This window comes from Burkholderia sp. Bp9143 (genome assembly GCF_003853645.1).
GTDB lineage: Bacteria > Pseudomonadota > Gammaproteobacteria > Burkholderiales > Burkholderiaceae > Burkholderia.
Genome location: NZ_QTPO01000003.1, coordinates 112,387 through 167,956 on the forward strand (window position 1 = coordinate 112,387; position 55,570 = coordinate 167,956).

Annotated in this window: 55 protein-coding genes and 3 riboswitches (2 of these 58 running past the window's edge); of the genes, 36 read left to right on the top strand and 19 right to left on the bottom strand. The window is 69.9% G+C overall.

The annotated features are described in order from the left end of the window. From DIE23_RS03130 to DIE23_RS03145, 4 genes are all read left to right on the top strand, one after another. On the top strand, positions 1 to 90 hold the final stretch of the coding sequence (locus DIE23_RS03130) for a formyltransferase family protein (protein WP_124610747.1). 750 nt of this gene lie to the left of the window's left edge; the window shows 90 of its 840 coding nt (coding positions 751–840); its start codon lies beyond the left edge, outside the window; its stop codon occupies positions 88 to 90. Then, a complete protein-coding gene (locus DIE23_RS03135) occupies positions 90 to 1,106 on the top strand; it encodes a GNAT family N-acetyltransferase (RefSeq protein ID WP_124610748.1) in 1,017 nt (338 codons plus the stop codon). The genes DIE23_RS03130 and DIE23_RS03135 overlap by 1 nt, the downstream gene beginning before the upstream one ends. Before the next feature lie 269 nt (positions 1,107 to 1,375). Next, positions 1,376 to 1,642: a type II toxin-antitoxin system VapB family antitoxin gene (vapB, locus tag DIE23_RS03140; protein WP_124610861.1), complete on the top strand. Its 267-nt coding sequence runs from the start codon at positions 1,376 to 1,378 to the stop codon at positions 1,640 to 1,642. Continuing rightward, on the top strand, positions 1,639 to 2,061 hold the full coding sequence (locus DIE23_RS03145) for a PIN domain-containing protein (protein WP_124610749.1): 423 nt from the start codon (positions 1,639 to 1,641) through the stop codon (positions 2,059 to 2,061). Before vapB ends, DIE23_RS03145 begins: the two co-directional genes overlap by 4 nt. Before the next feature lie 42 nt (positions 2,062 to 2,103). Here DIE23_RS03145 and DIE23_RS03150 read toward each other — a convergent pair whose 3' ends face one another. Together DIE23_RS03150 and DIE23_RS03155 are read right to left on the bottom strand one after the other, a co-directional pair. Continuing rightward, positions 2,104 to 3,009 (bottom strand): nucleotidyl transferase AbiEii/AbiGii toxin family protein, encoded by a 906-nt coding sequence (locus DIE23_RS03150; RefSeq protein WP_124610750.1) that lies wholly within the window; start codon positions 3,007 to 3,009, stop codon positions 2,104 to 2,106. Beyond that, entirely contained in the window at positions 2,978 to 4,045 is a 1,068-nt protein-coding gene (locus DIE23_RS03155; protein WP_124610862.1) for a type IV toxin-antitoxin system AbiEi family antitoxin, read from the bottom strand. The genes DIE23_RS03150 and DIE23_RS03155 overlap by 32 nt, the downstream gene beginning before the upstream one ends. A 356-nt stretch (positions 4,046 to 4,401) precedes the next feature. Between DIE23_RS03155 and DIE23_RS03160 the strand changes: the two genes are divergently transcribed. After that, positions 4,402 to 5,565 carry a M20 aminoacylase family protein gene (locus tag DIE23_RS03160; protein ID WP_124610751.1) on the top strand — a complete coding sequence of 388 codons (1,164 nt, stop codon included), beginning with the start codon at positions 4,402 to 4,404 and terminating at the stop codon, positions 5,563 to 5,565. Between the two features lie 99 nt (positions 5,566 to 5,664). Next, a complete protein-coding gene (gene bamE / locus DIE23_RS03165; protein WP_124610752.1) occupies positions 5,665 to 6,204 on the top strand; it encodes an outer membrane protein assembly factor BamE in 540 nt (179 codons plus the stop codon). Between the two features lie 25 nt (positions 6,205 to 6,229). On the opposite strand, the gene DIE23_RS03170 is transcribed toward bamE, so the two are convergent. From DIE23_RS03170 to cobA, 4 genes are read right to left on the bottom strand one after another with little or no spacing between them, the layout of a single operon-like run. Then, entirely contained in the window at positions 6,230 to 7,534 is a 1,305-nt protein-coding gene (locus DIE23_RS03170; protein ID WP_124610753.1) for a cobyrinate a,c-diamide synthase, read from the bottom strand. 3 nt (positions 7,535 to 7,537) lie between these two features. Then, on the bottom strand, positions 7,538 to 8,140 hold the full coding sequence (cobO, locus tag DIE23_RS03175; protein ID WP_124497561.1) for a cob(I)yrinic acid a,c-diamide adenosyltransferase: 603 nt from the start codon (positions 8,138 to 8,140) through the stop codon (positions 7,538 to 7,540). Between the two features lie 34 nt (positions 8,141 to 8,174). Further along, positions 8,175 to 8,552 carry a cobalamin biosynthesis protein gene (locus tag DIE23_RS03180; RefSeq protein ID WP_124610754.1) on the bottom strand — a complete coding sequence of 126 codons (378 nt, stop codon included), beginning with the start codon at positions 8,550 to 8,552 and terminating at the stop codon, positions 8,175 to 8,177. Beyond that, positions 8,549 to 9,298: a uroporphyrinogen-III C-methyltransferase gene (gene cobA / locus DIE23_RS03185; RefSeq protein WP_124610755.1), complete on the bottom strand. Its 750-nt coding sequence runs from the start codon at positions 9,296 to 9,298 to the stop codon at positions 8,549 to 8,551. Before cobA ends, DIE23_RS03180 begins: the two co-directional genes overlap by 4 nt. A gap of 169 nt (positions 9,299 to 9,467) precedes the next feature. After that, positions 9,468 to 9,703: riboswitch (cobalamin riboswitch) on the bottom strand. A 125-nt stretch (positions 9,704 to 9,828) separates the two neighbouring features. Further along, a riboswitch (cobalamin riboswitch) is annotated at positions 9,829 to 10,092 on the top strand. 187 nt (positions 10,093 to 10,279) lie between these two features. On the opposite strand from cobA, the gene DIE23_RS03190 reads away from it, so the two are divergent. From DIE23_RS03190 to DIE23_RS03225, 8 genes are all read left to right on the top strand, one after another. After that, the gene (locus DIE23_RS03190) at positions 10,280 to 11,338 is read left to right on the top strand and encodes a HoxN/HupN/NixA family nickel/cobalt transporter (protein WP_124610756.1); all 1,059 of its coding nucleotides are present in this window, start codon (positions 10,280 to 10,282) and stop codon (positions 11,336 to 11,338) included. A gap of 25 nt (positions 11,339 to 11,363) precedes the next feature. Continuing rightward, complete coding sequence (cobW, locus tag DIE23_RS03195) at positions 11,364 to 12,452, top strand: cobalamin biosynthesis protein CobW (protein WP_124610757.1); 1,089 nt, start codon at positions 11,364 to 11,366, stop codon at positions 12,450 to 12,452. Between the two features lie 6 nt (positions 12,453 to 12,458). Then, positions 12,459 to 16,268: a cobaltochelatase subunit CobN gene (gene cobN, locus DIE23_RS03200; RefSeq protein WP_124610758.1), complete on the top strand. Its 3,810-nt coding sequence runs from the start codon at positions 12,459 to 12,461 to the stop codon at positions 16,266 to 16,268. Next, positions 16,265 to 17,353 (top strand): ATP-binding protein, encoded by a 1,089-nt coding sequence (locus DIE23_RS03205; protein ID WP_124610759.1) that lies wholly within the window; start codon positions 16,265 to 16,267, stop codon positions 17,351 to 17,353. The genes cobN and DIE23_RS03205 overlap by 4 nt, the downstream gene beginning before the upstream one ends. 68 nt (positions 17,354 to 17,421) lie before the next feature. Then, on the top strand, positions 17,422 to 18,030 hold the full coding sequence (locus DIE23_RS03210; RefSeq protein WP_124610760.1) for a VWA domain-containing protein: 609 nt from the start codon (positions 17,422 to 17,424) through the stop codon (positions 18,028 to 18,030). A 75-nt stretch (positions 18,031 to 18,105) separates the two neighbouring features. Further along, a complete protein-coding gene (locus DIE23_RS03215) occupies positions 18,106 to 18,558 on the top strand; it encodes a YaiI/YqxD family protein (RefSeq protein ID WP_124610761.1) in 453 nt (150 codons plus the stop codon). 120 nt (positions 18,559 to 18,678) lie between these two features. Next, positions 18,679 to 19,251 (top strand): DUF1993 family protein, encoded by a 573-nt coding sequence (locus DIE23_RS03220; RefSeq protein ID WP_124610762.1) that lies wholly within the window; start codon positions 18,679 to 18,681, stop codon positions 19,249 to 19,251. Between the two features lie 36 nt (positions 19,252 to 19,287). Then, positions 19,288 to 19,614, top strand: coding sequence for a low molecular weight protein tyrosine phosphatase family protein (locus DIE23_RS03225; RefSeq protein ID WP_124610763.1), 327 nt, complete (start codon positions 19,288 to 19,290; stop codon positions 19,612 to 19,614). A 15-nt stretch (positions 19,615 to 19,629) separates the two neighbouring features. Here the strand turns inward: DIE23_RS03225 and DIE23_RS03230 are convergent, their stop codons facing one another. The 6 genes from DIE23_RS03230 to cobG form a co-directional block, all read right to left on the bottom strand. Next, positions 19,630 to 20,058 (bottom strand): NUDIX hydrolase, encoded by a 429-nt coding sequence (locus DIE23_RS03230; protein ID WP_124610764.1) that lies wholly within the window; start codon positions 20,056 to 20,058, stop codon positions 19,630 to 19,632. A 161-nt stretch (positions 20,059 to 20,219) separates the two neighbouring features. Next, complete coding sequence (locus tag DIE23_RS03235; RefSeq protein ID WP_124610765.1) at positions 20,220 to 20,462, bottom strand: hypothetical protein; 243 nt, start codon at positions 20,460 to 20,462, stop codon at positions 20,220 to 20,222. A gap of 397 nt (positions 20,463 to 20,859) precedes the next feature. After that, on the bottom strand, positions 20,860 to 22,587 hold the full coding sequence (gene cobJ, locus DIE23_RS03240; protein ID WP_124610766.1) for a precorrin-3B C(17)-methyltransferase: 1,728 nt from the start codon (positions 22,585 to 22,587) through the stop codon (positions 20,860 to 20,862). Next, positions 22,584 to 23,318 (bottom strand): precorrin-2 C(20)-methyltransferase, encoded by a 735-nt coding sequence (locus tag DIE23_RS03245; protein ID WP_124610767.1) that lies wholly within the window; start codon positions 23,316 to 23,318, stop codon positions 22,584 to 22,586. The genes cobJ and DIE23_RS03245 overlap by 4 nt, the downstream gene beginning before the upstream one ends. Next, on the bottom strand, positions 23,315 to 23,941 hold the full coding sequence (locus DIE23_RS03250) for a precorrin-8X methylmutase (RefSeq protein ID WP_124610768.1): 627 nt from the start codon (positions 23,939 to 23,941) through the stop codon (positions 23,315 to 23,317). Before DIE23_RS03250 ends, DIE23_RS03245 begins: the two co-directional genes overlap by 4 nt. Then, a complete protein-coding gene (gene cobG, locus DIE23_RS03255) occupies positions 23,934 to 25,295 on the bottom strand; it encodes a precorrin-3B synthase (protein ID WP_311767799.1) in 1,362 nt (453 codons plus the stop codon). The genes DIE23_RS03250 and cobG overlap by 8 nt, the downstream gene beginning before the upstream one ends. 106 nt (positions 25,296 to 25,401) lie before the next feature. Continuing rightward, positions 25,402 to 25,594, bottom strand: a riboswitch (cobalamin riboswitch). A 204-nt stretch (positions 25,595 to 25,798) separates the two neighbouring features. Between cobG and cbiE the strand changes: the two genes are divergently transcribed. The 4 genes from cbiE to cobM are packed head-to-tail and all read left to right on the top strand — an operon-like array spanning position 25,799 to position 29,625. Beyond that, positions 25,799 to 27,034, top strand: a complete 1,236-nt coding sequence (gene cbiE, locus DIE23_RS03260) for a precorrin-6y C5,15-methyltransferase (decarboxylating) subunit CbiE (protein WP_124610863.1) — start codon at positions 25,799 to 25,801, stop codon at positions 27,032 to 27,034. After that, the gene (locus DIE23_RS03265; RefSeq protein ID WP_124610770.1) at positions 27,034 to 28,122 is read left to right on the top strand and encodes a cobalt-precorrin-5B (C(1))-methyltransferase; all 1,089 of its coding nucleotides are present in this window, start codon (positions 27,034 to 27,036) and stop codon (positions 28,120 to 28,122) included. Before cbiE ends, DIE23_RS03265 begins: the two co-directional genes overlap by 1 nt. Beyond that, on the top strand, positions 28,119 to 28,850 hold the full coding sequence (locus DIE23_RS03270; RefSeq protein WP_124610771.1) for a cobalt-precorrin-6A reductase: 732 nt from the start codon (positions 28,119 to 28,121) through the stop codon (positions 28,848 to 28,850). The genes DIE23_RS03265 and DIE23_RS03270 overlap by 4 nt, the downstream gene beginning before the upstream one ends. Before the next feature lie 43 nt (positions 28,851 to 28,893). Further along, complete coding sequence (gene cobM / locus DIE23_RS03275; protein WP_124610772.1) at positions 28,894 to 29,625, top strand: precorrin-4 C(11)-methyltransferase; 732 nt, start codon at positions 28,894 to 28,896, stop codon at positions 29,623 to 29,625. 91 nt (positions 29,626 to 29,716) lie between these two features. Here the strand turns inward: cobM and DIE23_RS03280 are convergent, their stop codons facing one another. Further along, positions 29,717 to 30,913, bottom strand: coding sequence for an MFS transporter (locus DIE23_RS03280; protein ID WP_124610773.1), 1,197 nt, complete (start codon positions 30,911 to 30,913; stop codon positions 29,717 to 29,719). A 132-nt stretch (positions 30,914 to 31,045) separates the two neighbouring features. On the opposite strand from DIE23_RS03280, the gene DIE23_RS03285 reads away from it, so the two are divergent. Then, entirely contained in the window at positions 31,046 to 31,558 is a 513-nt protein-coding gene (locus DIE23_RS03285; protein ID WP_124610774.1) for a MarR family winged helix-turn-helix transcriptional regulator, read from the top strand. Between the two features lie 125 nt (positions 31,559 to 31,683). On the opposite strand, the gene DIE23_RS03290 is transcribed toward DIE23_RS03285, so the two are convergent. The 3 genes from DIE23_RS03290 to DIE23_RS03300 form a co-directional block, all read right to left on the bottom strand. Continuing rightward, on the bottom strand, positions 31,684 to 32,388 hold the full coding sequence (locus tag DIE23_RS03290; RefSeq protein ID WP_124610775.1) for a glutathione S-transferase N-terminal domain-containing protein: 705 nt from the start codon (positions 32,386 to 32,388) through the stop codon (positions 31,684 to 31,686). A gap of 227 nt (positions 32,389 to 32,615) precedes the next feature. After that, on the bottom strand, positions 32,616 to 33,740 hold the full coding sequence (locus tag DIE23_RS03295; protein WP_124610776.1) for a porin: 1,125 nt from the start codon (positions 33,738 to 33,740) through the stop codon (positions 32,616 to 32,618). Positions 33,741 to 33,999: 259 nt separating this feature from the next. Beyond that, entirely contained in the window at positions 34,000 to 36,693 is a 2,694-nt protein-coding gene (locus DIE23_RS03300) for a LuxR C-terminal-related transcriptional regulator (protein ID WP_124610777.1), read from the bottom strand. 254 nt (positions 36,694 to 36,947) lie between these two features. On the opposite strand from DIE23_RS03300, the gene DIE23_RS03305 reads away from it, so the two are divergent. The 12 genes from DIE23_RS03305 (at position 36,948) to DIE23_RS03360 (ending at position 48,532) form a co-directional block, all read left to right on the top strand. Then, a complete protein-coding gene (locus DIE23_RS03305; RefSeq protein WP_124610778.1) occupies positions 36,948 to 37,901 on the top strand; it encodes a universal stress protein in 954 nt (317 codons plus the stop codon). 18 nt (positions 37,902 to 37,919) lie between these two features. Next, positions 37,920 to 38,900 carry a quinone oxidoreductase gene (locus DIE23_RS03310; protein ID WP_124610779.1) on the top strand — a complete coding sequence of 327 codons (981 nt, stop codon included), beginning with the start codon at positions 37,920 to 37,922 and terminating at the stop codon, positions 38,898 to 38,900. A 10-nt stretch (positions 38,901 to 38,910) separates the two neighbouring features. Continuing rightward, entirely contained in the window at positions 38,911 to 39,759 is an 849-nt protein-coding gene (locus tag DIE23_RS03315) for a TauD/TfdA family dioxygenase (RefSeq protein ID WP_124610780.1), read from the top strand. A gap of 122 nt (positions 39,760 to 39,881) precedes the next feature. Beyond that, the gene (locus DIE23_RS03320) at positions 39,882 to 40,937 is read left to right on the top strand and encodes a 3-keto-5-aminohexanoate cleavage protein (RefSeq protein WP_124610781.1); all 1,056 of its coding nucleotides are present in this window, start codon (positions 39,882 to 39,884) and stop codon (positions 40,935 to 40,937) included. A gap of 156 nt (positions 40,938 to 41,093) precedes the next feature. Beyond that, a complete protein-coding gene (locus DIE23_RS03325) occupies positions 41,094 to 42,422 on the top strand; it encodes an MFS transporter (RefSeq protein WP_124610782.1) in 1,329 nt (442 codons plus the stop codon). Between the two features lie 22 nt (positions 42,423 to 42,444). Further along, positions 42,445 to 43,020 (top strand): alpha/beta hydrolase, encoded by a 576-nt coding sequence (locus DIE23_RS03330; protein WP_124610783.1) that lies wholly within the window; start codon positions 42,445 to 42,447, stop codon positions 43,018 to 43,020. Positions 43,021 to 43,298: 278 nt separating this feature from the next. After that, positions 43,299 to 44,465 (top strand): ABC transporter substrate-binding protein, encoded by a 1,167-nt coding sequence (locus DIE23_RS03335; RefSeq protein WP_124610784.1) that lies wholly within the window; start codon positions 43,299 to 43,301, stop codon positions 44,463 to 44,465. A gap of 49 nt (positions 44,466 to 44,514) precedes the next feature. Continuing rightward, on the top strand, positions 44,515 to 45,594 hold the full coding sequence (locus DIE23_RS03340; RefSeq protein WP_124610785.1) for an ABC transporter ATP-binding protein: 1,080 nt from the start codon (positions 44,515 to 44,517) through the stop codon (positions 45,592 to 45,594). 46 nt (positions 45,595 to 45,640) lie between these two features. Further along, entirely contained in the window at positions 45,641 to 46,513 is an 873-nt protein-coding gene (locus DIE23_RS03345) for an ABC transporter permease (protein ID WP_124610786.1), read from the top strand. Next, a complete protein-coding gene (locus DIE23_RS03350; RefSeq protein ID WP_124610787.1) occupies positions 46,513 to 47,436 on the top strand; it encodes an ABC transporter permease in 924 nt (307 codons plus the stop codon). The genes DIE23_RS03345 and DIE23_RS03350 overlap by 1 nt, the downstream gene beginning before the upstream one ends. A 204-nt stretch (positions 47,437 to 47,640) precedes the next feature. Next, positions 47,641 to 48,078 carry a hypothetical protein gene (locus tag DIE23_RS03355; RefSeq protein WP_124610788.1) on the top strand — a complete coding sequence of 146 codons (438 nt, stop codon included), beginning with the start codon at positions 47,641 to 47,643 and terminating at the stop codon, positions 48,076 to 48,078. Positions 48,079 to 48,319: 241 nt separating this feature from the next. Continuing rightward, positions 48,320 to 48,532, top strand: a complete 213-nt coding sequence (locus DIE23_RS03360) for a hypothetical protein (RefSeq protein ID WP_059467484.1) — start codon at positions 48,320 to 48,322, stop codon at positions 48,530 to 48,532. A gap of 344 nt (positions 48,533 to 48,876) precedes the next feature. On the opposite strand, the gene DIE23_RS03365 is transcribed toward DIE23_RS03360, so the two are convergent. Together DIE23_RS03365 and DIE23_RS39975 are read right to left on the bottom strand one after the other, a co-directional pair. Further along, positions 48,877 to 49,812 (bottom strand): D-2-hydroxyacid dehydrogenase, encoded by a 936-nt coding sequence (locus DIE23_RS03365; protein ID WP_260435948.1) that lies wholly within the window; start codon positions 49,810 to 49,812, stop codon positions 48,877 to 48,879. Beyond that, complete coding sequence (locus DIE23_RS39975; protein ID WP_260435946.1) at positions 49,715 to 50,095, bottom strand: hypothetical protein; 381 nt, start codon at positions 50,093 to 50,095, stop codon at positions 49,715 to 49,717. Before DIE23_RS39975 ends, DIE23_RS03365 begins: the two co-directional genes overlap by 98 nt. Between DIE23_RS39975 and DIE23_RS03370 the strand changes: the two genes are divergently transcribed. From DIE23_RS03370 to DIE23_RS03390, 5 genes are all read left to right on the top strand, one after another. Beyond that, positions 50,094 to 51,284 carry a CaiB/BaiF CoA-transferase family protein gene (locus DIE23_RS03370; RefSeq protein ID WP_124610790.1) on the top strand — a complete coding sequence of 397 codons (1,191 nt, stop codon included), beginning with the start codon at positions 50,094 to 50,096 and terminating at the stop codon, positions 51,282 to 51,284. The genes DIE23_RS39975 and DIE23_RS03370 overlap by 2 nt on opposite strands. 21 nt (positions 51,285 to 51,305) lie before the next feature. Then, positions 51,306 to 52,268 carry a hydroxymethylglutaryl-CoA lyase gene (locus DIE23_RS03375; protein WP_124610791.1) on the top strand — a complete coding sequence of 321 codons (963 nt, stop codon included), beginning with the start codon at positions 51,306 to 51,308 and terminating at the stop codon, positions 52,266 to 52,268. A 25-nt stretch (positions 52,269 to 52,293) separates the two neighbouring features. Then, positions 52,294 to 52,677: a VOC family protein gene (locus tag DIE23_RS03380; RefSeq protein ID WP_124610792.1), complete on the top strand. Its 384-nt coding sequence runs from the start codon at positions 52,294 to 52,296 to the stop codon at positions 52,675 to 52,677. Positions 52,678 to 52,933: 256 nt separating this feature from the next. Next, on the top strand, positions 52,934 to 53,761 hold the full coding sequence (locus tag DIE23_RS03385; protein WP_124610793.1) for an alpha/beta hydrolase: 828 nt from the start codon (positions 52,934 to 52,936) through the stop codon (positions 53,759 to 53,761). Positions 53,762 to 53,881: 120 nt separating this feature from the next. Then, positions 53,882 to 54,775 (top strand): LysR family transcriptional regulator, encoded by an 894-nt coding sequence (locus tag DIE23_RS03390; RefSeq protein WP_124610794.1) that lies wholly within the window; start codon positions 53,882 to 53,884, stop codon positions 54,773 to 54,775. A 75-nt stretch (positions 54,776 to 54,850) separates the two neighbouring features. On the opposite strand, the gene DIE23_RS03395 is transcribed toward DIE23_RS03390, so the two are convergent. Continuing rightward, positions 54,851 to 55,570: the 3' end of an MFS transporter gene (locus DIE23_RS03395; RefSeq protein ID WP_124610795.1), read on the bottom strand. 738 nt of this gene lie beyond the right edge of the window; only the last 720 of its 1,458 coding nucleotides appear in the window; the start codon falls outside the window, past its right edge — the gene reads right to left on this strand; the stop codon is at positions 54,851 to 54,853.

Genomic DNA, 55,570 nt, shown 5'->3' on the forward strand with positions numbered 1-55,570 from the left:
CGCTGGAACAACTTCCAGCGCAGCCTGTTTCCGGCGCTCGAGCGGGGGCTTCACATCCTCGCCGATCGCCACGACTCGGGAGCACTGTGATGGAAGACACGCTGACGAAACCGGCCAACGCGGCAGACGCGGTCGAAGGCGAGGTGGCCGCGGCACTCGACAGTGCCGCGCACGTGCAGGAACCGCCCGTCGTCGAGCGCACGCTCGACGCGTGGCGGCCCGACGATCCGCCGGCCGCGCTGCTCGCGGAATTCGTCGCGCTGTTCAACACGGACACGCGGCACGACGCGGCGACGGTGTCGGTGCCGCTCGGTGGCGCCGCTCCGGCGGCCGTCGCGTCGTACGTCGCCCGGGCGGTGCGCGAAGGCGTGATCGACGACGCGCAGGTCGCGGGCGACCGGCTGCGCCTGAGTGCGTCGCGCGCGACGTTCTGGCAGAACCCGCTGCCGTGGCTGAAGGCGCCCGCGTCGGGCGGGATGCCGCTGCGCTACACGATCACGAACGGTCATCGACATCCGGTGCGGCCGCCGTCGCCGGCCGGCGAGATCTATGCGCGCGACATGCCGCAGGTCGGGATGACGTTCAGCCTGCGCACCGTCGACATCGATGCGCATGCGCAGCTGTTCAGCGACTGGATGAACCTCGATCGCGTCGCGCACTTCTGGGATCAGCGCGGCACGCTCGACGAGCACGCCGCGTATCTCGCGGAGCGGCTCGCGGATCCGCACATGCATCCGATGATCGGCTATTTCGACGACACGCCGTTCGGCTATTTCGAGTTCTACTGGGCGAAGGAGGACCGCCTCGCGCCGTTCTACGACGCGCATGACTACGATCGCGGGCTGCACCTGCTGATCGGCGACTCGCGCTTCCAGAGCGCGGGCAAGCTGCACGCATGGTGGAGCGGGGTGCTGCACTACATGTTCGTCGACGAACCGCGCACGCAGCGGCTCGTCGGCGAGCCGCGCGTCGATCACGTGCGGCATATCGCGTACATGCACCGGCTCGGGTTCCATACGCTGAAGGAGTTCGACTTCCCGCACAAGCGCGCGGCGCTCACCGTGATGGAGCGCGAGACATTCTTCGACACTTTCCGGTTGCCGTGACGGGACGGGTGCGCGAAGCGTCGATGCGTCGATTTGCCGGCGGCGGCGTTTCGCGCGGCGAGAAGGGGGCGGGCATCTGCCGTTCGGGATATGGATCGGGCGGGTGGCATGAGGAAGAATGGATTGCACCCTCATCACGGACAGGTCACGACGACATGGCAAGCACACCCGCGACGGCATCGGGCGCGATCCCCGATCCATGCTACCCGACACTGACATATGCCAGCATATGCCTAAAATGGGCGCATCATACTCCCATGGAGTGGCTCATGCGCACCGTTTCCATTTTCAAGAACGCCCGTAACCAGGCAATCCGCATCCCGAAGGACATGGAATTCGAGGGTGTGACGGAACTCGAAATCCGCCGCGAGGGCGACACGCTGCTGCTGCGTCCGGTGCGGCCGACGTGGCTGTCGTTCGCCAGTGAACCGGTGGCCGATGCCGATTTCCTCGTCGAGCGCCCGGCTGTCGTCGAATCCGGCCGTTTCGACCTGTCCGGTGCCGATGACGACGCGCCGGCGGAGTCGGGCCGGTGACCACGCTCTACATGCTCGATACGAACATCTGTTCGTTCATCATGCGCGAGCGGCCGCCCGTGGTGTTGTCCCGGTTGCAGTCGTGCGTCAATGCGCAGCACCGGATCGTCGTGTCGGCGATTACCTATGCCGAAATGCGGTTCGGCGCGGTCGGCAGAAAGGCATCGCCGAAGCATGCGGAACTCGTCACGGCCTTTGTCGCGCGGCTGGACGGCGTGCTGTCGTGGGATACCGCGGCGGTCGATGCGACGGCCGCGATTCGCGTCGACCTTGCCGCACGTGGCACGCCGATCGGCGCGAACGACGCGTCGATCGCCGGTCACGCGATCGCGGCCGGTGCCGTGCTGGTCACGATCAATAGTCGCGAATTCAGCCGCGTCGCGGGGTTGTCGCTCGAAGACTGGGCGGCCTCGGCCTAGGGCTGTGCATGCGCGATGGCATTGCTGTCGCGCGGTCGCACGTCATGTCCGGGGCACGGACGGATCCGCGAGGAAAGCACCGCGGAACGCGTCGAGATATCGGTCGGCGTCAGCGCTGAATTCACCCGGCAGCAGCGCGAACGCGCGGGCCTGCAGATCCTGCCCGAGCGTCGCGTAAGTCGCATCGTCGGATAACAGCGCGCGGATCACATCGTGCGTCTGCCGCGAAGCAATCCGCTTCGCATCGCGCGCCAGCAGTGCCGCTGCCGCCAGCTCCGGCTGGAAGCCGTGCCGCTCGAGCAGGTCAGGCGCAACGTCCCAGATGCGCTCGCGATTGCCCGCGTCGTGAAAATGCGTGAGCAGGAACAGCAGGTCGTACGCGTCGCTGTTCTGGCGCGCGCGCCGGTCCTTCCACGCAAGCAGCTTCAACAGCGCAAGGGCGGGCAGGCTCGCCACCGGCACCGCGATGCCGGCCCCGATCGACACGGCCAGCGCCGTATCGACCGCCTCCTGAAAGCCCAGCACGTTCAGCACGACATCGCCGCCCGGCGGCCACGCGATTTCGCCGGGCGGCGTTTCGAGCGGGCCGAACGGCACGAGATCGAGTTCCGTGCGAAAGGCCTGCGTTCCGCTGTCGAACAGCAGTTTCTGCTGATGCTTCGGCGCACGTACGAATTGCCCGGTCGCGACGAGCGCATCGACGAGCCGTTCGTGAAACGGCCAGCTCACCGCGCACACCGCGACGTCGACGTCCCGCGTCGCACGCACCGGCCGGATGCCATGGACATGCCACAGCAGGATGTCGCGCGCGGTTGCGCCGGCGACGACGAATGCCGCGTCGAGTTGCGCGCAGGCCGCACGGACCGCCTGCAGCAGCGCGACCGCCGCCGGCTCGAGCGGCCGGCGCGCGTCGATTTCAAGCGGGCGGGTGGGCGAGGTATCGGTCATGGATGTGTTCGGCGGCGGCGAGATTGCGGCTGTCCCCGGATGAGACGAGATCCGCGTAGATCAGCAGCGGTGGCACGAGCGGCACGTCCTGCTCGCGCCAGTCGAGTGCCGGCGACGGCGGCCAGAATGCTTCGAGCAGCTCGACGTCGCCACGCTCGTCCGGGCGCAGGCGCGCCTGAAGCAGCAGGCGGTTCGACATGGTGCCGTGCGTATAGATGGTGACCGCGGCCGGCTTCAGGTCGTGCGTCAGCAGGTCGGCCGCAGGTTCGCCGCCGAGCCGCGCGTCGAATGCCGCGAAATCGAAGCCGCGCCACCAGTCGGGCGCGAGCGCGGCAAACCGCCGGCTCGGCAGTTTCGCGCGCAGGCGGCTCGGGTACAGCGCGACCCATTCCCGCACGAAGCCCGGCCAGTCGGGAAACACGCGCTCGCCGTTGCGCCGCTGTGCGACGAGGCCGCGTGCGATCAGGTCGTCCAGCGCGAGATTGACCGTGCCGAGCGCGACGCCCGACGCGGCGGCGATCGCCCGGAGCGGTTGCGCGACGAGGCCGGGTTGCGTCGCGAGCGCGAACATCACGGCGAGCCCCTTGGGCGTCGTCGCGCGCGATGCCTGCCGGCGCGGCGTGCGTGCAGGTTTCGGCCGGCCGGAGATCATCACGGTCGCCTCCGGCTGGATCAGGCACGCATTGCCGGCGGTATCGAGGTACGGGATCTCATGCTCGATCAGTCGGGCGGCCAGCTCGGCCGAAAAATACGGCGCGATCAGCATCAGCGGCCGCTCGCCGGGCGTCGGGGTAGCGCGGCGGCGTAACGCGGCGAGCGCGCCTTGCAGCGATTCGACGCCGACGCTCACAACCGCCGGCATCTCGAAGGTCTGCCCGGCAATGCCGAAGCGGATCACCGCGTCGGCATGCGCGTTGTATGCGGCCGGCACACGCACGGGCCGTGCATCGAAGCGCCGGGTCGCGCGTTCGAACGCGGCGCAGGCTTCGTCGAGCACGTGCTGTTCCGATATCGGCAGGGTGGCGTTCTCGGGCATCGGGGTGGACCGCTTGTTCACTTTTTCATCAGCGTACACAAAAAATGTACAACCGTCAAAAAATGAACAAATGCGCCCAACTCATTGATAGGGCGTAATTATTCCTGAGTGCCGACTGGCAATCAACGACCGCTCTCGCCCAAAAAATCGAGACCCAACACACAGTGTCGCGAATCCTGATCGTGCGCGGCAGTCGTCCGGATGGCCGGCTTCCTCCCCCTGGGCGATTCGTCGCGTGCCACCCAGATCGACCGGCAACCCCAGGTTGTCGCCACGACGACTTTCTATCTGTTCGGTTGCTGCTCAACCGACTATCCTTGCCTGCACATTCCCCACGAAACCCAGGAGACGACACCGTGACGCACAGCGTGATCCCCGCAGGCCTCGCCGACGAAATGATCGAGATCCGGCACCGCATTCATGCCCACCCCGAACTGGGCTTCGAGGAATTCGCGACGAGCGACCTCGTCGCCGGGCAGTTGCAGGCGTGGGGCTACACGGTGCATCGCGGGCTCGGCGGCACCGGTGTCGTCGCGCAGCTGAAGGTCGGCAGCGGCACACAGCGCCTCGGCCTGCGCGCCGACATGGACGCGCTGCCGATCCACGAGTCGACCGGCCTGCCGTACCAGAGCACGATCCCGGGCAAGATGCACGCGTGCGGCCACGACGGTCACACGGCGATGCTGCTCGCGGCCGCGAAGCACCTGGCGCGTGAGCGCCGCTTTTCCGGCACGCTGAACCTGATTTTCCAGCCGGCCGAGGAAGGGCTCGGCGGCGCGAAGAAAATGCTCGACGACGGGCTGTTCGAGCAGTTCCCGTGCGACGCGATCTTCGCGATGCACAACATGCCGGGCTTCCCGACCGGCAAGTTCGGCTTCCTGCCGGGGCCGTTCATGGCGTCGTCGGATACCGTGATCGTCGACGTGCAGGGGCGCGGCGGCCACGGCGCGGTGCCGCACAAGGCGATCGACCCGGTCGTCGTGTGCGCGCAGATCGTCATCGCGCTGCAAACGATCGTGTCGCGCAACGTGTCGCCGCTCGACATGGCGATCGTCACGGTCGGCGCGATCCACGCGGGCGAGGCGCCGAACGTGATTCCCGACCGCGCGCAGATGCGCCTGTCCGTGCGCGCGCTGAAGCCCGAAGTGCGCGACCTGCTCGAGACGCGCATCAAGGAAGTCATTCATGCGCAGGCGGCCGTGTTCGGCGCAACCGCGACGATCGACTACCAGCGCCGCTACCCGGTGCTCGTCAACGATGCGGAGATGACGGCATTCGCGCGCGGCGTCGCGCGAGAGTGGGTCGGCGAAGCGAACCTGATCGACGGGATGGTGCCGCTCACCGGCAGCGAGGATTTCGCGTTCCTGCTCGAGAAGCGGCCGGGCTGCTACCTGATCATCGGCAACGGCGACGGGGAGGGCGGCTGCATGGTGCACAACCCCGGCTATGACTTCAACGACGCGGCACTGCCGATCGGTGCGTCGTACTGGGTCAAGCTGGCGGAGGCGTTTCTGGTGTGACGCGTCGGCGCGTTTGACGCTTCTTGACATCGACGGGACGGGCCGCGTGCTACGCTGCGCGCGACGCCGGACCGGCTCGATGAATACAGGTGCGCCCCCATGCGAAGACAACTTTTGACGGTGCTGACGGCTTGCGCGTTCAGCGTTCTGGCGGCCGGATGCGACGACCAGAAGGTCGCCGACGCGGTGAATGCGCTCAAGCCCGATCCGATGGCATTCGGCAATCTGCAGCCAGGCGTCTCGACGGCCGAGGACGTGCTCCGCCAGGCCGGCAAGCCCGAGATGGTCAGGCAACGCGAAGACGGCGCGCAGCGGTTCGAGTATCCGCGCGGTCCGTACGGCACCAGCACCTACATGCTCGATTTCGGTCCGGACGGTCGGCTCGTGTCGATCATGCAGGCGCTGACGGCGGCGAACCTCGCGAAAGTCGTGCCCGGGATGTCGAAGGACGACGTGCGGCAGTTGCTCGGCAAGCCGACCGAGGTCGCGCAATACGCGTTGAGCCACGAAGAGGTATGGAGCTGGCACTGGGCCGAGGGCGGCGTATCGGGCAGTGCGATGTTCAACGCGCATTTCTCGCCCGACGGCACCGTGGTCCGGACTTCGCGTTCGGAAGCGCCGGGCCGCGAGAAACCCTGACCTCGCGGCGCTTCACCGCGTTCCGTCAGAACGCCGTACCGCCGAACAGCGCCGCCGCCATCTCCGGATTCGACGGCCAGTACATGTGCATGTACGTCGCGACGATCGGGCCCGTGCGATAAACCGCTTCGCCGCTGCCGGGCGCCCCATCGGGCCGGGCAGCGGCCGCCGCCGGCGCCAGCGGCGTATCGAGCCGCGAGTAATGAAACGTATGACCGCGCATCGGTCCGGTGCGCGTGCCCAGCTGCTGCATCCCGAGCGCCGCGAACCGGCGCTGCATCGTCGCATGGCCCGACAGCAGCCCGAGCATCGGCCTCGTCACGCCGTCCACGTCGGTCAGCGATTCGCACAGATACACCATCCCCCCGCATTCCGCGACGATCGGCCGGCCGGCGGCCACGTGCGCGCGAATCGTCCGCGCGGTCACGGCATTCCCCGCGAGCGTCGCCGCATGCAACTCCGGATAGCCGCCCGGCAGGAACAGCGCATCGCAATCGTCCGGCACGGGTTCGTCGGCAAGCGGCGAAAAGAATCGCAACTGCGCACCGAGCGTATCGAGCAGCGCGAGATTGGCCGGATAGATGAACGAGAACGCCGCGTCGCGCGCGATCCCGATCCGCTTGCCGGCGAGCGCACGCGGCAACGGGGCGCAGACGTCCGGTGCCGCGAACGAGACGGCGGGCGGCAATTCGGCGAGCGCTGTCCGCGCGAGCACGTCGGCCGCGCGCTCGAGCCGCGCATCGAGGTCGTCGATGTCGGCCGGCTGGTGCAGGCCGAGATGCCGCTCGGGCAGCGCGATGCCCGCATCCGCCGGCACGTGCCCAAGCCAGCGCAAGTCGTCCGGCAGCGCCTGCCGCAACAGTTCCGCGTGTCGCGGCGACCCGACGCGGTTCGCCAGCACGCCGTGAAACGGCACCTCCGGCCGGAACCGTGCGAGCCCGAACGCGATTGCCGCGAACGTCTGCGCCATCGCCTTCGCGGAAATCACCGCGACGACCGGCACGCCGAACGCGGCCGCGAGATCGGCGCTGCTCGGCGTGCCGTCGAACAACCCCATCACGCCTTCGATCAGGATCAGGTCCGCGTCGCGCGCCGCATCGGCAAGCAGCGCACGGCAGCCGGCTTCCCCGACCATCCCGAGGTCGAGCGCATGCACGGGGGCGCCGCTCGCGCGTTCGAGCAGCATCGGATCGAGAAAATCCGGCCCGGTCTTGAACACGCGCACGCGCCGGCCGAGCCGCCGGTGCAGCCGCGCGAGGCCGGCCGTCACCGACGTCTTGCCCTGGCCGGACGCGGGTGCGCTGACGAACAACGCGGGGCAGGCCGGCATCGGTCAGAACTCCACGCCGCGCTGCGCCTTCACGCCTTGCTCCTTGTACGGATGCTTGACGAGCCGCATTTCGGTGACGAGGTCGGCCGCATCGATCAGCGCATCGGGCGCATGCCGGCCGGTGACGACGACGTGCACCGAATCCGGCCGCGCGACGAGCGTTGCGAGCACCTCGTCGAGCGGCAGGTATTCGTACTTCAGCACGGTGTTCAGCTCGTCGAGGATCACCATCCGGTACTCGCCGCTTTCGATCATCCGGCGCGCCTCGTCCCAGCCCTTGCGCGCGGTCGCGATGTCGGCGTCGCGGTTCTGCGTGTTCCACGTATAGCCGTCGCCCATCGTCACGAAGTCGCATTCCGCGACCGCGCCGAGGAAGTCGCGCTCGGACGTGTGCAGCGCGCCCTTGATGAACTGCACGACGCCGAGCCGCATGCCATGGCCGAGCACGCGCACGGCCATGCCGAACGCGGCCGTGCTCTTGCCCTTGCCGTTACCGGTGTTGACGATCAGCAGGCCCTTTTCCTGGGTGGCGGCAGCCTGCTTCTTTTCATGGCCGGCGCGGCGGCGTTCGGTCATCCGCTGATGGGATTCGGCATCGGTCTTCATCGGGAATCGTCCTGTCGAAAGCGAAACAAAGGGTTCAGAGCGGGCCGGCGAGCGCGACCGTCACGCCGTCCCGGATGGATTTGGGGCCGAGCAGCCGGCCATTGGGCGCCGCGAGCCGCGCGCACGGCTCGGCCACGCCCGCGACGCCGAAACGCGCGAGCGCGGCAGCAGACGGGCCGCTCAATGCCGGTTCGGGACACTGCGCGAGCTGCGCCGCGTCGAACGCAACCAGCGGCCAGCCGCGGCGCGCGCACAGCGTGCGCAGCGGCCGGGCACGCGCCTTGTCGGCAAGCGTCGCGACGACGGCCGGCTCGGCGCCCGGGTAGTGCGCCAGCGCCGCACGGATCGCGGCATCGAGTTGCGCGGCCGTCACGCCGGCGCGGAAACCGACACCGAGCGCGACGCGCATCATGCGCGGCCGCCGAGCGCCGCGCGCACCGCCGGATCGTCGGCGAGTGCCGCGACGCGGCCGATCACGACGATCGCGGGCGAACCGATACCGGTCGCGCCAACGCGTTCGACGATCGTGTCGAGCGTCGCGAGCACGTGCCGCTGGCCGTCACGCGTCGCGTTCTCGATCGCCGCGCACGGCGTGTCGCCGGGCACGCCGCCGTCACGCAGCGCGGCCACGATCGCGTCGAGCCGGCGTATGCCCATGTAGATCACGATCGTCATCCGCGTCGCGGCGAGCGCGCGCCAGTCGGGTTCGTCGGCGCCCGCGCCGTGGCCCGTGACGAAGATCACGCCCTGCGCGTCGCCGCGATGCGTGACCGGAATGCCGAGCGCGGCCGGGGCCGCGATCCCGGCCGTGATGCCGTTCACGATCTCGACCGGGAAACCGGCCGCGCCGAGCGCGAGCAGTTCCTCGCCGCCGCGGCCGAACACGAACGGGTCGCCGCCCTTGAGCCGTGCGACGCTGCGGCCCGCGCGCAGGTGCGCGAGCATCGCGGCGACGATCGCTTCCTGCGGTGTCGACGCATGGCCGCCGCGCTTGCCGACGTGCTCGATACGCGCGTCGGCGCGCGCATGGCGCAATACGTCGGGGTTCACGAGATCGTCGACGAGCAGCACGTCGGCCGCGGCGATCGCGCGCACGGCCTTCAGCGTCAGCAGATCGGCGTCGCCGGGGCCGGCGCCGACGAGCCAGGCGCGGCTCATCGGACGCGGCACGGCGCACACCGTGTCGTAGCAGTGGAAAGGGGACAGCGAGCGGCACATCGGCGGCCGGCGGACAGGCAAGGCATGACGGATCGGGCAAAGCCCGCGCGAGCGCGGGCGGAAAGCGCACCCCATCCGTCCCCCGCGGATCGGGCGTTCGGCGAGCAGCGGGCTCGCCCCTTGCGTCGGCCGGTATCCGGGCTGGCCGCTTGCCAGGCCGCAACCTTCCCGCCCGCTGAAGGGCAGTGGCATCGCGGGCGGCCTGGGCGCGTGCGGGGGAACCGCGGCGCGCGGGCGGCGTACCGTTGCGGGGACAGCACAGGCCGGGCGGACTTCCGCCTCCTGTTTCCCGTTTAACTGCGTGCGCGGAATACGCATGCGAGCACCGAACGCGGCGCATACGATAGCACAGCGGTCGGCCCGCGCGAACCCGCCGCGCGGGCGCGGCGGGCGCCCCCCGCACGGTGCCGCGGCCACGCCGAACGCGCCGCGGCGGCCCGTTCCGCCTTGACGCTCCCCGCACCGCCGCCTACACTCGCACGCGTTTTGGTGCTCGCGCGCGCTCTTCCGGCGCGCGCAGTTAAACGGGAAACAGGGAGCCTGCCTGCGCCGCAGTCGAGCCAACCTGTGCTGCCCCCGCAACGGTAAGCGAACGCGTCGCGCCCAGCGCGATGCAGCGCCGCTTCGCCGCATGCCTGCCGCATGCGGACGACCGCCACTGGATGCCGCGCATCCGGGAAGGCGAAGCGGCGTGTTCGTCAGCCCGGATACCGGCCGAAACGTTGGGGTTCAGCGCCGCGGGGAGGCGGCGCATCGTCCACGGCCGCAGTTCGCCGGACGCCCGAGCGTTGCCCGCTTCCTCCGCCGATCCGTCAGCCGCTGCACACGCGCGGGCCGGAGCGAGGAACGGCCGGCGCCGCGCGCCGGGCCAACGACGGTCGTGTTGGCATTCATCATGTCGACCGTTCGCAAAGGAGCATCATGCTCGACTCGTTCTTCCGCCTGTTCAACGACAGCCCGTCCGGGCTGCGCGGCAAAATCGTCGCGATCTATTCATTGCTCGTCGCGTTCAACGCCGGCGCGTGGATCTGGGCATTCGTCGCGTTTCGCGACCAGCCGGTGCTGCTGGGTACCGCGCTGCTCGCCTACGTGTTCGGGCTGCGCCATGCGGTCGACGCCGACCATATCGCCGCGATCGACAACGTCACGCGCAAGCTGATGCAGGAGGGCCGCAGCCCGCTCGGCGCGGGCCTGTTCTTCTCGCTCGGCCACTCGACGGTGGTGATCGTGATGTCCGTGGCGGTCGCGCTGACCGCGGCATCGCTCGCGCGCTTCGAGAGCATGAAGACCTGGGGCGGCGTGATCAGCACGAGCGTGTCGGCATTCTTCCTGCTGGTGCTCGCGGCCGCCAACCTGCTGATCCTGATCTCCGTCTACCGGACGTTTCGCGCGGCCCGCCGCGGCGAGCCGATCGTCGACGCCGACCTCGACATGCTGATGAACCAGCGCGGCGTGCTGGCCCGCCTGTTCCGGCCTCTGTTCCGCCTCGTGTCGCGCAGCTGGCACCTGTATCCGGTCGGCTTCCTGTTCGGCTTCGGCTTCGATACCGCGACCGAAATCGCGCTGTTCGGCATTTCGGCCACGCAAGTGCAGGGCGGCCTGTCGTTCTGGTCGGTGATGGTGTTGCCGGTGCTGTTCACCGCGGGCATGACGCTCGTCGACACGACCGACGGCATCCTGATGATGGGCGCGTACCGCTGGGCGTACGTGCGGCCGATCCGCAAGATCTACTACAACATGACGATCACGTTCGTGTCGGTGCTGGTTGCCGCGCTGATCGGCGGCATCGAGGTGCTCGCGCTGCTCGCGGATAAACTCTCGCTGCAGGGCCCGGTATGGAATTTCGCGACGATGGTCGCATCGCATTTCGGGATGCTCGGCTATGTCGTGATCGGCCTGTTCCTCGCGTGCTGGATCGTGTCGGCCGCGATCTACCGCCTCAAACGTTACGACGAGATCGACGTGACGCTCTCGGCCTGACACCCTTTTCGACACAGGACCCACCATGACCCTACGCAAGCTTCCCGTCACGATCGTCACGGGCTTTCTCGGCAGCGGCAAGACCACGCTGATGCGCCACATCCTGCAGCACGCCGGAGGCCGCCGCATCGCGGTGATCGTCAACGAATTCGGCGAGCTCGGCATCGACGGCGAAATCCTCAAGGGCTGCGGGATCGGCTGCGAGGACGCAGAGGGCACCCCGGGCGAAGCGTCGGGCCAGCTGTACGAACTCGCGAACGGCTGCCTGTGCTGCACCGTGCAGGAGGAGTTCTATCCGGTGATGGAAGCGCTCGTCGAGCGCCGTGCCGACATCGACCACGTGCTGATCGAGACGTCGGGCCTCGCGCTGCCGAAGCCGCTCGTGCAGGCCTTCAACTGGCCGACGATCCGCAACAGCTTCACGGTCGACGCGGTCGTGACCGTCGTCGACGGGCCGGCCGCCGCGAGCGGCCAGTTCGCCGAGAACCCGCAGGCCGTCGACGCGCAGCGCCGCGCCGATCCGAATCTCGACCACGAGTCGCCGCTGCACGAACTGTTCGCCGACCAGCTGTCGTCCGCCGATCTCGTGATCGTGAACAAGGCCGACCTGGTCGCCGACGCGCAGTTCGCCGAGGTCGAAGCCGCGATCCGCGAGGAAATCCCGCCGCAGGTGAAGATCGTGCGCGCGACGCGCGGCGAGCTCGACCTCGCGATGCTGCTGGGCCTCGAATCGGCATCGGAGGAAACGATCCACCTGCGGCACGACCATCACGGCTCGGCCGACGACGGCGATCACGACCACCATCACGACGATTTCGATTCGGTGGTGGTGTCGGGCGACGCGGGGTCGCGCGAGGCGACGATCGCCGCGCTGCAGCGCGTCGTCGAGACGCACACGATCTATCGCGCGAAAGGCTTCGCCGCGCTGCCCGATGCGCCGATGCGACTCGTGATCCAGGGCGTCGGCCGCCGCTTCGACAGCTATTTCGACCGTCGCTGGCAGGACGGCGAGACGCGTGCGAGCCGCTTCGTGCTGATCGGCGAGGATCTCGACGCAGCCGCGCTGCAGCGCGCGTTCGACGCCGCGTGCGCGGCCGACATGCAACAGGCGTAACGCGCGATGCATCTGCTGCGCACCACGCCGGGAGGCTTCGTCGACGATACGCAGGGTGTCGTCCGGATCGACCAGCAGCCGGCCGACATCGTGATCCTGAGCTCGGCCGACACGACGCTGTCGCTGCTGGCCAGCGTCGTGCCGAAGCTGCCGGCCGGCTTTCCGAGCGTGCGGCTCGCGAACGTCACGTTCCTGCGGCAGCCGGCGTCGGTCGATTTCTATGTCGACGACGTGCTGCGTCACGCGAAGACGGTCGTGATCGATCATCTCGGCGGCGAGGCATACTGGCCGTACGGGATCGAACAGGCCGTGTCGCTCGCGTCGAAGCGCGGGCAACGGCTCGCGATGTTCTCCGGCGACCTGCAGGAAGACCCGAACCTCGTCGCGAAGAGCACGGTCGCGCCCGACCTGTGCCGGCTGTGGTGGCGCTATCTGCGCGAAGGCGGGATGCACAACGCCGACGCGTTGCTGCGCAGCATCGCGTTCCATACGCTCGGTTTCGGCGACGCCCCCGAGCCGCCGCGCCCGCTACCGGCCGCCGCGCTGTATCACCCGGCGCGCGACCCGGCGAGCGTCGACGACTGGCGAGCGCGCTGGACGCCCGGCGCGCCCGTCGTCGCGATCCTGTTCTATCGTGCGCACTGGCAGGCCGCGAACACCGCCGTGTTCGACGCGCTGGCAGATGCCCTCGTGCGCGAAGGGCTCAATCCGCTGCCGATCGCGGTCACGTCATTGAAGGATGCCGTGAGCCGCGAGGTCATCACGCAGCTCTGCGACACGCATGGCGTCGCGCTCGTGCTGAACACCACGGCCTTCGCGGCCGGCGCAATCGACAGCCCCGAACCCGACGTGCTCGCGGGCGACGCGCCGGTGCTGCAGGTGATCCTGTCCGGCGGCAACCGCGACGCGTGGGTGGCCGACAACCAGGGGCTGCACGCGCGCGACATCGCGATGCACATCGCATTGCCTGAAGTCGACGGGCGCATCGTCACGCGCGCGGTGAGCTTCAAGGGGCTGGCGTATCGTTGTCCGCACACCGAAGTCGACGTCGTGCGCTACCAGCCCGACGCCGAACGGATCGCGTTCGTCGCGGCGCTCGCGCGCGGCTGGTGCCGGCTGCGCACGCTCGACAATCCCGACAAGCGCATCGCGCTGATCCTCGCGAACTATCCGCAAAGCGAAGGGCGGATCGGCAACGGCGTCGGGCTCGATACGCCGGCGTCCGCACTGCGCGTGCTCGCGGCGCTGCGCGAGGCGGGCTATGCCGTGGCCGACCTGCCGGCCGACGGCGACGCGCTGATCGCGCGGCTCACCGAAGGCGTGACCAACGATCCGGCCGTGCGCGCATTGCGCCCCGCGTTCCAGAGCTTCGCGCTGGCCGACTACGTCGCGCATTTCGCGCGGCTGCCGGCCGCCGTGCGCGACGCGCTGAACGCACGCTGGGGCCCGCCCGAAGCGGACCCGACGCTGCGGCAGGGGCGCTTCACGATCGCCGGCTGGCGCGCGGGCAACGTGTTCGTCGGCATCCAGCCGTCGCGTTCGCGCGGCGAGAACGACTATGCGAGCTACCACGATGCGGACCTCGTGCCGCCGCACGCGTACCTCGCGTTCTATTTCTGGCTGCGCGATGCGTTCAGCATCGACGCGGTCATCCACCTCGGCAAGCACGGCAACCTCGAATGGCTGCCGGGCAAGAGCGTCGCGCTGTCCGACGCGTGCTGGCCCGACCTGACGCTCGGACCGCTGCCGCACCTGTATCCGTTCATCGTCAACGATCCGGGCGAGGGCAGCCAGGCGAAACGCCGCGCGCAGGCGGTGATCGTCGATCACCTGATGCCGCCGCTCACGCGCGCGGAAAACTACGGCCCGCTGCAGGATCTCGAACGGCAGGTCGACGAGTACTACGAAGCGCTGATGGTCGATGCGCGGCGCGCCAGGCTGCTGCGCAAGACGATCCTCGCGACGATCGCCGAACACCGGCTGCATGACGAACTGAGCGTGTCGCCGCCGCGCGATGCGGGCGACGAGGATGCGCTGCTGACGCGCGTCGACGCGTGGCTGTGCGAATTGAAGGAAGCGCAGATTCGCGACGGGCTGCACGTGTTCGGTGCGTCGCCGGCCGACCGTCAGCGGCGCGACACGCTGCTCGCGCTCGCGCGTTTTCCGGTCGGCGACGGCAAGGGCGCACGCGCGGGGCTGATCGGCGCGCTCGCGCGCGATCTCGCGCTCGGCGACGATTTCGATCCGCTCGCGGCCGACTGGGCCGCGCCGTGGACGGGCCCGCGGCCGGCCGCGCTGCAAGCGCTCGACGCATCGCCGTGGCGCCATGCGGGCGATACGCGCGAGCGGCTCGAACGGCTTGCGCAGCAGTGGCTGGACGGGCTGTGCGCGAATGCCGGCGGCGATCCCGGCATCGATGCGACGCCGCCGGGTGCATGGCCGCACACGCTCGCCGTGCTCGAACGCGTTCGCACGGCGCTGCTGCCCGCGCTCGACGCGTGCGGCGGCGAGGAAATGCGCCAGCTGCTGCGCGGGCTCGACGGCCGCTTCGTGCCGCCGGGGCCGAGCGGTTCGCCGTCGCGCGGCCGCCCCGACGTGCTGCCGACGGGCCGCAACTTCTATTCGGTCGATACGCGCGCGGTGCCGACGCAGGCCGCGTGGTCGCTCGGGCTGAAATCCGCGCAGCAGCTGATCGAACGCCATCTGCAGGATCACGGCGACTATCCGCGCGCGATCGGGCTGTCGGTCTGGGGGACCGCCACGATGCGCACCGGCGGCGACGACATCGCGCAGGCGTTCGCGCTCATCGGCGTGCGGCCGAAATGGGCGCACGGCAGCCATCGCGTGACCGACTTCGAGATCCTGCCGATCGAGATCTTCGACCGGCCGCGCATCGACGTGACGCTGCGCGTGTCGGGCTTCTTCCGCGACGCGTTCCCGAACCTGATGCACCTGTTCGACGCGGCCGTGCAGGCTGTGGCTGCGCTCGACGAGCCCGAGGCACTGAACCCGATCCGCGCGCGCATCGAGCGCGAACGCGCGACATGGATCGAGCAGGGCGTGGCGCCGGACGAAGCGCGGCGCCGTGCCGGCTGGCGCGTGTTCGGCGCGCGGCCGGGCAGCTACGGCGCCGGCCTGCAGGACCTGATCGACCAGCGCCGCTGGCAGACCGACGCCGACCTCGCCGACGCGTATCGCCAGTGGGGCGGCCATGCGTACGCGCAGAACAGCGCGGGCGACGCCGCCCCCGACGTGTTCGGCGAGCGGCTCGCGACGATCGACGTCGTCGTGCAGAACCAGGACAGCCGCGAACACGACATCCTCGACTCGAACGACTACTACCAGTTCCAGGGCGGGATGACGGCGGCCGTGCGCCACCTGTCCGGGCAGCAGCCGAGCATCTACCACGGCGACCATGCGAACCCGGTCGCGCCGAAGATGCGCACGCTGCGCGAGGAAATCGCGCGCGTGATCCGCTCGCGCGTCGTCAATCCGAAATGGCTCGACGGCGTGAAGCGTCATGGCTACAAGGGCGCGGCCGAAATGGCCGCGACCGTCGACTACCTGTACGGCTATGACGCGACCGCGCGCGTGCTGTCGGACCACCAGTACGCGCTCGTCGCCGACGCATACCTGTTCGACGACGACACGCGCGCGTTCCTTGAGCACCACAACCCGAAGGCGCTGCATGGCATCTGCGAACGCTTCGTCGAAGCGATGCAGCGCGGGCTGTGGCAGCAGCCGGGCGACTATCGCGAGCGGATCGAAGCGGTCTGGCTCGACAGCGAACAACTTCAGGAAGGGGGACGGCGATGACCGATCCGACGACGCATCGCGCACGCGCGGTGTTCCCGTTCGCGGCGCTGGTCGCACAGCAACCGTTGCAGCGGGCGCTGCTGCTGGCGGCGATCGACCCGTCGCTCGGCGGCGTGCTCGTCAGCGGGCCGCGCGGCACCGCGAAATCGACCGCCGCGCGCGCGCTCGCCGAACTGCTGCCCGAAGGGGCATTCGTCACGCTGCCGCTGTCGGCGAGCGACGAGCAGGTCACGGGCACGCTCGATCTCGCGCATGCGCTCGCCGAAAACGGCGTGCGCTTTCGCCCGGGCCTGCTCGCGCGCGCGCATCGCGGCGTGCTGTACGTCGACGAGGTGAACCTGCTCGCCGACGGGCTCGTCGATACGCTGCTCGATGTCGCCGCGAGCGGCGTGAACGTGGTCGAGCGCGATGGCGTGTCGCACGCGCACGACGCGCGCTTCGTGCTGGTCGGCACGATGAATCCCGAAGAAGGCGAACTGCGCCCGCAACTGCTCGACCGCTTCGGGCTGATGGTCGAGCTCGAGAACTGCTTCGACGCCGCGCAGCGCGAGCAGATCGTGAAGGCGCGCCTCGCGTTCGATCTCGATCCGGACGCGTTCCGTGCACGTCACGCGGCTGCGCAGCGCGCGCTCGGCGACCGGATCCACGCGGCGCGGGCGCGACTGTCGACGCTGGATTTCGACGATGCGGTTCACGCGCGCGTCAGCGCGCTGTGCATCGACGCGGCCGTCGACGGCCTGCGCGCCGACCTCGTGATGCTGCGCGCCGCGCGCGCGCTCGCGGCGCTGGAACAGGCCGACGCGGTGACGGTGCCGCATGTCGAACGCGTGGCCGACGCGGTGCTGCGGCATCGGCGTCATGCGGGTACGCCGCCGTCGTCGGGCGCGTCGCAGTCGAATGGAGAGGGCGAGGGCAACCGCGACGGCCGTTCGCCGCCGGACACGCGCCGGCATCCTGACGATCAATCGGGCGCGGCGCGAAACGATGCGACCGCGTCACAAGGCGACTGGGGCTACCTGCCGCCCGAGCCGGCCGGGCTGCGCGACGTGAAAGGCGTGGTGCCGCTACCGCTAAAAAAACGCTGAGCCATCGAGCCGACGCCGCCGCGAACACGGTTCGCGGTCCTCGATGGCAGCCAGGCGCTGCCGCGCGCGTGCCGGGTACGGTGCGTGCCGGCACGGCCGTTGCATGGCCGGCGACGCTCGCCGCGAAGCGCGGCGGCCCGCTGCACGCCGACCACCTGCGTTTTCGCAAACGGGCCGGCACACCGCGCGCACTCCATTGCTTCGTGCTCGACTGTTCGGCGTCGATGCTGTCGCACGAACGGCTCGCGCTCGCGAAAGGGTTGATCGTCGCGTACTTCGATCAGGCCGCGCGCGAGCGCGTGGAAACCGCGCTGATCTGCTTCGGCGGCAACGGCGCCGCGCGGCGCTTCGGCCCGGCCGTGCCGCGCTGGTGGAATGCGCGCTGGCTCGAACCGGTGGACGGCGGCGGCGGCACGCCGCTCGCGGACGGCATCGCGGCCGCCGCGCAAGTGCTCGCGCACGATGCACGGCGTACGCCGGACAAGCAGCGCTGGCTGTGGGTGCTGTCCGACGGACGCACGCGCGAAACGCCGCCGAAACCGGCGGCCGCCGATCACGTCGTGTTCGTCGACTTCGACGACGCGGCCGTGCGGATCGGGCAGGGCAGGCGGCTCGCCGATGCATGGGGCGCGCAATGGATGACGGCAGCGTCACTGTCCCCCGAGCTGGCCGGCTGATCCGGCGATCGGCCGTGCTGGACGATCGCCGGCGCTGCGCTATGATCGCCGTTTCTACTCACCGGAATGCCTGCCATGCAAGTACTCGTCGATGCCGACGCGTGTCCCGCCGTCATCAAGGACATGCTGTTTCGCGCCGCGCGTCGTGCCGAGATCTGTGTGACGCTGGTCGCGAACCAGTTCCTGCGCACGCCGCCGTCGCCGTTCATCAAGGCGCTGCAGGTGCCGGCCGGCTTCGACGTAGCCGATGCGCGAATCGTCGAGCTCGCGGAAGCCGGCGATCTCGTGATCACCGCCGACATCCCGCTGGCCGCCGCCGTCCTCGACAAGGGCGCACATGCGCTCGACCCGCGCGGCAACTGGTTCAGCCGCGAGAACATCGAGGAACGCCTGTCGACGCGCGCGATGATGGATCAGTTGCGCAGCGCGGGCATCGATACGGGCGGGCCGGCGCCGTTCAGCGCACGCGATGGCAAGACGTTCGCGTCGCAGCTCGATCGGTTCCTGGCACGCCGCGGCACGCCGTGACGCACCGGGCGTCGGTCGTGCGATACGTCACCGTTTTCGCGTCGAATCGCCGGCTACGGCAGAATACGAATTCGCCTCGACATGGATGTCGTGGCGCGAACGACCCATCGGAGGGCATGGATGTCACCGACCCAACTTCTCGTTCCGACGTTCACCCAGATGCTGCGCGCGCAATCCGCGTGGCTCGACAAGGCCGTGGCGCACCGGCAGGCTGACGGCGACGCGCCCGACGCGGTGCTGACGCTGAAGCTCGCGCCCGACATGTATCCGCTCGCCGCCCAGGTGCGGTTTTCGTGCTTCCAGGCCATGGAACCTGTCTACCGGCTGCGCGGCGAGCCGCTGCCGGATGCGCTGCTGGCGTTGCGGGAAGCCGGCTGGCATGCCGATGCGCAGCCCGGCACGCTGAGCGACGCACAGGGCATCCTCGCCGGCACGATCGCGTTCCTCGGCGAACTCGCCCCCGACGCGCTCGACGGCGGCGCCGCGCTGCCGATCGCGCTCGAACTGCCGAACGGCATCGCGTTCGACATGACGGGCGAGCAGTATGCGCGCGACTGGGCGCTGCCGCAGTTCTACTTTCACGCGATCGCCGCGTACGCGATCCTGCGCCATCACGGCGTCGAGCTCGGCAAGGCCGACTACGTGCCGCACATGCTGGCGTACGTGCGGCCCGGCACGATTCCTCAGGGTTGAGCGGATGAGCGGACGATCCGGCCGCGGCGCCGCGGCATGACGCGGGCCCTGTTCATCTGCAGCCGCAACCGGCTGCGCAGCCCGACGGCCGAGGTGGTATTCGCCGCGTGGCCGGGCGTCGAAACCGACTCAGCGGGCCTCGCGCCAGACGCGGACACGCGCTTGTCCGCGGAACAGCTCGAATGGGCCGAGATCGTGTTCGTGATGGAACGCGCGCACAAAGCGAAGCTGTCCGCCCAATTCGGCGCCCGGCTGAAGCACAAGCAGATCGTCTGCCTCGACATTCCCGACCGCTACGCGTACATGCAGCCCGAACTGGTCGCGCTGCTCGAGCGCAAGGCCGGGCCGTTGCTGCGCGCGTGAGCGGCGCGGGCCGGTTCAGCGCGAGCGAAGCGGCCCGTCCGCGAGCGCGGAAATGCGGTCGAGGTGCAGCAGTTCGATGATCTTGCGGGTAGGCACGCTCGCGCGCAGCGTCTCGAGCCGCTCGACGTCGAACCACTTGCAGCGCGCGATCTCGTTGCTCGCACGCGGGGTCAGGTGTTTCGGCACGTCGGCCACGAACACGTGATGGAGCTTCGTGAGGCCGCCGAACTGCACCGCATAGTCGAGCGCGAGCCCCTCCAGCCGCGTTTCCTCCGCCAGCTCCCGCCGCGCGGCCTCCAGCGGCGTCTCGCCGCGCCGGATCGTGCCGCCCGGCAGCGACCAGCGCGCCGCGCTACGCGCGACCAGCAGCACGCTGCTGCGCTGGCGGCACACGATCGTGGCGCGTTCCTTGATGCTGGCGACGGTATCCGGCCCGGTATTCATGTTCGGCAAAACAGGTGCTGAATCGTGGAGGGAAATGCACGTCGACCGGTGCTGCCGGCCTGTCGCCCGATCGTCGGGCACGACGGCATGCAAGCCGCCGCGCCGATCATACCGGGCGTTCGTGACAGTTCCGTGCGTTGCCCAGCGCAACGCGCATCGCGTCATGCGTGCGTGTCGATCGCCGAGTGAGCCGGCTTCCCGGACCGTCCGTGGCGCCGTTTGTGGACGGCATGCCGATGGTGATGCGGCGGCGTCACATGCGGGCGCATGGGCGCGGGCCGTGCCACCGGCGCGGCGGCCCGCGGGGCAGATTGTCCCTCGCCAAAATGGAAGGTCTGGGTTTGCGCGCGAGCGACACTCAGCGTCGACACCAGCACGATGGCCGCGAGCAGCATGCGTTTCATGAAAAGTCCACCTTTGGTCAGATAAGCACGTTCCGCGAGCTTAGCGAACGGCGGCATGGCGCCGCAACCGTCCCGCGTTCGGCATCGTCCCCGGTTGCGGGTGACCGGGCGATCCGCACGCAGCGGCAGCATGTCCGGCTTGACAACTAAAGGTGTTCTTTTCGTTATTCGATTCCCGATACGTAACGATCTTGCCGATTCGATCGCATATCGAAACGCGAAGCGGGCGATTTTTCCGCCGGATGGCGCTGTGAAGCCGAGTCGGCCACGCTCGACCCGTGCCGCCGCGCACGGCCGACGCTTGCATGGACCGGTTCCAGCGAACCGGCAACGCCGGCCGGCACGCGGATTACTGGCGTCGCGCGATGTGCGCCGGCCGCGCGTCGCGCGGCCGCGTTCAGCGATACCAGCGCGGCGTATAAACCCACTCACGTCCGTCGCCGATCGCGAAACGCCGCGTCGTCGACGAACCGACGATCACCATCGTGCGCATGTCCACCTGATCGCTGCGCAGCGCGCCGAGCGTCGTCGTCACGAGCGTCGCGCCGGGCCGGCCGATATCGCGGCCGAGCACGACGACCGTATCGGCCGCACGGTGCGCGCGCACGGCATCGAGCGCACGATCGAGCTGCCACGGCCGCGCACGCGAGATCGGGTTGTAGAACGCCATCACGAGATCGGCTTGCGCCGCATGTCGCAGGCGCGTCTCGATCACGTCCCACGGCTTCAGGTTGTCCGACAGCGAGATCGCACAGAAATCGTGGCCGAGCGGCGCGCCGGCCTGCGCGGCGGTCGCGAGCGATGCCGATACGCCGGGTTCGACGCGCAGCTCGACCGCGGCCCATTGCGGATCGCGCGTCTCGTCGAGTGCTTCGAGCACGGCCGCGGCCATCGCGAACACGCCCGGGTCGCCCGACGACACGACCGCGACGCGCCGGCCCTGGGCCGCCAGTTCGAACGCATGGCGCGCGCGCTGCATTTCCTCGCGATTGTCAGTCCCATGCACGCGCTGGTCCGCGCGGAACGGGCCGGCCATCGTCACGTAGGTCGTATAGCCGAGGATGTCGGTGGCGTCCGCGAGCGCGCCGCGCGCGGCGGGCGTGAGCCACGCGGCAGCGCCCGGGCCGAGGCCGAGCACCGTCAGGCGGCCGCGCGCACGGCCGAGCGCGGCGGGATCGACGGGCTGCGCCGCGACCGCGCAGGCGAGGCCGTCGGACGTTGCGCGCAGCGTATGCGCCACGCGCAATGTGTTGCCGAGCAGGGCGGTGGCATCGGTGCCGCCAGCTCCGTCGCCGTCGACATCGACATCGGCGAAACGCAGCGGCACCCCCAACGTTTGAGCCGCCGCTTCCACCCGCGCATCGCCGAGCAACGTCGCCGGTGCGACGAGCGCGGCAAGCGCCAGCCGCGCGAGACCGTGCGTATCGAGCAACGCGTCGATGCGTTCGGCAAGCGATGGCGACGCGTCGGCCTGCACACCACGCGCATCGATGCCGACCACCACGCTGCGCGGATGGATCACGAGTTCGTCGCGCGCACCGCGCCACGCATTGGGCGTCACGCGAATCGCATGCGCGGCCGCGTCGTCGCGCGGCAGCGCGACGTCGTCGAGCCACGGCGCCGCGCCGTCGACGCGTGTTGCCGCGCCCGCGAGCAGGTCGGACACGAAGCGCTTGCCTTGCTGGAGATCGGCGAGCGCATAGCCGTCGGGCGGATTGAGCACGCACGCGCCGAAGCGCAGCTCGCCGCTCGTCGTGATCGCCGGTGCGACGCCGAGGCACTCGGCGATTTCGCGCGCGATCACGTTGACGCCCGTCAGCCCGCCGAGCAGCGGCACGACGGCCGAACCGTCTTCCGCGACCGCGAGCACGGGCGGCTCGACACCCTTGTCGGCCAGCGCCGGCGCGACGCAACGAATCACGATGCCGGCCGCGCACAGCGCGACGATCGGCAAGCCGCGCGCGTACAGCTCGCGCAGGTGCGCGCCGAGCTCGTCGAACGGCACGTCGGCCTCGACGCGGGACGCGAGCCCATGCACGACGGCACCCGGATAGCGTGCCTGGATGCGCCGCGCGGTATCGAGCGCGCCCGCGCCGAGAATCACGATCGCGGGCGGAGTCGTCATCCTTGCCATTTTTCCCCCGGCACGACGAGCAGCGAAAAATACGGCGACGCCATCGGATCGACTTCGTCGAGCGGCACGATGCGTTGCGTCGCCATCGTCGCGCGCTCGACGTACAGCGCGCGCTTCGCGAGCCCCAGTTCGTCGAGCACGCGCCGCACCTTGTCGAAGTTGCGGCCGAGCTTCATCACGACGGCCGCGTCGGCCTGCGCGAGCCGTGCACGCAATTCGTCCTCCGGCAGCACGCCGGACAGCACCGACAGGCTCTGGTTGCGATAGACGAGCGGCTGGCCGAGCACGGCCGTGCCGCCGAGCATCGCGCACACGCCCGGGATCACTTCGGTGTCGTAGCGCGGCGCGAGGCGATCGTGCAGGTACATGTACGACCCGTAGAAGAACGGATCGCCTTCGCAGATCACCGCGACGTCGCGCCCGGCGTCGAGGTGCGACGCGACGATCTCCGCGGCCGTGTCGTAGAAGTCGGCAATCACGGTCTCGTAGCAGAGCGGCGGCGGCAGCGCCTCGGTCGTCACCGGATAGACGAGCGGCAGTTGCGTCTGCGCGTCGAGCAGGTGTGCCTCGACGATACCGTACGCATTGCCTTTCTTGCCCTTCGCGACGAAATACGCGACCACCGACGCGGCCTGCAGCACCCGCAGCGCCTTGATCGTCATCAGTTCAGGGTCGCCGGGGCCGACGCCGACCCCGAACAGGCGTCCGCGCGGGGCCGTCATTCGGCCTCCGTCGCGAGTGCGTTGACCGCGGCAGCCGCCATCGCGCTGCCGCCGCGCCTGCCAAGCAGCGCGACGTACGGCACGCCGCGGCTGTTCGCGTCGAGCGCCGCCTTCGATTCGGCCGCGCCGATGAAGCCGACCGGAAAGCCGAGGATCAGCGCGGGGCGCGGCGCACCGGCGTCGATCATGTCGAGCAGGTGGAACAGCGCGGTCGGCGCATTGCCGATCACGACGACGCTGCCGGCCAGATGCGGGCGCCACAGTTCGAGCGCCGCGGCCGAGCGCGTGTTGCCGAGATGCCGCGCAAGGTCAGGCACTTCCGGTTCGCCGAGCGTGCAGATCACGCGATTGCCGGCCGGCAGCCGCGCGCGCGTGATGCCTTCGGCAACCATCTTCGCGTCGCACAGGATCGGCGCGCCGGCCGCGAGCGCGGTGCGGCCCGCCGTGCCGGCGCCGGCCGAGAAGCGCAGGTCGTAGGCGACATCGACCATCCCGCACGCGTGGATCACGCGCACCGCGAGCTTCTCGAGATCGGGCGGAACCTGCGACAGGTCGGCCTCGGCGCGGATCGTCGCGAACGACTGGCGGTAGATTTCCTGCCCGTCGCGAATGTAGTCAAGCATCGGTGGTGTCCTGGCTGTGCCGCGCGCCCGTCAGTCGGGCCGCGGCCTGTTCAATCGTCAAATGGCGCGCGAGCGGGGCGCCGAGGCCCGCGGCGGCGTCGCGCCGGTAAAGGTCGTAGCGTGCGGGCGCGACCGCGACGAGCGTGTGCGTCGCGGGGTGTGGCAGCGCACAATGGCGTTCGCAGCCAGTCAGGTGCACGTCGACCGGCTGGCCGACGCGCACGGCCAGCGCGAGCGCATCGTGTTTCGTATCGGCGCGCGACTTCGCGCAGCCCGCGCTGCCGGTGCAGGCAACCAGCGCCGCCAGCGGGTCGGATGTCGTGCACACGAGCCCGAGCGACGCGAGCGCGTCGAGCACGGCCGGCGCACGTTCGTGCCACACGCCGTGCACGAAGATGCCTTGCCACGGCGTCATCGACAACGTGCCGTCGCCTTCGGCTTCGGCCAGCGCCGCGAGCCGTTCCAGTTGCGACGCGTCGAGCCGGCCGAGCACGAACTGCGCGCCGACGCTGCAGCGATCCGCGTCGCGCGACGGCCGCGCACCGAAACGCAGCGCGGCATCCGCTGGCGTGCGCCGCCAGCCGGCCAGTGCCGGATCGGCTTCGAGCGGGAAGGGTACGTAATGCTGCGCGCGCTCGCGCAACGCACGTGCGCCGCCGGTCGCGAGCCACGCGCGTATCCGCGTGACGTCGGCCGGCGCAAGATCGAGGAATGCGAGCAGCAACGCGCGGACGAGCGCGACGGCCTGGTCCGGCGCCACGTCGAACGAAGCGGGCGGATCGCCGGGCGCGACCGGCGGACAGCCGGCCAGCCCCGCGGCAATGCGGACCGCACCGTCGCCACGACGCCACGCGGCGAGCCAGATGTCGTGCGGATGATCGAGCGCCGCGACCGCTTCGCCGCCGTCGAGCTGAATCGAGAATTTCGGCGACACCTCGCCGCGGCGCGGCTCGTGCGTCAGCATGTCGAGTAGCGCAAGCGCGAGTGCGCGGGTGTCGAGCAGTGCGCCGGGATCGCGCCCCGCGAGCGGGCTGAGCATCAGGTTGCGGACGTCGTCGCTCGCGGCGAGCGCGGCCCGGTCGGCGGCGGCATCACCGGCACTCGCACGCGGGCCCAGGCCGGCGTCGAGCAATGCGTTGGCCAGCGTATCGGCCATGCCGTCGCGGATGCCGCGCAGCTGGAGATTCGCGCGATTGGTCGCGTCGATCGCGCCGGAGCCGCAGGCGCGCGCGGCGGCGGCGATCGCGCGCGCCTGCCGCGCGTCGAGCCGGCCGCCCGGCAGCTTGATCCGACACAGCCCGCCGTCGGCGGCCGCGACGACGCGCACGAGCCCCGGGCAGGCCGACGGGCGCACGACGGACGACGCAGGAATCGAAACGGGGACGGAACTCAACGGGATACCGGAACAGTGTCGCGCCGCGGCCAACGCATCGGTACACCCCGCCCGACGCCGACTGGCACGCACGCACTTTCATGCCGGCAGGTCTCCTGGCTGACAGGTCGGCGCCTGCTCCCGGCCTTCCCGGTGAAACCAGTGGCATGAGGGGGGAGATCGGCTCGCTGTCTACAGTTGCGGGGGCAGCCACAGCGGCGCGCGACGCGCCCTGTGTTCCCTCTTCGGCCCCGAAGGGCACCGGCGAACGAACGGCCGTAGGATACCCGATTTCAGCGCCGCTTCGCGACCGCCGGGCGGGCGCCGTGGCCGATGCGAAACGCGGCCCGGCGTCGGCGCGCCCGCAGATGAAACGCGCGGAGGAACACGGTACCATGCCGACTTTCGCAATGCGGACGGCCGCACCGGCGCCTTCACGGGCGCCGTGCGGCGACTCGATGGAATCGGACGATGGGGAAGGGTGCATGACGGCGTGGCTGACGGTAGTGGGCATCGGCGACGACGGCTACGCGGGGCTCGGGCGCAGCGCGCGGCGCGCGCTGCTCGAGGCGACGCGGGTCGTCGGCGCGAAGCGGCACCTCGACATGCTGCCCGCGCGGCTGCCGGCCGAACGCGCGGCGTGGCCGTCGCCGTTCGACCTGTCGGGCCTGCTCGCGCAGCGCGGTTCTCCCGTCTGCGTGCTGGCGAGCGGCGACCCGATGCTGTTCGGCGTCGGCGCGACGCTCGCGCGCGAACTGTCCCCCGATGAATGGCGCGTGCTGCCCGCACCGTCGTCGCTGTCGCTGGCGGCCGCGCGGCTCGGCTGGGCGTTGCAGGACGTCGGCGCGGTATCGCTCGTCGGCCGGCCGCTCGCGACGCTCGCGCGCCATCTGCTGCCGGGCCGGCGCCTGTTCGTGCTGAGCGCGGACGGCCGCACGCCGGCCACGGTCGCCGCCGAGCTTGTCGCGCGCGGCTTCGGCCCGACGCGCATCAGCGTGTTCGAACATCTCGGCGGCCCGCTCGAGCGGCGCATCGACGGCCTCGCGCAAGACTGGCACGTCGACGAAACCGCCGCGCTCAATCTCGTCGCGCTCGACTGCCAGGCCGGCCCCGATGCGCCGCGCCGCGCACTCACGCCCGGCCTGCCCGACGACGCGTACCGCCACGACGGCCAGCTCACCAAGCGCGACATGCGCGCGCTGACGCTCGGGCGCCTCGCGCCCGCGCCCGGCGAACTGCTGTGGGACGTCGGTGCGGGCAGCGGCTCGATCGGCATCGAGTGGATGCGCGCGCATCCGTCGTGCCAGGCGATCGCGATCGAGTCGCACGCGGAGCGCCAGCGCTTCATCGAGCACAACCGCGACGCGCTCGGCGTGCCGGGCCTGCAACTCGTCACGGGGCGCGCGCCCGATGCGCTCGCGGGGCTCGCCGCGCCCGACGCGATCTTCATCGGCGGCGGCGCGACCGCGCCCGGCGTGCTCGACGCGTGCTGGTCGGCGCTGAAGCCCGGCGGCCGGCTCGTCGCGAACGCGGTCACGCTGCAGGGCGAGCTGGCGCTCGCCGCGTGGCGCGACGCGCACGGCGGCACGCTCACGCGCGTATCGCTCGCGCACGCCGAGCCGCTCGGTCGCTTCGACACGTGGCGGCAGCCGTTGCCCGTCACGCTGTATGACGTGCGCAAGCCCGATTCCACGGCAACGGAATTCACGGACCTCGCGTGATGCGCGACGAAACCCCCGAACAACCGGCACCGCTGCGGTTCGGCTATACGACCGGCAGCTGCGCGACCGCGACGTCGCTCGCCGCCGCGCGCCTGCTGCTCGCGGGCCGCGCGGTCGATGCGGTCGAAATCGTGTTGCCGAAGGGGCAGCACGTGATGATGCGGCTCGCGTTCTGCCGGACCACGGCCGACGGCGCCGAGGCCGGCACCATCAAGGATGCCGGCGACGATCCGGACGTCACGCACGGCGCGCTGATCTTCGCGCGCGTCGCGCTGTCGGCCGCGCCCGGCGTGCGTTTTCATGCGGGGCCGGGCGTCGGCACCGTCACGCGCGCGGGACTCACGCTGCCGGTCGGCGAACCGGCGATCAATCCGGTGCCGCGCCAGATGATGACCACGCACCTCGACGCGCTCGCGGCCGAATACGGCTACACGGGCGGCTTCGACGTGACGATCGGCGTCGAGGGCGGCGAGGTGCTCGCGCTGAAGACGATGAACCCGCGTCTCGGCATCGTCGGCGGCCTGTCGATCCTCGGCACGACCGGCATCGTGCGGCCGTTCTCGTGCTCGGCGTACATCGCGTCGATCCACCAGGGCATCGACGTCGCCCGCGCGAACGGCATCACGCACATCGCCGCGTGCACCGGCAACGCGAGCGAGGATGCGATGCGCGCGCACTACGGGCTGCCCGACATGGCGCTGATCGAAATGGGCGATTTCGCCGGCGCGGTGCTGAAGCACCTGCGCCGCGCGCCGGTCGCACGGCTGTCGATGTGCGGCGGCTTCGGCAAGCTCAGCAAGCTCGCGGCCGGCCATCTCGACCTGCACAGCCGCCATTCGAGCATCGACCTGCCGCTGCTCGCGCAGTGGGCGGCCGAGGCGGGCGCGAACGAGGCGCTGCAGGCCGCGATGCGCGCGGCGAATACCAGCCAGGAAGCGCTGAAGCTTGCGCTGGCCGACGGCGTGCCGCTCGGCGACCTCGTCTGCGCACAAGCGCTGCGGGTCGCGCGCGACATCGTGCCGGCATCGGTCGCGGTCGAGATGTTCGCGATCGACCGGCAGGGCCGCTTCGTCGGGCGCGCACGATGAGCGCGCGCATCCTGCTGCTCGGCGGCACCGGCGACGCGCTGAAGATTGCACGCGCGCTCGGTCCGCAACACGTCTACAGCCTCGCGGGCCTCGGCAAGGTGCCCGACGACCTGCGCTGCAACGTCCGCGTCGGCGGCTTCGGCGGGGCCGCGGGGCTGGCCGCGTATCTGCGCAGTGCCGGCATCGGCCTCGTGATCGACGCGACGCATCCGTACGCCGCGCAAATCAGCGCGAACGCGGCAGCCGCCGCGCGCGACGCGGGCGTGCCGCTGTGGGCGCTGCGCCGCGCGCCGTGGACACCCGGCCCCGGCGACGACTGGCGAATGGTCGACGACTGGGCCGGCATCGAGGCCGCGCTCGCGCCGTTCCGGCGGCCGCTGTTCACGCTCGGCCGCGAACCGCTCGCGCATCTCGACGCGATCCCGCCGCACCAGTTCTGGCTGGTGCGCTGCCTCGATGCGCATCCCGGCAACGCGCGCGCGCAGATCGTCGCCGCGCGCGGGCCGTTCACGCTCGAGAGCGAGCGCGCGCTGTTCGCGCTCGCGGGCATTGACGTCGTCGTCAGCAAGAACAGCGGCGGCGCCGCGACCGAGGCCAAGCTCGACGTCGCGCGCGAACGCAGGCTGCCGGTCGTGATGCTGAAACGCCCGTCGCTGCCCGACGCCGATCGCGCATTCGACTCGGCCGCCGCGCTGCTCGATGCGATCGACCCGGCCGCGCGCGCGTGATGCGGCGCGACCGGCTGCCCAATGAATTGACGGAGATTTTTCGATGACGGTGTATTTCATCGGCGCGGGCCCTGGCGACCCGGAGCTGATCACGGTGAAGGGGCAGCGCCTCGTGCGCACGTGCCCGGTGATCCTGTACGCAGGCTCGCTCGTACCGCCCGCCGTACTCGACGGCCATCGCGCGGAGCAGGTCGTCAATACGGCCGAGCTCGACCTCGACGCGATCGTCGCGCTGCTCGCCGATGCGCATGCGAAAGGGCAGGACGTCGCGCGCGTGCATTCGGGCGATCCGTCGCTGTACGGTGCGATCGGCGAACAGATCCGCCGGCTGAAAGCGCTCGGGATTCCGTATGAAATCGTGCCGGGCGTGACGGCCACGGCCGCGTGCGCGGCGACGCTCGGCGTCGAGCTGACGCTTCCCGGTGTCGCGCAGACGGTGATCCTCACGCGCTTCGCGGGCAAGACGACGATGCCGGAAGGCGAAGCGCTCGGCGCGCTCGCCGCGCATCGCGCGACGCTCGCGATCCATCTCGGCGTGCGGCATCTCGCGCGGATCGTCGACGAAGTGCTGCCGCATTACGGGCCCGAGTGCCCGGTCGCGGTGATCTACCGCGCGAGCTGGCCCGACGAGGAACGCGTGACCGGCACGCTGGCCGACATCGTCGGCAAGGTGCAGGGCACGCGGATCGAGCGCACCGCGCTGATTCTGATCGGGCGCGTGCTTGATGCGGAAGGGTTCGCGGATTCGACGCTGTATGCGATTGAACGGCGCTAACCGTGCAATCCGGCTCGGCTGAATAACAACGGGCAACCGCGCGTCGGCAACGAACCCGGCCAGTGGCCCCACGCGCCGCGTCCGATCCGCCCTAGGCCCGCGCGACGCGCCGCGCAAACTGCGGCGCGAAGCCTGCCGCCAGCGCGAACAGCACGACACACAGGCATGCCATCGCGATCCATGCCGGCGTCAGATCCGCGAGATGCTGGCGCACGATACCCGCCGCGAACGGAAACAACCCGGCGATCAGATAGCCGACGCCCTGCACGAACCCCGTCAGCGATGCGGTGTCGGCCGGCGTCGCCGCGTGGTCGACCGTGACGATCAGCGACAGCGGGAACAGCGCGCCGATCCCCGCACCGAGCAGCAGCGCGGCGGGCATCGCGAGCGCTTCGGGCGCAGCCAGCATCACGAGCAATCCGACGAACAGCGACGCGATCGCCGCGTGCAGCGCGGGCCGGCGATCAGGCAGGCGGTCGATCGTCGCCGAGATCGCCAGCCCCGCGACGACTTCCGCGAGCGTCACGCCGCCGAGCAGGCTGCCGGCCGCGGTCGGCGACCAGCCGAGCCGCATGTAGTACGGCGGCAGCCATGCCAGCACGAGCGTGTAGGCACCCGTCGCGATCCCGAAGAACACCGCGAGCCGCCACGCGCGCGGCGAGCGCGACGGCCGAGTGTGCGTCACCGACATCGAAGCCGATGCCGACCTCGGCCCGGACGCCTGCGCATCGTCTCCGCGACTGGCCAGCGGCCACGCGAGCACCGCGACCGCGGCCGGCAATGCCCAGCCCGCGAGCGCGACGAGCCAGCCCCAGCACGCCGCGGCAATCGGTGCGACGACGCTCGCGAGCACCGCGCCGCCCATGATCGACGTCGAATAGACGCCCATCGCACCGCCGATCCGCGTCGCGAAATGCGTCTTCACGAATCCCGGCAACAACGCCTGCACCATCGCGATCCCGATGCCCGCGCAGCATGCGCTCGCCAGCAGCAGCCACGCGTGCCGCGCGCCGATGCGCGACGCGCAGGCGAACCCGATCAGCGCGACGCCGAGCCACACGCCGCCCGCGATCCCCGTCACGCGCTGCAGCCGCCGCGCGCTCAGCGCGCCCAGGCCCATCAGCAGGATCGGAATCGTGGTCAGCAGGCTCGCCGCGCCGTCGCCGATGCCGGTCGCGCGCTGGATCATGTCGAGCAGCGGGCCGATCGCGGCCAGCGCGGGCCGCAGGTTCAGTCCGACCAGCACGATGGCGGCAAGCCGCCAGCCGGGGGAAGTGAAGCGATTCATGCAATGGCCCTCGATATCGATGCACGACACCTCCGTCAGGGGTGCCGCGCGTTTTCATGTAAAGTATCTCGACATCAAGATAAATGCGGATTTATCTCGACGTCAAGATAACTGGTGAGCCGAGGAGGGTTAATGGATCGAGCGGCACATGCGCTCGCGCAATGGCGCGTCGAGCGTCCGGATCTGGACGCGTCGTCGATGCTCGTGATGGGACGGTTGCAGGAGGCCGCGCTCGTGATCGCGCGCGACGGTCTCAATCCGCTGTTCGCGCGCTACGGGATGCAGCCGGGCGAATTCGACGTGCTGGCGACGCTGCGGCGCAGCGGCGCGCCGTTCGCGCTGACCCCGACCGCGCTGTACGACGCGCTGATGATGTCGTCGGGCGGGATGACCGCGCGCATCGACCGGCTGCAGAAGGCCGGCTGGGTCGAGCGCCGGCCGAACCCGGCCGACGGCCGCGGCACGCTCGTCGCGCTGACGGACGCCGGCCGCGCGCTGATCGACGACGCGGTGGTCGCGCACGTCGACAATCAGCGCGCGATGCTGGCCGCGTTGTCGGAGGCCGAGCAGGCACAACTTTCAGCGTTGCTGGAAAAACTGCTGGCGGGATTGGGGGAAGAAGCGTCGACGCCGGATGAAAAGTAGCGCCGCCGAATCGTCACGCCGAACGCGACGAGCGGGAAACGGAAACGCCGAAAGGAAGCGGGAATACCGCCCGTCGCGCGATGCGGCGGGCCGGACAGACAAACGGGCCGCGCCCGCTGCGCGGATCAGCCGCGTGCCGGGATGTTGAGCCCGCGCGCGACGGCCGGACGTGCGACGAACGCGTCGAGCGCCCGCGCGACGTGGCGGAACTCGCTGAAGCCGACGAGATCGCCCGCCTCATAGAACCCGACCAGGTTGCGCACCCACGGGAAGATCGCGATGTCGGCGATCGTGTACGTATCGCCCATCACCCACTTGCGGTTCGCGAGATGCGCATCGAGCACGCCGAGCAGGCGCTTCGATTCGGCGACGTAGCGGTCGCGCGGACGCTTGTCCTCGTAGTCGCGGCCGGCGAACTTGTGGAAGAAGCCGACCTGGCCGAACATCGGGCCGATGCCGCCCATCTGGAACATCACCCACTGGATCGTTTCGTAGCGGCCCGCGAGATCCTTCGGGATCAGCTGGCCCGTCTTGTCCGCGAGATAGATCAGGATCGCGCCCGATTCGAACAGCGGCAGGGGCCGGCCGTCGGGGCCGTTCGGATCGATGATCGCCGGGATCTTGTTGTTCGGGTTCAGCGACAGGAATTCGGGCGACAGTTGGTCGTTCGTGTCGAAGCGCACGAGGTGCGGCTCGTACGGCAGGCCGGTTTCCTCGAGCATGATCGACACCTTGACGCCGTTCGGCGTCGGCAGCGAGTACAGCTGGAGACGGTCGGGATGCTGGGCCGGCCACTTTTTCGTGATCGGGAAGGCGGACAGATCGGGCATGAAGGTTCGCTCGTCAACGTGGAGGATCCGCGCTCCGCCGTCCGGCCGAGGGGCGCTGACAGCCCCTGACACGGCGGCAGGAACGGGACGAACGCATCGACAGGCGGGCGGGGCGCGCCGAAAACGCCCACTGTAGCCGATCCCCGCGATCGCTGCAGACGACGGCCACGAAGCGCGGCCGCGCGTCGCCGCGCGTGCATCGCGCCATGCCATACCGCACCGCTTCGTCAGAAGTTGTGCCGCAGCCCGACCATCGCGGCGGTCGTGCCGACCCCGGGCGCGACCGGTTGCCCGTACACGAGCATCTGGTTCATGGTGCCGCGGTTGTTCACGTGGCCGGCCTGCGCATAGACCATCGTCCGCTTCGACAGGCTGTAGTCGGCCGTGAGCACGACGGCCGTCGAGCGGTTCTCCGAGCGGTTGCGGTCCTTCAGGTAGTACACGGCGGAGGCGACCTGCAGCGCGGGCGTGAAGCGATAGCCGACACCCGCCGACAGCATGTCGAGGTTCACCTTGTCCGCATGCGACGGATTCCTGCCGTTGCCGTACGACGCCGACACCGAGAAATCGCGGATCGTGTATTTCGCGCCGACATAGACGAAGCGGTTGTTGTCGACGCCGGTCGGCGCGACGCCCGGCGCCGGATTCGTGTCGTGGCCGTTGTAGTAGACGGCCGACGCGTTGAGCCCGTAGTTCGCATACTTGAGCACGACCGATTCGCGCGTGCCGCCCTGGAACTGTCCGGCGACGCCGCCGGGCGCGTATTCGAGCGCGATCGACGCGCCCGCGAACGTCGGCGACTGATAGACGAGCGCATTGCTGTCGTACAGCGCGCCGATCGCGCCGTTGGTGCTCGTCCCCGGCCAGCCGGCCGCGGTGTTCAGGCCGAGCCACGCGGTCAGCACGCTGCCGAAGAACTGCGCGTTGCGCACGTCGGTGTCGGCCATCGCATAGATCATCGGCACGACCTGCCGGCCGGCCGTGAACGTGCCGAACGGGCCCGACACGCCGAGCGACGCAACCTGGTTGAAGATCGCGACGGCGCCCGGCGTGTCGCTCAGCTGCATCTTGCCGGTGCCACTGTCGAACGAGCCCTGCAGCTTGAAGTTGACCTTGTAGCCGCCGCCGATGTCCTCGCTGCCCTTGATGCCCCAGAAGCTCGAATAGATGCCGCCGTCCTTCATCCGGAACACCTTGCCGGTGTTCGGCGCGTTCGGGCCGAACGACGCGGCCGACGTGCTCTGGTACAGCAGGCCCGTGTCGACCACCCCGTACAGCGTGACGGAGGATTGCGCGTGCGCGAGCGCCGAACAGCCGGCAAGCGCCGCGAGCGCGGCCAGTTTCGTCTTCATCGAAGTCTCCAGGATCGTAATGGACCGCTCGGGATCGAGCCCGTGCGGGTAAAGCGGGGGAAGCATCGGGGCAGGCGGGCGGGCGCGGGATGCGACGCCGGTGCGAGCCGTGCGGAAAGACTACGCAACGGCGCGCGACCGCTCCCCCCCATGCGCGGGGGGCAGGGTTGCGGAGAATCGAAGGGGGCCGGGCGACGCGGTTGTCGTCAACCGCCGGGCAAGGCCGGTACCGACGTGCGGGCGGCCAAGGCGCGCTGCTTTAAGGCGCGCTTTCGAGCAGCCCGAGCACCAGCGCGCGGCGCACCGCGTGCTTGCGCGAGCTGGCGTCGAGCTTGCCGAACAGGTTCTTCAGGTGCCACTTCACGGTTTCCTCGCCGACGGCGAGCGCCACCGCGACCTCCTTGTTCGACAGGTTGCGCGCGAGCAGCTCGAGGATCGCGCGTTCCTTGGGCGTCAGCACGACGCTCGGCACCGCGCGCGGGCTGGCCGTGCTGCGCGGCGCCGGCGGCACGATGCGCGGCTGCGGCTGCACGGGCCGCGCGGGACCGTCGCCCGCGGCCGCCTCGTCGCCGGCGCGGCGCGCCCAGTCGGCGACGGCCGGATGTGCGTCGGCGAGCGTGCGCGTGAGGCCGAACATGTCCGCGAGGTTCATCGCCTCGTCGAGTAGCGCGCGGCCGCCGTGCCCCGACTGTTCGAGCGCGAACGCGCTCAGCGCCATGATCTCGATGCGCTCGCGTCCCATGCTCATTTCGCGGGCCAGCACCGCCGCTTCGTCGAGCGCAGCGCTCGCATCGTCCCAGCGGCGCGAGGCAAGCGCCGCACCCGCGTGCGCCATCGCTTGCAGCAGCACGACCGGGCGCCGCCACAGCGGCCCGTGCGACGGAAATTCGGCCGCGGCGATCGCATCGATCCGCTCGACCAGCGCATGGCAGGTCGCCTCGCGATAGCGCGCCGCGTGAATGCGCACCTGCTCGGCGAGGCTCGCGACCGACAGGCGCGGCAACCGGCGCGCGACACCCATCGCGTCGAGCGCTTCGAGCAGGTCGATCGCGCGATGCTCGACGCCGCGCAGCAGCGCGATGCGCGCGGCCGTCCGGTAGCCGAGCAGCACGGTGTCGGGCGTGCCCGCGTGCTCGAGCACGTCGAGCCGGTTCGCGAGCAGCGCGGCGGCCTGGTCGACGCGATCGGCCTCGTACGCAATCGCCGCGCACATCGCCGCGAGCATGCAGGTCAGCGGATGGCGGCGCCCGAGATCGGCTTCCGCGCGCGCGAGGGCCGGCGACAACGCGTCGTCCGCGAGCCGGATCTGGCCTTCGCGCAGGTAGCTCAGCCCGGTGATCAGCTCGCCCCAGCGCGCGACGTAGCCGAACCCGGCTGCCGTCTCGCCGCGCGGCGCGGCCTGCTGGAAGCGGCGCGCCTGCGCCGGTTCGCCGACGATGATCGCGCGCGCCGACAGGCGGTTCGCATGCATCTGCGCGAGCCACGTCGCCGCCGGCGGCGTGAAGTCGGCCCACGGTTCGAACAGCGCGACGAAATGGTCGATTTCGTCCGCGTAGTAGGCCGCCGCGCTGAGGATCAGCGCGCATTCGTAGCGCATCGCGGCCGGCGTGCCGGCGTCGGCCAGGATGCCCGCGATCTGGCGCTGTGCCTCGACATGGCGCTCGCCGAGCGCCAGTGCCCAGGCGACCGCGATCCGCAGCGTCGGGCGCTTGTCGAGTTCCGCATCGGGCAGCAGCGCGAGCCAGTCGAGCACGTCGTTGATGCGGCCCTGCTTGATCGCGTCCTCGAGGCAGCGCTGCGCGAGCGCGTATGCCGTCTCGAACTGGCCGGCCGCATACGCGTGGCGCGCGGCTTCCTCGGTCATCCCGTGTGCGTCGAGCCACGCGGCCGCGCGTGCGTGCAGCGCGTTGCGGTCTGCGTCGGAGCCCGCCGCCAGGCGGTCGCGCAGCGTATCGCGCACGAGCGGATGCAGCCGGCACCAGTCGGAATCGTCGGACGCGATGAACAGCGGCGTGTCGCGCGCGAGCCGCGCGAGCCGGTCGGGGGCATCCGCGTCGTCGAGCAGCGCGGCGCACAGCGACGGATGCAGGCGGTCGGCGACGCTCGTGTGCGTCAGGAACGCGGTGTCGTCGGCCGACAAATTCACGAGCAGCAGCTCGACGAGCCGGTCGCGGGTGCCGTCCATCCGCGCGGCGAGCGCGTCGACGGCCTGGCGCGGATTGGCCGAGCGCGCCATCGCGGCCATCGCGAGCTGCAGCCCGAGCGGCCAGCCGTCGACCCGTTCGAACAGCCGCGCGCACGCGTCTGCGTCGACCCGCTGCGCAAAGCGCGCGCCGACCAGCGCGATCGTCTCGTCGAGCGTGAAGCGCAGCCAGTCGGGGCCCGCGAGCGTGCATTGCCCGCCGGCGAGCAGGTCGCCGGCCGCGTGATCGAGCCCGCGCCGGCCCGCGACGACCACGCGCAGGTTCTGCGGCGCGTTGTGCAGCACGTAGGTCAGCGCGTCGAGGCCGGCGGGCGGCAGCCGCTCCGCGTCGTCGACGATCAACAACGCGTCGATCGACAGTTGCGCGACTTCGGCCAGCCACGCGGTCAGCCCCTCCAGCGCGCGGGCCGCGCCGTCCGGAACCAGGCGCCCGAAGCCCGGCCGCGCGCAACCGGTGCGCACCGCCTGCACGAGCCCCTGCAGCAGGCGCGGCGCGTCGTCGCGCTCGTCCGCGGACAGCCACACGACCGCGCGGCCGAGCGCGAGGGATTCGCGCCGCCATTGCGCGAGCAGCGAGGTCTTGCCGTAGCCGGCCGGCGCCTGCACGAGCGTGACGGGCCGGGCGTCGAACGCCGGTGCGGCGAGGCTCAGCCGCGCACGCGCGAGCAACTGCGCCGGCACGCGTGGCGCGGTCGTCTTCAGCACGAGTTCGGTGGGAGGCGCGTCGGCGCGATCGGGTGGGTGGGCCATCGGGGCAGCAGTCGGAATCCGGCGATGCCGTGCGGGCCAGCGTCCGGGGTGGGTGTGGGGGGAAGGATCGACCGAACCGCGTTCACGCGTCAATCCCCCCCGCGACGAGTGGGGCCGCACCGCCGCCCGGTCGATAGCATGGGTTCCGATGCGTGACGAACGCGATTGACGAATGCAACGAGGAGGGGCCATGAACATCGTATCGACCGGCGCGCGACGCAGCGCGCCGAACGCCGGATAAGCGGAGCGGCACGATGTATCGCCATCTGCTCGTGACGGTCGACGGCGTGCCCGGCGGCATCGACGCGATCGGCCATGCGCTCGAACTGGCGCGTGCGGTCGGCGCGCGGGTCACCTTCGTGCTGTCCGGCGCCATGCCCGACTCGCGTTTATCCGGAGCGCGGATGCCGGAACACGGTGCGAAAGTGGAAGCCGCCGCACGGGCGCAGGGTCTATCCCATGCGATCGCGGGGGCCGGCCATCCGGGGGCCGGCCATCCGGGGGCCGGCGACACGTCGCCCGGCGCGCTCGCCGGCACGCTTGGCTGCGACCTGATCGGCGTCGCGGCGCTGCCGCACGATGCCGATGTCGGCGCAGCCGCGCAACGCCGGTTGCTGCTCGCGACGAGCGGCGTGCCGGTGCTCGTATGCCCGGCGCGGCATGCGCCGGCCGAGACACGCGTGATGGCCCGCTGCCTCGCCGCGCATCGCGCGCTCGGCGAGCGGCTGAAGGCGCTGATGATGGCGAGCGAGGGCTCGAACGCGGCAACGCGGCCGACCTCCGACGCCGACGCCGACGCGGACGGCACGCGGGCGGCACTGGCATCGCTCGCGGCGCTGCAGAACGCGCGTTTCGGCACGTCCGCCGAAGCACGCCTCTGCGCGGCATTGCGCAGGCGGGCGGAGAGCACCGCGGCCGAACTCGACGAGCTCGACCGCCAGCGGCGCCGCGATGCACACGCGCTCGACGCGCTGGCGCGGCTCGCCGCCGACGGACTGCCGTCGGTCGCGTTCGATGACGCGCTCGCCGTCTATGCGCGCGGCGCGTTCGAGCAGATGGGGCGCATGGAAGGCGTGATTTTCCCGGCCGCGCGGCGCTACCTGGGCGACGCCGACTGGACCGAACTGGACGCGCCACCGGCGAGCGGCGCAGCCGCGACGACGCCGGGCGCGGACGAACCCGACGATGCGGAACACGCATCCGACTGAATACCTACGGAGAACAAGATGGCACATGCAGTGCGATTCCATGAAACCGGCGGCCCCGACGTGCTGCGCTGGGAAGAAGTCGACGTCGGCGATCCGGGCCCCGGTCAGGTGCGCCTGCGGCACGAGGCGGTCGGCCTGAACTTCGCCGATACGTATTTCCGCAGCGGCCTGTATCCGGTGCCGCTGCCGGCCGGCATCGGCGTCGAGGCCGCCGGCGTGGTCGAGGCGGTCGGCTCCGGCGTGACGAACGTCGCGGTCGGCGACCGCGTGACCTACACGGGCTTCCTCAACACGCTCGGCGCGTACAGCACGGAACGGCTGATCACGGCCGCGCCGCTCGTGAAGCTGCCGGCCGGCATCGCATGCGAAACGGCCGCGGCGATGACGATGCGCGGGCTGACGTCGGCGTACCTGTTGCGCCGCATCCACGCATTCGCGCCGGGCGACACGATCCTGCTGCATGCGGCCGCGGGCGGCGTCGGGCTGATCGTGTCGCAATGGGCGAAGCTGCTCGGGCTCACGGTGATCGGCACCGTGTCGAGCGAACACAAGGCCGCGATCGCCCGCGTGCACGGCTGCGATCATACGATCGACTACAGCCGCGAGGACGTCGCGAAGCGCGTGCGCGAACTGACGGACGGCGCCGGCGTCGACGTCGTGTTCGACAGCGTCGGCAAGGACACCTTCGAGGGCTCGCTCGATTCGCTGAAGCGGCGCGGGCTGATGGTCTGCGTCGGCACCGCGTCGGGCCCGATCCCGCCGTTCGATCCGCAGCGCCTCGCGATGAAGGGCTCGCTGTACCTGACGCGCCCCGCGCTGGCCGACTACATCGCCGATCCGGCCGAGAAGAACGACCTGGCCGGCGAGCTGTTCGCGCACGTCGCGGCCGGCCGCATCCGGATCGAGATCAACCAGCGTTATGCGCTGCAGGACGCGGCGCAGGCGCATCGAGACCTCGAGTCGCGCAAGACGACCGGCTCGTCGGTGTTCATCGTCTGAGGAGACGCGCATGCGAGTCGAACCCCTGACCTGTGCGATCGGCGCGGAGCTGCTGGACGTGAGCCTCGCCGACGCCGTGCACGACGACGGCCTGTTCGCCGAAATCCGCACGCAGCTGCTGCGCCATCGCGTGCTGTTCCTGCGCGACCAGGACATCACGCGTGCCGAGCACGTCGCGTTCGCGCGCCGCTTTGGCGAGCTCGAGGATCATCCGGTCGCTGGCAGCGACCCCGAGCACCCGGGGCTCGTGCGGATCTACAAGTCGCCCGACCAGCCGAACGACCGCTACGAGAATGCGTGGCACAGCGATGCGAGCTGGCGCGTGGCGCCGCCGTTCGGCTGTGTGCTGCGCTGCATCGAGGGTCCGCCGGTTGGCGGCGACACGATGTGGGCGAACATGGTGCTCGCGTACGAGCACCTGCCGGAACACGTGAAGCAGCAGATCGGGGACTTGCGCGCGCGCCACAGCATCGAGGCGAGCTTCGGCGCGGCGATGCCGATCGACAAACGTCTCGCGTTGAAGGCGCAGTACCCGGACGCCGAGCATCCGGTCGTGCGCACGCATCCCGAAACGGGCGAGAAGGTGCTGTACGTGAATGCGTTCACGACGCACTTCACGAATTTCCATACGCCTGGGCGCGTGCGGTTCGGGCAGGACGCGAACCCCGGCGCCGGCCAGTTGCTGCAATACCTGATCAGCCAGGCCTATATCCCCGAATACCAGGTGCGCTGGCGCTGGAAGAAGAACAGCGTCGCGATCTGGGACAACCGCAGCACCCAGCATTACGCGGTGATGGACTACCCGCAGTGCGTGCGCAGGATGGAGCGCGCGGGCATCGTCGGCGACGTGCCGTTCTGATCCGAACGCACCCGCACCGTAACCGATCCGCGACATCGCACCACGCGCCTGGCCCGCCGCCCGGCGCGACGGGATACGCACGCCCGTACACCCCGAACACAACGATTCCATTGGAGGACGACATGCAATTTCTCGACGATTCGCTGCACCCGGAAAACCAGGACAAGGTGGTCATCACGGTCGCGCCGTACGGCCCCGAATGGATGCCCGCCGATTTTCCGGAAGACATTCCGGTGACGATGGACGAGCACGTGCAGAAGGCAGTCGACTGCTACAACGCGGGCGCGACGGTGCTGCACCTGCACGTGCGCGAACTCGACGGCAAGGGCAGCAAGCGGCTGTCGAAATTCAACGAACTGCTCGGCCGGCTGCGCGACGCGGTTCCCGACATGATCCTGCAGGTCGGCGGCTCGATCTCGTTCGCGCCGGAAGGCGACGGCGCGGAAGCGAAATGGCTGTCCGACGACACGCGCCACATGCTCGCCGAGCTGACGCCGAAGCCCGACCAGGTGACGGTCGCGATCAACACCGTGCAGATGAACATCACCGAGCTGATGAACCGCAAGGACATCGCCGGCACGTCGCTGAACGAGGCCGCGCTGTGGGACGCGTACCGCGAGATGACCGTGCCGGCCGGCCCCGGCTGGGTCGACGAGCACCTGCGCCGCCTGCAGGCGGCCGGCATCCAGCCGCATTTCCAGCTCACCGGCATGCATGCGCTGGAGACGCTCGAGCGGATCATCCGCCGCGGCGTCTATCGCGGTCCGCTGAACGTCACGTGGGTCGGCATCGGCGGCGGCTTCGACGGCCCGAATCCGTACAACTTCATGGAATTCGTGCGGCGCTGCCCGGACGGCGCGTGCATCACGCTCGAATCGCTGATGAAGAACGTGCTGCCGATCAACACCGTCGCGATGGCGCTGGGCCTGCATCCGCGCTGCGGGATCGAGGACACGATCATCGACCAGAAGGGCAACCGGATGACGTCGGTGCAGCAGGTCGAGCAGTGCGTGCGGATCGCGCGCGAACTCGGCCGCGACATCGCGACCGGCAAGGAGGCGAAGGCGATCTACCGGATCGGCGTGCAGTACGACGGCGTCGACGAGACGCTCGCGCAGCTCGGGATGGCGCCGAACCGCCGGCCCGGCCAACTGAGCGTGCCGCTGCGCGCGGCCTGACGCACCGCGCATCCGGGCGGCCCGCGAGCGCCGCCCGCCGATCGATGTGGCGCGGCACCCACCCTCGCGCAGTGCGCGAGGCAAGCTCCGACGAACGGAGCGGGGCCGCGCAAGCCGCGCCGGCGCGTTGCCGCACCGGTGCCGGAGGAGACACGCATGCTGATTCATCACGTCGAGCCGTCGCTGCAGGACGTGGCGGCCACCGGGCGGCGCGCGCCGGCCTATGCCTGGCTCGTGTTCGGGCTGACCGTCGGCCTGCTGCTGTCGGACTACATGTCGCGGCAGGTGCTCAATGCCGTGTTTCCGCTGCTCAAGCACGCGTGGGGACTGTCGGACACGCAGCTCGGTTCGCTGTCCGGCGTCGTCGCGCTGCTGGTCGGGCTGCTGACGTTTCCGCTGTCGGTGCTCGCCGACCGCTTCGGCCGCGTGCGCAGCATCGTGCTGATGGCCGCCTTGTGGAGCGTCGCGACGCTCGGCTGCGCGCTGTCGACCAATTACACCGAAATGCTCGTGTCGCGCGGGCTCGTCGGCCTCGGCGAAGCCGCGTACGGCAGCGTCGGCGTCGCACTGATCCTCAGCATCTTTCCGGCGCGCCTGCGCGCGACGCTGACCGGCGCGTTCATGGCCGGCGGCGCGTTCGGCTCCGTGTTCGGGATGGCGCTCGGCGGGCTGGTCGGCGCGCATCTCGGCTGGCGCTGGTCGTTCGGCGTGATGGCCGCGCTCGGCATCGTGCTGCTCGTCGCGTACCGCGGCGTGGTCACCGAACGGCGGCTCGCGGCATGTCGCGTCGAACCGTGCCGGCCCCATGGCGATGCGCCGCGCGACCTGCGCGGCAGCGTGCGTGTGCTGATGTCGGGGCTGTTCGCGTCGCGTTCGGTGATCTGCGCGTATGTCGGCAGCGGGCTGCACCTGTTCGTGCCCGGCGCGCTGTTCGCATGGCTGCCGAGCTACCTGAACCGCTATTACGCGATGGCGCCGGACCGCGCCGCCGTGCTCGCGGCCGGCTTCGTGCTGCTGTCGGGCGTCGGCATGGTCGGCTGCGGGATCGTCACCGATCGCGTGGGGCGCGCCGACGGCTCGCGCAAATGGCTGACCGCGATCGCGTATTGCCTGCTGACGGGCGTGTGCCTCGCAGTCGCGTTCCGGCTGCCGCCCGGGCCGCTGCAGCTCGCGCTGATCTGCGCGGGCATGCTGGTCGGCGCGGGCGCATCGGGTGCGTCGGGCGCGATGGTCGCGAACCTGACGCCGGCCGCGATCCACGCGTCGGCGTTCGCGACGCTCACGCTCGCCAACAACCTGCTCGGCATGGCGCCGGGCCCGCTGCTGACGGGGTGGGTCGCCGATCGCGCCGGGCTCGTCGGTGCACTGCAATGGATTCCCGCCGTGCCGCTCGCGGCCGCGGTGCTGTTCGCGATCGGACGCGCGAGCTACGCGGCCGATCTCGCGCGCGTCGAACGTGAACGGCGCGCGTCACACCTTTCCTGAACCGAACCCTCCCGGAGGCTGCATGACCCTGGCGACCACGCCCACCATCCTGATCGTGCCCGGCTTGCGCGATCACGTCGAAGATCACTGGCAGACGCATCTGCAACGACGCCTGCCGAACGCGCGCGCCGTCGCGCCGCTCGAAGCCGACAAGCTGAGCCGCGCCGCACGCGTCGCGGCGCTCGATGCGGCACTGGCCGCGATCGACGGCCCCGTGATTCTCGTCGCGCACAGCGCCGGCGTGATGATCGCCGTGCATTGGGCGCAGCAGGCGACGCGGTCGATCGATGGCGCGTTGCTCGCCACACCGGCCGATCTCGATACGCCGATGCCCGCAGGCTATCCGGCACCGGATGCGCTCGACGCGCACGGCTGGACGCCGGTGCCGACCCGGCCGCTGCTGTTTCCGAGCATCGTGGCCGCGAGCCGCAACGATCCGCTTGCGCGCTTCGAACGCGTCGAGGCGATGGCGGCGGGGTGGGGTAGCCGGCTCGTCGATCTGGGGGAGGTCGGGCATTTGAATCCGGCGTCCGGGTATGGCGAGTGGCATGACGCGGAACGACTGATCGGGGAGGTGATCGCGCTCCGTTCCGACTGAGCGCCGTCTGCAACGCGCCGCGCAGGATTTCATGCCGGCGCGGCCGCGTGAACCGATTCCATTTCAACGCCCGCTGATATACGACGTCCTAACACGACACCCATCCATTGACCCAGCGCGCCGTGAAATCGGTCAGTCAGCAAATCCTCGACAAACGGAAGGTTTTTGTTAGGGAAATTCCCGCCCCGCGCCGGTCGGTTTTTTGTTGACCGACATCGTATAACACCGTCATGATTTCCCGAAAGAAAGGTCCCATCCACCGACCGAAGCGAGGAGACATGAACACCACCACGATCGCGCGCCGTGTCCGCCGGATCGCCCTGGCGCTGGGCCTGACGCTGCCGGCCGCGGCCGCCGTCGCGGCCCCCGTGTCGCTGAATGTCGTCGACGTCGCGGGCAACCTGCAGCTCACGCAGAAGGCCATCGAGGCGTTCAAGGAAAAGAACCCGAACCTCGTCGCGAACGTCACGTTCACGAACGCGCCCGCGCCGCAGCTGCCGGGCAAAATCAAGGCGATGCAGGCGGCGGGGCGCGCCGACATCGACCTCGTGCTGACCGGCACCGATGCGCTGGCCGCCGGCATCGAGCAGAACCTGTGGCTGAAGCTGCTGCCCGACAACGCCGGCGCGTTCCCCGGCGTGCTCGACAGGTACGCGCCCGGCCCGCGCAAGATGCAGGATGTCGCACAGGGCTTCGGTCTCGAAGTGACCTACATGCCGGCCGGCCCACTGCTCGAATACAACCCGGCCAAGGTCAGCGACCCGCCGAAGACGCCCGAACAGCTGCTCGCGTGGTGCAAGGCGCACCCGAACAAGCTGATCTACGCACGCCCGGCCAACTCGGGCCCCGGCCGCACGTTCCTGATGGGGCTGCCGTACGTGCTCGGCGACAAGAACCCGCAGGATCCGATCAACGGCTGGGACAAGACCTGGGCGTTCCTGAAGCAGCTCAACGACTGCGTGCCGTACTACCCGGGCGGCACGTCGGCGGTGATGAAGGAGCTCGGCGAAGGCACGCGCGACATGACCGTGACCGTCACCGGCTGGGACCTCAACCCGCGCGCGCTCGGCATCGTGCCCGCCGACTTCCGGATCCAGTCGTTCGACAACATGACGTGGGTCAACGACGCGCACTACATGGTGATCCCGAAGGGCGTGGCGAAGGACAAGCTCGACGTGCTGTTCAAGCTGATGAACTTCCTGCTCGAACCGGCGCAGCAGGCAATGACCTACGACGACGGCTACTTCTATCCGGGCCCGGCGGTGAAGGGCGTGACGCTCGAGATGGCGCCCGCGCACAGCCAGGAGGTGATCAGGAAATTCGGCCGCCCCGAGTACGCGAAGCTGCTTGCGGATCGTCCGCACGTGCAGCCGCTCAACGCGCAGGCGATGGTCGCCGCGTTCCAGAAGTGGGACCGCGAGATCGGGTCGCAGAAGTCGAAATGACGCATGAACCCGCGGGCGCCGCGGCGCCCGCGCCGATGGAGTTCGCGTAATGAAGCACAGTTTCGAACGGTTGCGGCTCGACGGCGTGTGCCGCAGCTTCACCAATGCGGAGGGCGCACAGGTCGCCGCACTGGACGGGCTCGATCTCGACATCAGGCGCGGCGAGTTCATCGCGCTGCTCGGCCCGTCGGGCTGCGGCAAGTCGACCGCGCTGAACTGCATCGCCGGGCTGCAGCCGCTCACGAGCGGCGGCATCTGGCTCGACGACACGCGCATCGACGTGCTGCCGCCCGAGCGCCGCGGCTTCGGCATGGTGTTCCAGAACTACGCGCTGTTCCCGCACATGTCGGTGCTCGACAACGTCGGCTTCGGGCTGAAGATGCGCGGCCTGCCGAAGCAGGAAACGCGGCGGCGCGCGCAGCAGGCGCTCGAACTCGTGCAGCTCGTCGGCCACGAGGGCAAGCTGCCCGGGCAGCTGTCGGGCGGGCAGCAGCAGCGCGTCGCGATCGCGCGCGCGATCGTCATCGAGCCGCCGCTGGTGCTGATGGACGAGCCGCTGTCGAACCTCGACACGAAGCTGCGCATCGAGATGCGCGCCGAGATTCGCCGCATCCACACGCAGCTCGAACGCGCGACGATCTACGTGACGCACGACCAGGACGAAGCGCTGTCGATGGCCGACCGGATCGTCGTGATGAAGGAGGGCGTCGTGCAGCAGGTCGCGTCGCCGAAGGACGTGTACACGCGCCCGCACAACCTGCACGTCGCGCGCTTCATGGGCTATCGCAACGTGCTGCCGTTCACGCTCGAAGGGATGGCCGGCGACTACGTGAACGTCACCGCCGCCGGCGTGCGCGTCACCGGCGTGCCGATGGCCGGCTTCGACGGCAAGGACGTCGTGGTCGCGCTGCGCCCCGACGACATCGAGCGCGCGGAAGACGGTGCCGACAACGCATTCGACGCGACCGTCGAGACGGTCGAATACGGTGGCCGCGACTCACTCATCCGCGCGATCGCGCCGTTCGGCCCGATCTGGGCGCGGGTCGCCGGCGAATTCGCGGAGGGCGAGCGGCTGCGGCTGCGCGTGGCGCCGGCGCGCACGCTCGTCTATGCGGGAGACGCGCCATGAACGGCCGCGGCACCGCGTGCGCGGCAGCGCGCCCCCGGGAGGCCGCATGAGCACGCTCGCGACCAGCGGCACGCCGCGCGACGCGAAGGCGTGGCTCGTGACGCCCGCGCTCGCGTTCATCGTCGCGCTGTTCATCTATCCGTTCGCGTACGGGCTCGTGCTGTCGTTCCAGCCGATGAACGGCGGCAGCGCGCTCGCGAACTACGTGCAGTTCTTCACCGATACCGCGATGTGGCCGACCGTGCTCGTCACGCTGAAGCTCGCGGTGCCGGCGACGCTGATCAACGTCGGCGTCTCGGTACCCGTCGCGTTCGCGCTGCGCCGCAACTCGCCGTACCAGAAATTCGTCACGACGCTGCTCGTGATTCCCGTCACGCTCGGCACGGTGCTCGTCGCCGACGGGATGCTCACGTACTTCGGCCCGAACGGTTGGTTCCTGCAAGCGCTGCAGGGGCTGCACCTGTACACCGACGAAGTGCGCCTCACGCACAACTACTGGGGCGTGCTGCTGTCGCTGATCGTGTCGGGCTTTCCGTTCGCGTTCCTGCTGATGCTGTCCTACATCAGCGGCATCGACCCGACGCTCGCGCGCGCCGCGGCCACGCTCGGCGCGAACCCGTGGCAGCAGTTCCGGCAGATCTACCTGCCGCTGCTCGTGCCGGGGCTCACGATGGCCGCGTGCCTGTCGTTCGTGCAGGCGTTCTCGGTGTTCCCTTCCGCCGTGCTGCTCGGCGCGCCGGCCGGGCCGACGCGCGTGATCTCGATCGCGGCCGCCGAAGCCGCGTTCGAGAGCTACGACTATTCGCTCGCGTCGGCGATCGCGATCGTGATGGGCTTCGTGCAGTTGCTGGTGGTCGCGTCGATGCTCGGTGCGCGCCGCTTCTTCTATACCGGTCCGGTCACGGGAGGCAAGGGCTGATGGCGACCGACAATCATGCCGCGCCGGCGTGGCCGCCGAAGCAGAACCCGCCCGGCGCGCAGCCCGTCAACGCGATGAAGCCGCGCAAGCTGCGCGGCAGCCTCGCCGGCCGTGCGTGGAAGGCGCTCGTGTGGGGGCTGATGGCGTTCTTCCTGCTGAACGTGATGCTGCTGATCGCGACCGTCGCGGTGAACTCGGTCGCGACGCGCTGGTTCGGCACACCGCTGCCGCAGGGCTTCACGCTGCACTGGTATGCGAAGGCGTGGGAAGACTTCCAGCTCGCGAGCGTGCTGTGGGTGACGGTCGAAGTGGTCGGCGCGGTGGTGCTGCTGTCGGTCGCGCTCGGCGTGCCGGCCGCCTATGCGCTCGCGCGCGTGCGGTTCCGCGGCAAGCGCTTCGCGCTGCTGGTGTTCCTGCTGCCGCTGATGGTGCCGCCCGTCACGTACGGGATCCCGATGGCGACCGTGATGTACAAGGTCGGGCTCGCCAGCACGCTGCCGGGCGTGATCCTCGCGAACCTCGTGCCGGCGCTGCCGTTCGTGATCCTCGTGATGACGCCGTTCATCGAGCAGATCGATCCGAACCTCGAAGCCGCCGCGCGCATCTTCGGCGCGAACACGTGGCGCTATTTCCGCTACGTGCTGCTGCCGCTGCTGGTGCCCGGCATGCTCGCGGCGGGGTTGCTCGTGCTGGTGCGCACGATCGGGATGTTCGAGCTGACCTTCTTCACCGCGGGCCCGAGCACGCAGACGCTCGTCGTCGCGCTGTATTACGCGGTGTTCTCGACCGGCGTGCGCGCGCCGCAGTCGATCGACGCGATGGCGATGATCTACATGGCCATCACGCTCGTGTGGGTCGTGATCGCGCTGCAGTTCGTGAGCCCGACGCAGCTCGTGAGTCGCGTGAAGCAGGAGCGGCAGTAGGCGGTCACGCGAACGACAACGGCGGGGCGGGGCGCGTGGGCGTCGTGCGGGCCGTCCATTTGCCCGCCGGCATCCGTGCAATTGGTTACAAATGGATACCGCGAACGGCACGCGGACGTTGCAGACTACGCGGCGTACGGCTCGGCGATGCGTTTGCATGCATTCGCCGTCGCCATCCGACGTTCACCCGATTCACGGAGTTCCATGAAGCTTCAAACGCTCCTGACGCTCGGCGCTGCCGCCACGCTGCTTGCCGCCTGCAACCTGCTCCACGATGGCCCCGGATCGAGCGACGTCGATGCCGCGGTGCGCCGCGCGCTCGAAGCGGAAAACCACGGCGGCCTGAACGCGCTGTTCGGCCAGCCGCTGCCCGTGTCGGCCGACGTGATCTCCGCGAAACCCGACGGCGACTGCAAGAAGGTCGGCGAACGGACCTACACGTGCGACGTCGTGGTCACGTGGCGCAACAGCGATTACACGCCGTCGCGCGCGAACCTGACCTTCGTCCAGGCCGCCGACGGTTCGTGGCAGACCTCGGGCGTCGACGCCGCCATCGCGACCGGCGCCGCCAAGTCGCTGATCGACAGGATCGGCAAGGCGTGGCCCGGCAATGCGGCCAGCGGCGCATCGGCGCCGCAGTGACGCGCCGTTGAAGGGCGGCGTCGCACGTCCTTCCGGGTACGGTCCCGCTGACGGGCCGCGCCGTTCCTTCATTCCGACGCGGCTAACTGAGCGCCCCGCCAGCGATGACGACGACGGCAAAGAAGAAAAAGGGCGCAAACGCGGTCCGGTTTCGGCCGAAGCCATCGTCGGTATGCGGGCCGGCATATAGGGAAAACCCTTAATTCGAGATATAATCACGGGCTAGAAGAAAGGTCGAACCATGCCCGAACGTTTCCAATCCCTTGAAAAATTTGTGTTTTCCCTGGTCGTGATGTCCGCGGTCTTCTGCTCCGCCTTCCTCGCGTACGAGCGTCACCCCGAGATCAAGATCGCGCTGCACGAAGGCGAAGCGCTGATGCGCGAAAGCGCCAAGTATTCGGTCATCTGCTCGCCGTCCAAGGTCGATCCTTGCGTCGAGATGTCCGCTTACTGATCGATCTTCGCGTCGAGGCTCGCGCGCCGGTCGGCGCGCGGCAGTGAACGGCGTCATAGGCGCCACGTCTTCATTTTCGGACTCGCCCTACAAATTGCGCGGCATGAATTCCTTAAAGTAGAGCCCATCAGGAATTCAGAAACCGACTGCAAGATAGGGCGGATGCACGAACCCGTAACGTGCCGAGTCGCTGGCGTAAGCAGCCCCCATTCCGTCGGCCCCGCTTCGAGCAATCGAGCGGGGCCGCTTCATTTGCGCGGCCCATCTGTGCGCCCCGCTTACACGGTCCTGATTGCACGACCCGAATTCGCGCGGTCCGGACCTTCCGTCCGCAGCGACAGGCGTCACACCACGTGCCGCGGTTCGCCGCGCACGAACGCGTCGACGTTGTCGACGAGCTGGTCGGCCAGTGCCTGCATCGCCTCGTCGCTCGCCCACGCGACGTGCGGCGTCAGGATGAATGCCGGATGCGACAGGAGCGCGTGGAACGGATGCGCGGCCGGCAGCGGCTCCTGCGTGACCACGTCGAAGCCCGCACCCGAAATCCGCCCCGACTGCAGCGCGTCGACGAGCGCGCTTTCATCCACGAGCCCGCCGCGCGCGGTGTTGATCAGCAGCGGGCGGCGCGCCATCCGCGCGAACGCGGCCGCGTCGATCAGGTTCCGGGTCGCCGGCGTCAACGGGCAGTGCAGCGTGATCACGTCGCTGTCGCGCAGCAGCGTGTCGAGCGGCACATGGTCGCCGTCGCGGGCATCGCCATGTGCGGCGAACAGCACGCGCATGCCGAGCGCGCGGGCGATCCCGGCCACCGCGCGGCCGAGCACGCCGTCGCCGACGATCCCGAGCGTCGCGCCGGCCAGGTCGCGGATCGGATGATCGAAGAAGCAGAACTGTCCGCTGTCGAGCCAGCGTCCCGCGCGCACCGCGTCGCGATACGCGACGAGGCTGCGCCGCAGCGCGAAGATCAGCGCGAACGTATGCTCGGGCACCGTGCGCACCGCATACCCGCGAATGTTGCTGACGACGATGCCGCGCGCCGCGCAGGCATCGAGATCGACGATGTCGGTGCCCGTCGCGGCGATCGCGATCATTTTCAAATGCGGCGCACGGTCGAGCGCCGCCGCGTCGAGCCGGACCTTGTTGGTCACGACGATGTCTGCGTCGCCGATACGCACGGCCACTTCATGCGCGGCCGTCCGTTCGAAGGTCCGGAGGGCGTGCGGAAACGGAAACGGCTTCAGCACGGTCTGCGGCGACAACGTCGCGCGGTCGAGCAACACGATCTTCGCGGGAGAGGAGCTGGAAAACATGGCGGGTCTCGCTGACGGGCGCCCGGCGGGCGCGCAACGGCAACGATTCTGCCAACGGCGCGCGTGATCGGGCTTGCGCATTGCGCGAGCGCGCTTTCCCGCGCGGAAAGGGCGGCGCGACGCTTTCCGGCTTCACGGCCATGCGTGCCTTTCCGTTCGGGAAAGGCTGGTTGAGCATCGATCGATTTTCGCCGGATGCGAACGCCGTCATGATCGCCGTCATCGACAACACGATTTCATCGGAGACAGTCATGACGCGCCCCCTGGACGGTATTCGCGTGCTGGAACTCGGCCAACTGATCGCCGGGCCGTTCGCGGGCCGGATGCTCGCCGAATTCGGCGCGGACGTGATCAAGGTCGAGCCGCCCGGCGTCGGCGACCCGCTGCGCAAATGGCGGCTGCTGCACGACGGCACGTCGGTCTGGTGGGCCGCGCAGTCGCGCAACAAGACCTCGCTCGCGCTCGACCTGCGCACGCCCGAAGGGCAGGACGTCGTGCGTCGGCTCGTCGCCGAGACCGACGTGCTGATCGAGAACTTCCGGCCCGGCACGCTCGAAGGCTGGGGGCTCGGCTGGGACGCGCTGTCCGCGATCAACCCCGGGCTCGTGATGCTGCGCGTCTCGGGCTTCGGCCAGACCGGCCCGTATCGCGACCGGCCCGGCTTCGGCGTGATCGCCGAGGCGATGGGCGGCCTGCGTCACCTGACCGGCGAACCGGGCCGCACGCCGGTGCGTGTCGGCGTGTCGCTCGGCGATTCGCTGTCGGCGCTGCACGGCGTGATCGGCATCCTGCTCGCGCTGCGCCATCGCGAGCAGCAGGGCGGCAAGGGGCAGGTCGTCGACGTCGCACTGTACGAATCCGTCTTCAACATGATGGAAAGCCTGCTGCCCGAATACTCGGTGTTCGGCGCGGTGCGCGAGGCGGCCGGCAGCAGCCTGCCCGGCATCGCGCCGACCAACGCGTACCGCTGCCGCGACGGCAAGTACGCGCTGATCGCCGGCAACGGCGACAGCATCTTCCGGCGCCTGATGGAACTGATCGGGCGCCCCGACCTCGGCAACGATCCGGCGCTCGCGCACAACGACGGGCGCGTCGCGCAGGTCGCGCGCATCGACGCGGCGATCGGCGAATGGAGCGCGCGGCACGACCTCGACGGCGTGCTCGCCGCGCTGAACGACGCGCGCATTCCGTCCGGGCGCATCTACGACGTCGCGGACATCGCGGCCGATCCGCATTACCGCGCGCGCGACATGATCGTCGACGCGGCGCTGCCCGACGGCACGCCCGTGCTCGTGCCGGGCATCGTGCCGAAACTCGGCGCGACGCCGGGACGCATCGAGCGTCCGGCACCCGCGCTCGGCGCCGATACCGACGCGGTACTCGAATCGATCGGCATCGATGCCGCGACGCGCGACGACTGGCGCACGCGCGGCGTGATCTGAACCGGCCACCGGGACGACCACATGAGCAAGCATCCCCAACGACTCTACATCCACGAAGTCGCGACACGCGACGGTTTCCAGAATGAAGCGGCGTTCGTCGACACCGACGACAAGATCGCGCTGGTCGACGCGTTGAGCGCGTGCGGCTACGCGAAGATCGAGGTCACGTCGTTCACGTCGCCAAAGGCGATCCCCGCGCTGCGCGACGCGGAAGCCGTGATGCACGGCATCGTGCGCGCGCCGGGCGTCGTCTATACGGTGCTCGTGCCGAACGTGCGCGGCGCGGAGCGTGCACTGTCGTGCGGCGTCGACGAGGTGAACCTCGTGATGTCGATGAGCGAGAGCCACAACCGCGCGAACCTGCGGATGACCCGCGAGCAGTCGTTCGCGCAACTGCGCGACGTGATCGATGCGGTGCGCGGCACGGGCGTCGCGATCAACGTGTCGCTGTCGACCGCGATGGGCTGCCCGATGGAAGGCGACGTACGCGCGGAAACCGTGCTCGCGTGGATGCAGCGCTTCGCGGATCTCGGCGTGCACGGCTTCACGCTGTGCGACACGACCGGCATGGCGTATCCGTCGCAGGTGCGCGACCTGGCCGAACGCGCGCGCGAACGCTTCGGCGCGCTGCAGCTCACGCTGCACTTTCACAACACGCGCGGGATGGCGCTCGCGAACACGCTCGCCGCGCTCGACGCCGGCATCGACCGCTTCGACGCGTCGCTCGGCGGGCTGGGCGGCTGTCCGTACGCGCCGGGTGCGACCGGCAACGCGTGCACCGAGGAACTCGTGCACATGCTCGCGCTCGACGGCTACGATACGGGCATCGACCTCGCGGCCGTGCTCGCCGCGGCCGCGCGGCTGCCCGCGCTGATCGGGCATGACGTGCCGAGCCAGATCCTGAAGGCCGGGCGCCGCTCGGATCTTCATCCGCCGCCGCGCGCCGAGGCCGGCGACATGCCGGCGCAGCGGGCTTTCTCGTGAACAGTCGTGAACAGGAGCGAATCACATGGCGCTGATTGACCACCTCGACCACCTCGTGCTGACCTGCGTCGATCCGGAGCGGACGAAGCACTTCTATACGGAAGTGCTGCAGATGCAGCTCGAAACCTTCGGCGCGGGCCGGCTCGCGTTCCGCTTCGGCAACCAGAAGATCAACCTGCACGTGCGCGGCGCGGAGTTCGAGCCGAAAGCGCACGTGCCTGTGCCCGGCGCGCTCGACCTGTGCTTCATCGCGGCGGTGCCGCTCGACGACGTGATCGCGCATCTGCGCCGCGTCGAATGGCCGATCGTCGAAGGGCCCGTCGAGCGCACCGGCGCGACGCAGAAGATCCGGTCGGTGTACCTGCGCGACCCGGACCTGAACCTGATCGAGATTTCCGAGCTGGTCTGAGTCGCGCTGAGCCGTGCCGGTCGTGCCGCGTCATCGCGCCGGTCCGCCGGTCCGCGCACGCGTCGACACGACGTGCCCGTTGCGTGCGCAGTCCTCCGCCGAAAGCGGACAGGCGCGCGCCGCACCCGCCGATTCCGGATAGCCGGCCCGGGTTGCGCTGCGGATAATGGTGCAACGGCGTCAGACCGTCCGGCGCCTTCGCAGCGGGCACCGCGAACGTCCCGCACATCCGCAATCCGACCCAGGCGCTTCCCGAATGACGATCCTCTATCGCGGCATGGACCGCGCGGCGCTCGACGCCGCCTACCTGAACACGAAGGCCATTCCCGATTTCCCCGCGGTGCTCGCATCCTGCCAGGCGCGCAGCGCGGCGCTTTACGACGCGACGCCCGGGCGGCGCGACCTGCGTTACGGCGCGCGGCCGGCGCAGCGCTTCGACTGGCTGCGGTGCGGCCGGCCCGACGCGCCGCTGTTCGTGTTCATTCACGGCGGCTACTGGCAGCACTGCGCGAAAGAGGATTTCGCGTATGCGGCCGCCGGGCCGCTCGCACGCGGCTTCGACGTCGTGCTCGCCGAATACACGCTCGCACCAGCTGCATCGATGGCCGACATCGTCGGCGAGATCGGCGCGTTGCTCGACCATCTCGCGGCCGACCCCGACGGCATCGGCACCGCTGGGCGACCGATTCACCTGAGCGGTCACTCGGCCGGCGGCCATCTGACGGCCGTGCATCGCGCGCATCCGGCGGTCGTGTCGGCGCTCGCGATCAGCCCGCTCGTCGATCTCGAGCCGATCTCGCTGTGCGTGCTCGACGACAAGCTGAAACTCACCGCGCAGGAAATCGCCGCCTACAGCCCGCTGCGTCATGTCGGGCCCGGCGCACCGACCGTCGTCGCGGTCGGTGCGGCCGAGTTGCCCGAACTCGTGCGCCAGGCGCACGAATACGCGGACGCGTGCGAAGCGGCCGGCGAACGGATCGCGCGTGCCTGGCTGCCCGGCATGCAGCACTTTACGGTGCTCGACGATCTCGCGACACCCGACAGCGCGATGCTCGCCGCATTGCAGGCGATCGCACCGCGCTGACCGCGCCGTTTTGCGTCGTCCTGCGCGATGTCGCGCCGTGCGCGGCCGGGCGTATGATCGGCATCAGGCCGGTCCGGCGCCGTTCGCGCGCGCCGCATGGCTTTCCCCAGGACCTTCATCATGGTGAACCCGCTTCATTTCGATCTGCAGTCGCTGCGCGTATTCGCGCTCGTCGCCGAGCACGGCAGCCTGACCAAGGCGGCCGAACACGGCCAGCTCACGTTGTCCGCGGTCAGCAAGCGGATCGCCGAACTCGAGAGCGTGACCGGCAGCGCGCTGTTCGTCCGGCATGCACGCGGCGTCGAGCTGACGCCTGCGGGCCACGCGCTGCTCGACCATGCGGCGAAGGTGATCGAGCAGGTCAACCGGATGGCGCACGAGATGAGCGACTACGTCGCCGGCGTGCGCGGCCACATTCACGTGTGGACCAATACGTCGGCCATCGTCCAGTTCCTGCCGGCCGATCTCGCCACGTTCCTCACCGACAACCCAGGCATCAAGGTCAGTCTCGAGGAGCGGCTGAGCCACGAGATCGTCGACGCGCTCGCGTCCGGCAAGGCCGATCTCGGCGTGTTCGCGGACAACGTCCCGGCACCCGGCATCGAACGCCGTCTGTACCGGCGCGACGAGCTCGTGCTGCTCGTGCCGCGCGGGCATCGCTTCGCCGCGCACGACAGCATCCGCTTCGCGGACACGCTCGATGAAGACTACGTCGGCCTGAGCGACGGCAGTTCGCTGCTCGCGCGGATGACCGACGCCGCATTCGCGGCCGAGCGCTCGCTGAAGCTGCGCATCCAGGTATCGAATTTCGACGGCGTGAGCCGGATGATCGAGGCCGGGCTCGGGATCGGCGTGCTGCCGCGCGATGCGGTGACCGGCGAGCGCGCGGCGCGGCTGGGGGTCGTGAAGCTCGACGACGCGTGGGCGACGCGCACGCTGTGGGTCGGCGTGAAAGCCGGCACCGTGCTGACCACCGACATCGCGAAGCTGTTCGATTTCATGTCGGCACGCTGAACCCTCCGAGCGCGCCGCGCGCGCGATGCACGGGGCACGGGGCACGCAGCTGCATGCCCCGTGCCGGTCGCCGCGTCATACCGGGTTGATGTCGTCCTGGCTGCGCCGCGTGGTCAGCGGCCCGAGCACGCGCAGCGTAACGGCGACGATGCCGAGCGCGACCGAGATCACGCCGAACATCGCACCCGCGCCATGTTCGGCCAGCACCGGCAGCAGCACGAACGGCAGCGCGCCGCTGACGATGCGCGACAGCGCATACGTGCTGCCGATCGCGGTCGAGCGTACGCGTGCCGGGAAGATTTCCGCCTGGTACACGTGATACGCGTTGCTGAACACGTTCGATGCACAGGTCGTCAGGAAACCGAAGCAGACGATCAGCATCGTATTGCCCGAATACGCGAAGCACAGCCCGAACGCGGCGATCGACAGGATCGACACGATCACGAGCGTGCGGCGCTCGATCCAGTTCAACAGCGGAATCGACAGCAGCGAGCCGATCGGATAACCGATGAACGACAGCGCAATGAACAGCGTGCTGTCCGTCACGTCGAACCCGCGGCTCTTGACGACCGTGCCCGCGAGGGTGCCGAAGCCGTAATAGCCGAAGCCCTGGAACAGGTGGAATACCGCGAGCATCAGGTAGCGCGCGCCGTAGGGCCGGCGGCGCAGCAGCGCGATGCGCTCGCCGAGGCTCAGTGGCCGCTGCGGTTCGGCCGATGCCGCGAACTGCGCGGGCACGCGCACGCCCGCGCTGTCCGCGAAGCGCTTCGCCGCGGCATGCGCATCCGCGGTGCG

Excerpts from the sequence above, each read along its gene's own strand:
- DIE23_RS03135 (WP_124610748.1), top strand. The coding sequence starts at position 90 with ATGGAAGACACGCTGACGAAACCGGCCAACGCGGCAGACGCGGTCGAA.
- vapB (WP_124610861.1), top strand. The coding sequence starts at position 1,376 with ATGCGCACCGTTTCCATTTTCAAGAACGCCCGTAACCAGGCAATCCGC.
- DIE23_RS03150 (WP_124610750.1), bottom strand. The coding sequence starts at position 3,009 with ATGACCGATACCTCGCCCACCCGCCCGCTTGAAATCGACGCGCGCCGG.
- DIE23_RS03155 (WP_124610862.1), bottom strand. The coding sequence starts at position 4,045 with ATGCCCGAGAACGCCACCCTGCCGATATCGGAACAGCACGTGCTCGAC.
- bamE (WP_124610752.1), top strand. The coding sequence starts at position 5,665 with ATGCGAAGACAACTTTTGACGGTGCTGACGGCTTGCGCGTTCAGCGTT.
- DIE23_RS03170 (WP_124610753.1), bottom strand. The coding sequence starts at position 7,534 with ATGCCGGCCTGCCCCGCGTTGTTCGTCAGCGCACCCGCGTCCGGCCAG.
- cobO (WP_124497561.1), bottom strand. The coding sequence starts at position 8,140 with ATGAAGACCGATGCCGAATCCCATCAGCGGATGACCGAACGCCGCCGC.
- DIE23_RS03180 (WP_124610754.1), bottom strand. The coding sequence starts at position 8,552 with ATGATGCGCGTCGCGCTCGGTGTCGGTTTCCGCGCCGGCGTGACGGCC.
- cobA (WP_124610755.1), bottom strand. The coding sequence starts at position 9,298 with ATGAGCCGCGCCTGGCTCGTCGGCGCCGGCCCCGGCGACGCCGATCTG.
- DIE23_RS03190 (WP_124610756.1), top strand. The coding sequence starts at position 10,280 with ATGCTCGACTCGTTCTTCCGCCTGTTCAACGACAGCCCGTCCGGGCTG.
- cobW (WP_124610757.1), top strand. The coding sequence starts at position 11,364 with ATGACCCTACGCAAGCTTCCCGTCACGATCGTCACGGGCTTTCTCGGC.
- cobN (WP_124610758.1), top strand. The coding sequence starts at position 12,459 with ATGCATCTGCTGCGCACCACGCCGGGAGGCTTCGTCGACGATACGCAG.
- DIE23_RS03205 (WP_124610759.1), top strand. The coding sequence starts at position 16,265 with ATGACCGATCCGACGACGCATCGCGCACGCGCGGTGTTCCCGTTCGCG.
- DIE23_RS03215 (WP_124610761.1), top strand. The coding sequence starts at position 18,106 with ATGCAAGTACTCGTCGATGCCGACGCGTGTCCCGCCGTCATCAAGGAC.
- DIE23_RS03220 (WP_124610762.1), top strand. The coding sequence starts at position 18,679 with ATGTCACCGACCCAACTTCTCGTTCCGACGTTCACCCAGATGCTGCGC.
- DIE23_RS03225 (WP_124610763.1), top strand. The coding sequence starts at position 19,288 with ATGACGCGGGCCCTGTTCATCTGCAGCCGCAACCGGCTGCGCAGCCCG.
- DIE23_RS03230 (WP_124610764.1), bottom strand. The coding sequence starts at position 20,058 with ATGAATACCGGGCCGGATACCGTCGCCAGCATCAAGGAACGCGCCACG.
- DIE23_RS03235 (WP_124610765.1), bottom strand. The coding sequence starts at position 20,462 with ATGAAACGCATGCTGCTCGCGGCCATCGTGCTGGTGTCGACGCTGAGT.
- cobJ (WP_124610766.1), bottom strand. The coding sequence starts at position 22,587 with ATGACGACTCCGCCCGCGATCGTGATTCTCGGCGCGGGCGCGCTCGAT.
- DIE23_RS03245 (WP_124610767.1), bottom strand. The coding sequence starts at position 23,318 with ATGACGGCCCCGCGCGGACGCCTGTTCGGGGTCGGCGTCGGCCCCGGC.
- DIE23_RS03250 (WP_124610768.1), bottom strand. The coding sequence starts at position 23,941 with ATGCTTGACTACATTCGCGACGGGCAGGAAATCTACCGCCAGTCGTTC.
- cbiE (WP_124610863.1), top strand. The coding sequence starts at position 25,799 with ATGACGGCGTGGCTGACGGTAGTGGGCATCGGCGACGACGGCTACGCG.
- DIE23_RS03265 (WP_124610770.1), top strand. The coding sequence starts at position 27,034 with ATGCGCGACGAAACCCCCGAACAACCGGCACCGCTGCGGTTCGGCTAT.
- DIE23_RS03270 (WP_124610771.1), top strand. The coding sequence starts at position 28,119 with ATGAGCGCGCGCATCCTGCTGCTCGGCGGCACCGGCGACGCGCTGAAG.
- cobM (WP_124610772.1), top strand. The coding sequence starts at position 28,894 with ATGACGGTGTATTTCATCGGCGCGGGCCCTGGCGACCCGGAGCTGATC.
- DIE23_RS03280 (WP_124610773.1), bottom strand. The coding sequence starts at position 30,913 with ATGAATCGCTTCACTTCCCCCGGCTGGCGGCTTGCCGCCATCGTGCTG.
- DIE23_RS03285 (WP_124610774.1), top strand. The coding sequence starts at position 31,046 with ATGGATCGAGCGGCACATGCGCTCGCGCAATGGCGCGTCGAGCGTCCG.
- DIE23_RS03290 (WP_124610775.1), bottom strand. The coding sequence starts at position 32,388 with ATGCCCGATCTGTCCGCCTTCCCGATCACGAAAAAGTGGCCGGCCCAG.
- DIE23_RS03295 (WP_124610776.1), bottom strand. The coding sequence starts at position 33,740 with ATGAAGACGAAACTGGCCGCGCTCGCGGCGCTTGCCGGCTGTTCGGCG.
- DIE23_RS03300 (WP_124610777.1), bottom strand. The coding sequence starts at position 36,693 with ATGGCCCACCCACCCGATCGCGCCGACGCGCCTCCCACCGAACTCGTG.
- DIE23_RS03305 (WP_124610778.1), top strand. The coding sequence starts at position 36,948 with ATGTATCGCCATCTGCTCGTGACGGTCGACGGCGTGCCCGGCGGCATC.
- DIE23_RS03310 (WP_124610779.1), top strand. The coding sequence starts at position 37,920 with ATGGCACATGCAGTGCGATTCCATGAAACCGGCGGCCCCGACGTGCTG.
- DIE23_RS03315 (WP_124610780.1), top strand. The coding sequence starts at position 38,911 with ATGCGAGTCGAACCCCTGACCTGTGCGATCGGCGCGGAGCTGCTGGAC.
- DIE23_RS03320 (WP_124610781.1), top strand. The coding sequence starts at position 39,882 with ATGCAATTTCTCGACGATTCGCTGCACCCGGAAAACCAGGACAAGGTG.
- DIE23_RS03325 (WP_124610782.1), top strand. The coding sequence starts at position 41,094 with ATGCTGATTCATCACGTCGAGCCGTCGCTGCAGGACGTGGCGGCCACC.
- DIE23_RS03330 (WP_124610783.1), top strand. The coding sequence starts at position 42,445 with ATGACCCTGGCGACCACGCCCACCATCCTGATCGTGCCCGGCTTGCGC.
- DIE23_RS03335 (WP_124610784.1), top strand. The coding sequence starts at position 43,299 with ATGAACACCACCACGATCGCGCGCCGTGTCCGCCGGATCGCCCTGGCG.
- DIE23_RS03340 (WP_124610785.1), top strand. The coding sequence starts at position 44,515 with ATGAAGCACAGTTTCGAACGGTTGCGGCTCGACGGCGTGTGCCGCAGC.
- DIE23_RS03345 (WP_124610786.1), top strand. The coding sequence starts at position 45,641 with ATGAGCACGCTCGCGACCAGCGGCACGCCGCGCGACGCGAAGGCGTGG.
- DIE23_RS03350 (WP_124610787.1), top strand. The coding sequence starts at position 46,513 with ATGGCGACCGACAATCATGCCGCGCCGGCGTGGCCGCCGAAGCAGAAC.
- DIE23_RS03355 (WP_124610788.1), top strand. The coding sequence starts at position 47,641 with ATGAAGCTTCAAACGCTCCTGACGCTCGGCGCTGCCGCCACGCTGCTT.
- DIE23_RS03360 (WP_059467484.1), top strand. The coding sequence starts at position 48,320 with ATGCCCGAACGTTTCCAATCCCTTGAAAAATTTGTGTTTTCCCTGGTC.
- DIE23_RS03370 (WP_124610790.1), top strand. The coding sequence starts at position 50,094 with ATGACGCGCCCCCTGGACGGTATTCGCGTGCTGGAACTCGGCCAACTG.
- DIE23_RS39975 (WP_260435946.1), bottom strand. The coding sequence starts at position 50,095 with ATGACTGTCTCCGATGAAATCGTGTTGTCGATGACGGCGATCATGACG.
- DIE23_RS03375 (WP_124610791.1), top strand. The coding sequence starts at position 51,306 with ATGAGCAAGCATCCCCAACGACTCTACATCCACGAAGTCGCGACACGC.
- DIE23_RS03380 (WP_124610792.1), top strand. The coding sequence starts at position 52,294 with ATGGCGCTGATTGACCACCTCGACCACCTCGTGCTGACCTGCGTCGAT.
- DIE23_RS03385 (WP_124610793.1), top strand. The coding sequence starts at position 52,934 with ATGACGATCCTCTATCGCGGCATGGACCGCGCGGCGCTCGACGCCGCC.
- DIE23_RS03390 (WP_124610794.1), top strand. The coding sequence starts at position 53,882 with ATGGTGAACCCGCTTCATTTCGATCTGCAGTCGCTGCGCGTATTCGCG.